Here is a 56221-nt window from a genome sequence, read left to right as displayed (position 1 = left end):
CTTGCACGACACCGGTCCGCGAGGGGCGTAACCGGCGTGCGGGACGGGGTTGTCGGGCAGGATGGCGGACGTGGCCGAAGAGACCTCGGCGCAGCACGCCCTGCACGAACCGCACGACACCGCTCAGCCGCCCCCGGGGCGGCCGGAGCGGGACGGCGCCGTGCGCCGGGTCCGGCGCGCCGTGCACGGCGGCGCCTCGGCGGCGGCCCGCGGGGCCGGCCGCGTGGTGCACGGCACCGGGCGCCGGATCCGCCGGGCCACCTCGGCGGAGGGCGCCGGGGAGTCGGGGCTGGCGAAGCTGATCGAGCTGCACGCGGTCAACTCCTTCGGCGACATGCTGATCACCATCGCGCTCGCCTCCACCATCTTCTTCTCGGTGCCGACCGGCGAGGCCCGCGGCCGGGTCGCCCTCTACCTGCTGGTCACCATGGCGCCGTTCGCGGTCCTCGCCCCGGTGATCGGGCCGCTGCTGGACCGGCTGCCGCACGGCCGCCGGGCCGCGATGGCGATGTCGATGCTGACCCGCGCCGTCCTGGCCTGGACCATGGCCGGGGTGATCGAGGGGGGCGGCCTCGCGCTCTACCCGGAGGCGCTGGGGGTGCTGGTGGCCTCCAAGGCGTACGGGGTGGTGCGCAGCGTCGTCGTGCCGCGGCTGCTGCCGCACCAGGTGACGCTGGTGAAGGCGAACTCCCGGGTCACCCTGGCCGGGCTGCTCGCCACCGGCGTCGCGGCGGGCGTCGGCGGGCTGCTGCACCTGCTGGGGCCCGCGTGGCCGCTGCGCGGGGCGTTCCTGGTCTTCGTCGCGGGGACGCTGCTGGCGTTCGGGCTGCCGCACACGGTGGACTCGGCCAAGGGCGAGCAGCGGGCGCTGCTGCTCAAGGAGGACGCGGGCGGCGCGGGGCAGGACGGGTACTGCGGGCAGGACGGCGACCGGTACGGGGACGGGCGGTACGGGGGCGGGCAGGACGGGGACGGCCGGGACGGCGACGGCGGGCTGGCCGGGTCCGCGCGGCCGCAGGCCGGGCCCGGGCGGCTGCGGGAGCGGCCGCTGCGCTCGGTGGGCCCCTCGGTGCTGCTGGCGCTGCGCGCCGTGGCGTCCCTGCGGGGGCTGTCGGGCTTCCTCACGATGTTCCTGGCGTTCCTGCTGCGGTCCGGCTCGGTGGGCGGCATGAACCCCGGCCTGGCGCTGGGCATGGTGGCCGCGGCGGCCGGCGTCGGCAACGCCCTCGGCTCGGTGCTGGGCTCCTGGCTGCGCACCCGCGGCCCGGAGGCGACGGTGGCCGCCATGGTGGCGCTCGCGGCGGCGGCGGCGGCCTGCGGGGCGCTCTGGTTCGGCCCGCTGACCGTGACCCTGGTGGCGGGGTGCGCCGGGCTGGCCCAGTCGCTGGGCAAGCTGGCATTGGACGCCCTGATCCAGCGGGACGTGCCGGAGCAGGTCCGCACCTCCGCGTTCGCCCGTTCGGAGACGCTGATGCAGCTGTGCTGGGTGGCCGGCGGCGCCCTCGGCATCGTGCTGCCCCTGGACGGCGTGCTGGGCATGGGCGTGGCCGCGGGGGTGCTCGCGGTGGTGCTGGCGTTCACGCTGCGGAGCCTGTTCGGGGGCGGGGGCCGCGGCACACCGCACCCCCGCGTGGCGTGAGAGGGGCGGACCGGTAGCCTCGGTCCCATGAGCATCAACAGCCGAGCCGTCGCCGCCGCCGGCGCCGTCGTAGTCGTCAGCGCCGGCCTGGTCGGCTGGGGGGTCGCCACGGCCGCGGGCGAGGACAAGCCGGTGAACCGGATGGTCACCGTGGTCGCCGGGTCGAACACCGCCAACGCCGAGCCCACCTGCTGGAACGACGGCAAGCCGCTGGACGGCGCCGCCCAGCAGAGGTGCCAGGCCAATGCCGCCAAGCAGGAGAAGGACGGCAAGCTGAAGTCCGTCGAGGTGACCAGCGGCTCCCGGATCGGCGTCGGCGTCGACCCGGCGATCGCCGACAAGGGCTGGTTCGCCTTCACCGACGGGGGCGCCCAGGGCCAGGCCACCCTCGCCTCCGCCCGCCGCACCGGCACCTTCTCCGGCCTCGTGCCGGCCTCCACGGTGCTGAAGTCGACCGGGAAGACCCTGGTGACGGTCGTCGAGGCCGACACGAAGAACCAGGAGATCTACGGCGTCTGGTACTTCACCCTGAAGAACAAGGACGCCTGAGGGGCGCCGTCCTCCGATGAGCGCGACGCCGCACCGCGGTGACCAGCCGGGCCGGACGGCCCGGCTGCTCGTCGTCACCGCCGTCGCGGCGGAGCGCGACGCGGTCGCCGAAGGGCTGCGGCGCGCGGGGGCTCTCGTGGACGGTGCCACCGGCGCCGCCGGCTTTCCCGGTGCCGCGGACGGGCCCGTGCCCGCGGCGGACGCGCACCGTGCGGCGGGCGGCGGCCCGGAGGCCGTCGTCCTGGCCGCCGGGGTCGGCCCCGCCGCGGCCGCGGCGGCCGCCGCCGGGGCCCTCGCCGACGCCGCGGCCCGCTCGCGCCCCTTCCACCTGGTGGTCTGCGCCGGCATCGCCGGCGGCTTCGCCCCCGCCGCGCCGGTCGGCTCGGCCGTGCTGGCGGACGCCGTGGTCGCCGCCGACCTGGGCGCCACCACCCCGGACGGGTTCGCCGACGTGGCCGAACTGGGCTTCGGCACCGTGCGGCACCTCCCGCCGAAGCCCGCCGTGGACCTGGCCGCGGCCGCGCTGCGCGCCGCCGGGATCCCGACCGCGGTGGGCCCGGTCCTGACCGTCTCCACCGTCACCGGCACCGCGGAGCGGGCCGCCGGACTCGCGGCGCGCCACCCCGGAGCGGCGGCCGAGGCGATGGAGGGCTTCGGCGCGGCCGAGGCCGCGGACCGGTACGGGGTGCCGGTCCTGGAACTGCGCACCGTGTCCAACGCGGTGGGCCCGCGGGACCGCGCCGCCTGGCGGATCGGCGAGGCGCTGGAGACGCTGCGGCAGGCGTTCGCCGCGCTGCCGCTGCGGGAACTGACCGACACCGCCGCCGCCGGCACCGCCGCGAAGGAGAGCAGCTGACCATGGAGCGCGCCACCCCCGTGCAGTCCGACGCCGTGCAGTCCGACGCCGTGCGGTCCGACGCCGTGCGGCCCGACGCGGTTCGGCCCGCCCCCGGCCGGGAGACGGCCGCCCCGGCGGACCGGCTCTCCGTCGCGTACTCGCCGTGCCCCAACGACACCTTCGTCTTCCACGCCTGGGCCCACGGCCTGGTCCCCGGCGCGGAGGCGCCGGAGGTCGTCTTCGCCGACATCGACGTCACCAACGGGATGGCCGAGCGCGGCGAGCTGGACGTCCTGAAGATCTCCTACGCCGCCCTGCCGTGGGTGCTGGACGAGTACGCGCTGCTGCCGTGCGGCGGCGCGCTGGGCCGCGGCTGCGGGCCGCTGGTGCTCACCGGCCCGGACGCCTCCGGCGACCCGGCCGACCTGGCCGGCAAGGTGGTGGCGGTGCCCAGCGAGCGCTCCACCGCCTACCTGCTCTTCCGCCTCTGGGCGGCGGCGGCGGTGCCCGGCGGCCTGGGCGAGGTCCGGGTGCTGCCGTTCCACGAGATCATGCCGGCGGTGCGCGACGGCGTCGTCGACGCCGGCCTGGTCATCCACGAGGCCCGCTTCACCTACGGCCGGTACGGGCTGCGCTGCCTCGCCGACATGGGCGAGGCGTGGGAGGCCGCCACCGGGCTGCCGATCCCGCTGGGCGCGATCGTGGCCCGCCGCTCGCTCGGCCCGGAGCGGCTGCGGGCGCTGGCGGACACCCTCCGCGCCTCGGTACGGGCGGCGTGGGACGACCCGGAGGCGTCGCGCGGGTACGTGCTGGCGCACGCCCAGGAGATGGACCCGGCCGTCGCCGACCAGCACATCGGGCTCTACGTCAACGAGTTCACCGCCGACCTGGGCGAGGACGGCTACGCCGCGGTCCGGGGGCTGCTCACCCGGGCCGCCGCGGAGGGGCTCGTCCCGGCGGTGGCGCCGGGCGCCCTGGACTTCCCCGGCCGCACCGGCTGACACGGCGTGCGCCGCGCGACGGCGCGGGCCTCAGACGTCGAACTGGTCGGCCACCGCCCGCAGCAGGGTCGCCAGCTTCTGCCCCGTCGGCCGGTTCGGGTAGCGGCCGTGCTGCAGGCCGGGGAGCACCGCGTCCAGGGTGGAGATGAGGTCCTGCACGATGGGCGCCATCTCGTCCGGCCTGCGGCGCTGCGCGGCGGCGACCGACGGCGGGGTGTCGAGGAGCGCCACCGACAGCGCCTGGTCGCCGCGGTGCCCGGCGACGACGCCGAACTCGACGCGCTGGCCCGGCGTCAGCGTGGTCACTCCGGCCGGGAGCGCCTTGGAGTGCACGAAGACGTCGCCGCCGTCGTCACGGGAGAGGAAGCCGAAGCCCTTCTCGCTGTTGAACCACTTGACCTTGCCGGTGGGCACGGGAGACCTCGTCCTGGTGTGTGGGAGCGGTGGGTGGGGGTGGTGCGTGAAAGGGGGGCGCGGTGCCAGGGGCGGCGCGCGGCAGGGGCCGGGCCGCCCGGCCGGTCAGCGGAGGCCCGCCGGGACGGGCGGCGCCCCGGGCCGCCGCACGGCGCCCGCGCGGGCACGCCCCGACGGCGACGGCGTCCTGCTCGTGGGACTCACCCCCCGGTCCTGGTGCGGGGTGCGGATCGACCCCGTGCGCAACCTGCATACCCTGGTGGGGTGAGCACCGAAACCAGCAACCCCGGCGACGCGCTCGTCCGCGCGGGGGCCGTCGTCTTCATCGTCGGCGCAGTGGCCACCGTCGTCACGTTCGTCCCGCTGTTCCTGGACCTCGCCCGGCTGCCGTCGGCCGCCTACTGGCTCAGCATGCTGATGCCCGTCGGCTTCCTGGTCGCCCTGGTGGGGCTGCTGCGGTCCGCCCGCGCCCAGCGGCGGCACACCGCCGGCTGACGGCGCCCGGAGCCACGGGCCCGGTCCGGGCCGGGGCGACCCGGTCAGCGCGGCGACGGCGCCCCCGCGAGGTGGCCGTCCAGCCAGGCGGGGAAGGCCGTCAGGTCCTCCAGCACCGCGTCCGCGCCCGCCTCGCGCAGCGCCTCCGCGCCGTAGGGGCCGGTGGCGACCGCGACGGCCAGGGCGCCGGCGGCGCGGGCGCCGGTGATGTCGCCGAGGTGGTCGCCCACGTACACGGAGGCGGCCTCGGCGCGCAGCGCCTCGCCCTTCTGCTGCGCCCAGACCGAGCCGGCCAGGGCGTCCACCGCGAGGCCGACGTGGTCGAGGTGGCGCTGCGCGTTGGGCCCGTGCTTGCCGGTGACCACGACGACGCGGCCGCCGTGCGCGCGCACGGCGGCGACGGCCTCGGCTGCGCCGGGCAGCGGGACGCAGGCGGGGACGGCGATGTCGACGTACAGCTCCCGGTAGCGGTCGGCGACCTCGGGGATGCGGTGCTCGGGGAACCAGTGCGCCAGCTCCACCTCCAGCGGCGGCCCGAGGCGGGTGACCGCGAGGGCGCTGTCGATCCGCACCCCGGTCTCGGCCGCGACGGCGTCGTAGGTCGCCCTGATGCCGGGGCGGGTGTCGAGCAGGGTCATGTCGAGGTCGAAGCCCACGGTCAGCGGGGCGCCGGACGTCACAGCAGCCATGGCCGCCACCCTACGGGCCCCGGGTGACGGGCCGGTGACGCGGCCGCGGACGGCGGGGGCGGGAGGCCCGGGGCGGGCCCGCCCGGGCGGACGGCGGGGGCGGGGGCGCGCGGACGGCCCTGCGTCCGCGCGCCGGCCGTCCGCCGCCGTCCGGACCCTTGTGGGCCGTGGCGGACCGCCCCACCATGGCAGGATGCCGAGCACCCGTGAGCAGTCGCCCGCCGAGCGGCGCAAGGCCTGGATCGCCCGCTCCTTCGACCTCGCCTCGGACAGCTACGACGAGGCCAACGGCCCCTTCTTCAACCCGGTCGGGGAACGCCTGGTGGACCTGGCCGGCCTGCGCCCCGGCGACCGGGTCCTGGACGTGGGCTGCGGCCGCGGCGCCGTCCTCTTCGCCGCCGTCGCGGCCGTCGGCCCGGACGGGTACGTCGCCGGGGTGGACCTGTCGCCCGCCATGGTCCGCCGCACCGCCGCCCAGGCCGCCGGGGCCGGACTGCGGAACGTCTCGGTCCGGGTGGGCGACGCGGAGGACCCGGGCTTCCCCGACGGCTCCTTCGAGGCCGTCCTCTCCTCATTCTCCCTCGTCCTCACCCCGGACCCGGCCGCGGCCCTGGCCCGCGCCCGGCGCCTGCTGGCACCGGACGGCCGCTTCGGCACGACGTCCTTCGGGCCGGACCCGGAGCCGGCCTGGCGGGAGGCCGTGCGGGTGCTGCGGGACTTCGCCGACCCGGAGGCCGCCGGGGCGTACGCGCGGCCGTTCAACGCCCTCGCCGACGACCCGGAGGGGATGCTCGCCGCGGCCGGGTTCGCCGGGGTCCGCACCGTGGAGGGCACCACGGCGACGGAGTTCGCGGACCTGGACGCCTGGTGGCGGTCCGCCTGGGCCGACGGCCACCGGGGCGTCCTGGAGACCATCCCGCCGGACCGCCGCGAGGAGGCGCGGCGCGCCGCCTGCGCCGTCGTCGCACCGCTGGCCGGGTCCGACGGGCGCCTCGTGCGGCGCACCGCCGTCCGCTGGACCATCGCCCGGCGCGGCTGACCCGCGCCGCCGGCCGGCCGCGGCCGGCCGGCGGCTCGCTCCGGCGGCTCACTCCGGCGACCGCGAACCCCCGCGCAGGGCCAGCCAGCCCGTGAAGACGGCCGACCCGGCGGCCGCGCCGCGCAGAACCACCGGGACCAGTGCCCGTGCGGCCTGCCGGAACTGCTCGTCGCCCGGCGGCGGACCGCCCCAGCGGCCCGCCGCCCGGCCCCAGAGCCACACCCCGGCGCAGAGCACCGCCAGGGCGGGGATGCCGAGGACGGCGAACCGGCGGGCCGCCCGGCCCGTGCGGCGCGAGGCGTAGGCGGCGAGCCAGCCCAGCAGCATGGGGAGCGGCAGCCCGGCCACCGCCCCCGCGGCCAGCAGCAGCGCCGCCAGCGACTCCAGGAGCAGCGGGCGTCCGGCCCGGACCCGGGCCGGGCGCCCGCCGCGCCGCAGCCGCACCCGTCGCCGCCGCTGCGGGGGCGCGGCTGCGGCCGGCTCCTGCGGACCCCCGGCGGGGTGCTCCCCGGCGGGCGGCCCGGCGGGGGCCGCGACGGCGGGCGGCTGCTCGGACTCGAAGCGGATCTCGAAGCCGTCCCAGCCGGGGAAGTCCTCGGCGGTGGGCATGTGCGCGGGCGGGACCGGCCCCGGCTCGGCCTGCGGCACCGCGGCCGCCGCCTCCCCCGGGACCCGCCACCACTCCGGGTCCCGGGCGGCCGGTACCCCGGGTCCCCGACCGTCCTGCGGCGGTCCGGCCGGCAGCGGTCCGGCGGCGTCGGCGGAGCCGCCCTTCGCGGAGCCGCTCCTTCCCGGGCCGGCCTTCCCGGCTCCCCACAGCCCCGCGCCCCACAGCCCCGCGCCCCGCGATGCCGCACCCCGCGACTCCGCACCCCGCGGCCCCGCCGGGCCGCCGCCGGGCTCCGCCGGGGGCCCGTCGGGGGCCGTGCGTCCGGCCGGGGCGGCGCGCGGCGCGGGGACCGGCCGTGCCCCGGCAGCCGCTCCCCCGTCCCGGGCACCGGCCCCGCCACCGCCCCGGCCGGCGGCGGCCCGGCGGACCACCTCGTCGGGCGGCCCGATCCGCTCCAGCACCCGCCGGACGGCGGCCGGGGTGTCCCGGGCCGCCGCCCGGCGCCCGTCGATGTCGGCGCGCAGCTCGGCCACCAGCCGGGCGCGCTCGGCGGCCGGCAGGGAGGACCGGGCGAGGTCGGAGACCCGGCCCAGGTAGTCGTAGACCAGCTTGTCGCTCTCGACGCCCATCCGCGCCCTCCCGCCCCTCGCCGACCCCTGCGAGGGGACCGTACCCGCGCACGTCCGCCCCGACGACGCCGCCGCGCCCCGGAACCGGCCGCCGCACCGGACCGGGCGGCCTCCGGCGCGCACCGGCCGCCGCCCACCCGCCGGCGGCCACCGTGCCGTCCGCACCCCGCCCCGCCCCATACCCGGCCCGCCCCGTCCCCGCCCCGCGCCGTCCCCGGCCCACCGGACGAAGCCGCGGCCGACGGCGCGGGGGCCGACCCGTCGGGGCCGCCCGGTCAGGGGCGGACCGGCGCCCGGCGGCCGACCGGCCCGGGGCCGCCGCCGGGCTCCTGCCGTGCACCGGGCCCGACTAACCTGGGTCGGATGACCGAGCAGACCGCAGGGCGGACCGCCGCCGCGCCCCGCACCCTCGCCGAGGAACTCCGCGCCCGCGGGGACGACGCCCTGGCCGCCCTGCTGCGCGCCCGCCCCGACCTGCTCAACCCGGTGCCGAGCGACCTGGCGCAGCTCGCCGGCCGCATCTCCACCCGCGCCTCCTCCCTCCGCGCCCTCGAACGCCTCGACCGCTTCACCCTCCAGACCGCCGAGGCCCTGGCCGCCGCCCCCGACGGCTGCGACCGCCGTACCCTGCGCGCCCTGCTCACCGGCACACCCGGTGTGCCGCCGCCCCCGGGCGCCGACCCGGTGGACACCGCCGCGGTGGACGCCGCCCTGCCCGGCGCCCTCGCCCTGCTGCGGGACCGGGCCCTGCTGTGGGGCCCCGACACGTCCCTGCACCTGGTCCGCACCGTCCGGGAGCTCCTCGCGCCGACCGCCGCGCGGCCCGGGCCGACCGGCCTGGGCCCCACCCTCGCCGAGGCCACGGCGGGCATGTCCCCCGGCCGCCTCCAGGAGCTCCTGGCCGACGCCGGGCTGCCCGCCACCCACGACCCGGTCTCCGCCGTCGCCGCCCTCACCGACCTGCTGACCGACCGGGAGCGGGCCGACGCCCTGGTCGGCGGCGCGCCCGAGGCCGCACGCGCGGTGCTGGACCGCCTGGCCTGGGGCCCGCCGACGGGCACCGTCCCCGACGCCGGGCGGCCCGTCCGCGCCGAGGAGGCCCGCAGTCCCGTCGAGTGGCTGCTCGCCCGCGGCCTGCTGCTGCCCGCGGGCCCCCGCACGGTCGTCCTCCCCCGCGAGGCGGCCCTGCACCTGCGGGCGGGCCGCAGCCACCGCACCGTGGAGGCCGCGCCGCCCGGGGTCGGGCCGACCCGCGTCCACGAGCCGCAGGGCGTCGACGCGGCCGCGGCGGGACAGGCGTTCACCGCCGTCCGCACCGCCGAGGAACTGCTCGACCTGTGGTCGCTCACCCCGCCGCCCGTGCTGCGGGCGGGCGGCCTCGGCGTCCGGGACCTGCGGCGGGCCGCGGCCGCCCTCGACGTCCCGGAGGCCACGGCGGCCTTCTGGATCGAACTCTGCTTCGGCGCGGGCCTGCTGGCGTCCGACGGGGAGGCCGACGAGGTGTGGGCGCCCACGCCCGCGTACGACACCTGGCTGCAGCAGCCCGTGGCCCGGCGCTGGGCCCTGCTCGCCCGGACCTGGCTGGCCGCCACCCGCGTGCCCGGCCTGGTCGGCACGCGCGACGCCAAGGGCAGGGCCCTCGTCGCGCTCGGCCCCGACCTCGACCGCACCCTCGCCCCCGGCACCCGCCGGGCCGTGCTGGAGCAGCTCGCCGCCCTCGCCCCGGGGACGGCGGCCGGGGCGGACGCCCTGCTGCCCGCCCTGCGCTGGCACCGCCCGCTGCGCGGCGGCCCCGCCACCGGCGAGGGCCGCGACCTGCGCGACGACCTCACCGCCCGGACCCTCGCCGAGGCCGAACTCCTGGGCGTCACCGGCCGCGGCGCCCTCGCCTCCCCCGGCCGCGCCCTGCTCGCCGGGGCCGACCCGGTGCCGCTGCTGGAGCCGCTGCTGCCCCGGCCGCTGGACCACGTCATCCTGCAGCCCGACCTCACCGCGATAGCCCCGGGCCCGCTGCTCACCCCGCTCTCCCAGGAGCTGGCGCTCGCCGCCGACGTCGAGTCCAAGGGCGGCGCCACCGTCTACCGGTTCACCCCGGACTCCGTGCGCCGCGCCCTGGACGCCGGGCGCACCGCCGCCGACCTGCACGACTTCCTCGCCCGGCACTCCCGCACCCCCGTGCCGCAGCCGCTCTCCTACCTCGTCGACGACGTGGCGCGCCGCCACGGCCGGCTCCGGGTCGGCGCCGCCTCCGCCTACCTGCGGTGCGACGACGACTCCCTGCTCGCCGAGATCCTGGCCGACCGCCGCTCCGAGCGGCTGCGGCTGCGCCGCCTGGCCCCCACGGTGCTCGCCGCCCAGGCCGGCCCGGAGGCCGTGCTGGAGCGGCTGCGGGCGATGGGGTACGCCCCGGCGGCGGAGTCGCCCGACGGCGACATCGTCGTCGTCCGCCCCGACGCCCGCCGCACCCCGCCGCGCAGCGCCCCCGCGCCCGTCCCGGACGGGCCCCCGGCCCCGGACGACGTGCTGCTGGACGCGGCGGTGCGGGCCGTCCGCGCGGGCGACCGGGCCTCCACCGCGGCCCGCCGCGCCGTGGTCGCCGGACCGGCCGCCGCCGCGGACGGCATCCGGCTCCCCCGGACCGCGGCCGCCGAGACCCTGGCCGCGCTGCAGACCGCCGTGCTGCTGGGCGAGCGGGTCTGGATCGGGTACGTCAACGCCGAGGGCTCGGCCGGGCAGTACGTCGTCGCCCCGGTGAAGGTCGAGGGCGGCCGGGTGACCGCCTACGACCACGCCCGCGACGAGCTGCGGACCTTCTCCCTGCACCGCATCACCGGCGTCGCCGACCTGGACGAGGCCGGCCTGGACGAGGCCGGCGGGGGCGGCGCCTGAGCCGGTCCGGGGCCGCCCCCGCGGCCGGACGGGCTCCGGCGGGCCGGCCGCGGCCGGGGACGGCCCCTCGGCCGGCGTGGCCTCCCCCGGGCGCCCTGCCGGGACCGCCCGGTCCGGCGGCCGGTCCGGCGGCCGGTCCCGGCAGGGCACCCGGATGCGCGACACTGGAGGGTCCGCCCCGCCGCTCCCCCGGAAAGGACCCCGCGTGAACGACGGACCGCTGATCGTCCAGAGCGACAAGACCCTGCTCCTGGAGGTCGAGCACCCGAAGGCCGACGACTGCCGACGGGCCATCGCGCCCTTCGCCGAGCTGGAGCGGGCGCCGGAGCACGTCCACACCTACCGGGTGACGCCCCTCGGCCTGTGGAACGCGCGCGCCGCCGGGCACGACGCCGAGCAGGTCGTGGACGCCCTGGTGACGTACTCCCGGTACCCGGTGCCGCACGCCCTGCTGGTGGACGTGGCCGAGACCATGGCGCGGTACGGGCGCCTCCAGCTGCAGAAGCACCCCTCCCACGGGCTGGTGCTCTCCACCACCGACCGGCCGGTGCTGGAGGAGGTGCTGCGGTCGAAGAAGGTCGCGCCGCTGGTGGGCGTCCGGGTCGACCCGGACACGGTGGCGGTCCACCCGTCCGAGCGCGGCCAGATCAAGCAGGTGCTGCTCAAGCTCGGCTGGCCCGCCGAGGACCTGGCCGGGTACGTGGACGGCGAGGCGCACCCGATCGCGCTGGAGCAGGACGGCTGGCACCTGCGCCCCTACCAGCGGCAGGCGGTGGAGGGCTTCTGGCACGGCGGATCGGGCGTCGTGGTGCTGCCCTGCGGCGCCGGCAAGACCCTGGTCGGGGCGGCGGCGATGGCCGAGGCGAAGGCGACGACGCTGATCCTGGTCACCAACACGGTCTCCGCCCGGCAGTGGAAGCACGAGCTGGTGAGGCGGACGACCCTCACCGAGGACGAGATCGGCGAGTACAGCGGCGCCCGCAAGGAGATCCGCCCGGTCACCATCGCGACCTACCAGGTGATGACCACGCGGCGGAAGGGCGTCTACCCGCACCTGGAGGTCTTCGACTCCCGCGACTGGGGCCTGATCGTCTACGACGAGGTGCACCTGCTGCCCGCGCCGATCTTCCGCTTCACCGCCGACCTGCAGGCCCGCCGCCGCCTCGGCCTGACGGCGACGCTGGTGCGGGAGGACGGCCGCGAGGGCGACGTGTTCTCGCTGATCGGCCCGAAGCGCTTCGACGCGCCGTGGAAGGAGATCGAGGCGCAGGGCTACATCGCGCCCGCCGACTGCTGCGAGGTCCGGGTCACCCTCACCGAGTCCGAGCGGCTGGCGTACGCGACGGCCGAGCCGGACGAGCGCTACCGGTTCTGCGCCACCACCGCGACCAAGCGGCGGGTGGTGGAGGCGCTGGTGGAGCAGCACCGGGGCGACCAGACGCTGGTCATCGGCCAGTACATCGACCAGCTGGACGAGCTGGGCGAGGCGCTGGGCGCCCCGGTGATCAAGGGCGAGACGACCAACCTCCAGCGGGAGAAGCTCTTCGACGCCTTCCGCGAGGGCGAGATCTCGGTGCTGGTGGTGTCCAAGGTCGCCAACTTCTCCATCGACCTGCCGGAGGCCGCGGTCGCCATCCAGGTGTCGGGGACCTTCGGCTCCCGGCAGGAGGAGGCGCAGCGGCTGGGGCGGGTGCTGCGGCCGAAGGCGGACGGCCGGGCGGCGCACTTCTACTCGGTGGTGGCGCGGGACACCGTGGACCAGGACTTCGCCGCGCACCGGCAGCGGTTCCTGGCCGAGCAGGGCTACGCCTACCGGATCACCGACGCCGACGACGTGCTGCGCGGCGCGGGGGACGACCCGGTGCGCTGACCGGCGGACGGCGCAGCCCCGGCCCCGGGTCCTCCGGGGCCGGGGCCGGGGCGGTGCGGGTCAGCCGGCGAGCGGCTCGAAGGGGCTGACGGCGATCTCGGGGCCGCAGACGTCGAGCGTGCCGTTGTCGACGCCGCCGCGCACCCGGACCTTCAGCACCGCGGTCTCGTCGGGGAGGATCACGGAGGCGTAGGCGGACTGCACGCCGCAGACCTTGCGGGCGGACGCGCTGCCCTCGCCGTTGACGTTGCCGTAGGCGAGCCGGGCCACGGCCTTCGCCCCGGGGGCGAGCCGGACGGCGGTGGCGGGGCTGTCCTGGCGGCGGGCGGTCAGGGGGGAGCTCTTGCCCTGGTCGTCGCGGACCTCGACGCCGGGGAAGCCCTTGAGGGTGCAGGTGCGGCCGGAGGTGTTGACCACCTGGACGGCGGCCGTGGCGGGCTCCTGCTCGCTCGCGTCGCTCGCGGGACCGGTCACGGAGACGGCGAGGTCGGCCGTGCGGCAGCGGGTGCCGGCGGCGGTCCCCGAGCCGGTGCCGCCGGTGGACGCGGCCCCCGTGCCCTTGCCCTGGCCGGGGGCGCCGGCCGGGGTGGCCGCGGCGGCGCCGCCGCCCGTGCCGCTGCCCGTGCCGCCGGCCGGGGCGGCGGCCGTGGTGGAGCCCCCGGCGGAGGCGGCGGAGCCGGAGGCGGTGTCGTTGCAGGCGGTCAGGCCGAGGCCCGCGACGAGGGCTGCGGCGGCGAAGGCGGTGGTGCGGACGAGTCGCACAGGGTCCCCCCGGGGGATGGTGGTGGTGAGGTCGACGTGCCTCACCACGCAGCCCCGGGGGGCCTGGTTGCGGACCGGGCGCAGGTCCTTCACATGGCCCTTCTCACAGGACCGGTCCGCAACCGGGGCCTGCTCAGACGGCGTCCGGTTCCGCCTTGCGGCGCTGCCACCAGTGGCGGCGCGGCGGGTGGACGACGCGGGAGATGCGGCGTCCCAGCAGCAGGTACCCGATCAGGGAGCCGGCCGTGTTGAGGATGACGTCGTCGATGTCGAACGACCGGCCCTGGACGACGGCGCCCTGGACGAGCTCGACCAGCAGCATGACCGCAGCGGTGGCCAGCAGGATCCGCAGCAGGCCCCGGGTCCTCGGCACCAGCACCGGCATCAGCACGCCGAAGGGGACGCCCAGGACGATGTTGCCGCCGATCTGCTTGACGGCGTCGCGCACCGAGGGCTGGTGCAGGTAGAGCCGGAGCGACTCGCCGGGGTGGAGGTTGCTGTGCGAGATCGGCACCGAGGCGGGCGACGGGGTGAGGGTGAGCCGGGCCAGGACGGCGGCGAAGGCCACCATCGCGGCGAAGGCCACCAGCATGATCAGGGCCCGCAGCAGGGAGGCGACGGGTGAGCGGGGGGCGGACCGGCGCACGGCCGGGTCCGCGGCGGCCGCCGGGGGGACGGTCCTCTGCGGCGCGGTCCTCCGCCACAGGGACCTGCGGGCCGGGGCCTGCGGGGCCGGGGCCGGGGTCCCCGGCGGGGCGGCCTTCGGCGGGACCGCCGCGGCGGACGGGCGCAGCCTCCCCCGCAGCGCTCCGGCGGCCCGGGCGAACCGGCCCCCGGCGGCGCCGCCGCTGCTCCCCGCGGTGGCGGTGTCCCTGATCGTCGACACGGTCGTCTCCCCCTCCTGGTTCGGCACAGTGCGTTCCTGCGGGACGCGTATACCCCCTGCGGTGGCGGCTACGCGGCCGAGCTGGGGTGATGCACCGTCAGTCCGGGGTGCGGCGGGACGGTTTCAGCGGTCGACGCCGTCCCTCCCGAGGACGGCCACCCGGACCGCGGTGCCGACGAGGATGCCCGCCCGGCGGACCGCGGTCATCAGCGGGTGGCCGTGGTGCCCGGGGGCGGGGCTGCTGCCGTGGGGGTGCGGCGGCTCCTGCTGCGGGGGGACCCGCGGCGGCGGGCCTGTCGGAGGACGTGGGGTGAGGTCTGCGGAGCTCATGCCTCCACGGTAGGTCGCGCCTCCCGCCCGCGGTATCGGCCGCGGGGCGGCTCCCGGCGGGCGCGGGCCGGCCCGCGGGCGTACGGCGTGTCCTCCTCAGGGGGGCGCCCGACCCCGGGACGACCCCGAGGGGGCGCGCCACCCGCCTGGACGCGGGTGTTCGCCGGGCGGACGCGGAGGGTCTACGATGGCGCGCCTGCCCGCCTCCCGAACCGTGGTGCCCGCTCGCCGGGCAGCCGTGGGAGGAAGCCCTCCGGTCGGCAACCGGTCGGCATCCTTCACAGTGTTCCGTTACGAGACCGCCGCGGCACCGGGCCGGCCCCCTTTCCCGGCCCCCCGGGTCCGCCGCGGCCGGGAAGGCCTCGCCGTGCCCTCGCACGCCTCCACCACGTCCGGCGCGTCCCCGGACGCGTCCTCCGCCGCACCCGTCATCGCAGCCCCGGCGGCGCCCGCACCGGCCGCCGCGCCGCCGGGCCCGCCCGCCGCCGACGCCGCCGACTCCGCCGGCGGCTCCCCCGGCGGGCCGGACGACCCGCTGGAGCGCGAACGCGCCCACCTGCACGCCTCCCGCGCCGCGCTGCGCGCCATGCGGGAGGACGTCGAGTCGCTGGACCTCACCGACGTCGCCGGCACCTGGGTCTCCGCCGAGGTGCTGCGCACCCAGATCCGCAACCGCGTCGCCGCGCTCGCCGACCTCGCCCACACCCCGCTCTTCTTCGGCCGCCTCGACTACCTGCACCGGATCGGCGGCGAGGAGGCCGAGGGCGCGGGCGGGGACCGCTTCTACATCGGCCGCCGCCACGTCCACGACGGCAGCGGCGACCCCATGGTGATCGACTGGCGCGCGCCCGTCTCGCAGCCGTTCTACCGGGCCAGCCGCACCGAGCCGATGGACGTCGGGCGGCGCCGCCGCTTCGGCTACACCGGCGGCGAGCTCACCGCCTACGAGGACGAGCACCTGAGCGACCCCGCCGAGGCGGAGACCGCGAGCGCGCTGCTGGCCGCCGAGATCGAACGGCCCCGCGTCGGCCCGATGCGGGACATCGTCGCCACCATCCAGCCGGAGCAGGACGAGATCGTCCGTGCCGGGGTCTCCGGCTCGGTCTGCGTGCAGGGCGCACCCGGCACCGGGAAGACCGCGGTCGGCCTGCACCGGGTGGCGTACCTGCTGTACGCGCACCGCGACCGGCTGGCCCGCACCGGTGCGCTGGTGATCGGCCCCAACCGGTCGTTCCTGCAGTACATCGAGCAGGTGCTGCCGGCGCTCGGCGAGGTCGGCGTGGCACAGGCGACGGTGGAGGAGCTGGTGGCGCACGTCCCGGTGCGGGGCACCGAGCCGGCGGAGTCGGCGCGGGTGAAGGGCGACGCGCGCATGGCGGAGGTGCTGCGGCGCGCCGTGCGCTCCGGCGTGCGGACGCCCGACGAGCCGTGCGTGGTGGTGCGCGGCTCGCGGCGGTGGCGCGTGCCCGCGTACGAGCTGCAGGAGATCGTGGAGGAGCTGCTCTCCCGCGACATCCGCTACGGCGCGGCGCGCGAGGCGCTGCCGCAGCGGATCGCCCACGCCGTGCTGGTGAAGATGGAGAACGGCGGGGAGGCCCCCGACGACCGGGTGCAGGACGCGGTCGCCCGCTCCCAGGCGGTGAAGGCGACCGTGAAGGCCGTCTGGCCGCCGGTGGACCCGGTGCGGCTGGTGCACCGGCTGCTGAGCGACGCGGACTTCCTGGCGGCGTGCGCGGACGGCGTGCTCACGGCGGAGGAGCAGCGGGCGGTGCTGTGGGCGAGGCCGGGCCGGTCGGTGCGGACGGCACCGTGGACGGCGGCCGACGCGGTGCTCGTCGACGAGGCGGCCGACCTGGTGCAGCGCACGCCGTCGCTGGGGCACGTGGTGCTCGACGAGGCGCAGGACCTCTCCCCCATGCAGTACCGGGCGGTCGGGCGGCGCTGCACCACCGGTTCGGCGACGGTGCTGGGCGACATCGCGCAGGGCACCACCCCGTGGGCCACGGCGTCGTGGGCGGAGGCGCTGCGCCACCTGGGCAAGCCGGAGGCCCGGGTGGAGGAGCTGACGCGGGGCTTCCGCGTGCCGCGCGAGGTGATCGCGTACGCGTCGCGGCTGCTGCCGTCGATCGCGCCGGGGCTGGCGCCGGCGTCGTCGGTCCGCGAGGCGGCGGGGGCGCTGGAGGTGCGGCGGGTGCCGCCGCCGGAGGCAGCCGGGGCGGCGCAGGAGGCGGCCGGGGCGGCGCAGGCGGGGGACGCGGCGGCCCTGGACCGGGCGGCGGGGCTGGACGGGGCGGACGGCCGCCCCGGGCCGGACGGCGGCACCGGACCGGACGGCCACCCGGCCTTGGACGGGGCGGTGCTGGCGGCCTGCCGGGAGGCGCTGGAGCGGGAGGGCTCGGTCGGCCTGATCGCCGCCGACGCCCGCGTCCCGGTGCTGGCGGAGGCGCTGCGCGCGGCGGGGACTCCGTTCCTGGAGCCGGGCGAGGAGACCAGTGCGGAGGTGCGGCTCACGCTCGTCCCGGCCTCGCTGGCCAAGGGCCTGGAGTACGACCACGTGGTGCTGGACGAGCCCGCGGCGGTGGTGGCGGGCGAGCCGGACGGGCGCACCGGCCTGCGGCGGCTGTACGTGCTGCTCACCCGGGCCGTGTCGGGGCTGACGGTGGTGCACTCCCGGCCGCTGCCGGAGCAGTTGGGCTGAGGCGGCCGCCCGGACCGGGTCCGGCCGGGGCGCTCCCGGCCGGACCCGGTCCGGTTCGGATTGGACGGGGCCCGGTTCGGACGGGGCCCGGGGCGGGCCGGGTCAGACGGAGGCCGGTACGAGTGCGTCGACGAGGTCGCGCCAGGCCCGCACCAGGCCGGTGTCGACCGGGGAGTCCCAGCCGGCGGTGCGGACGGCGCCGCCGACGTGGAAGGCGTCCAGCCCGGCCGCGCGCAGGGCGGGGACGTGCCCGGTCCGCAGTCCGCCGCCGACGAGGAGCTGCTGCGGCCCGGCGGTGCGGGCCTCGGCGGCCAGCACGTCGAGGCCCGCGTCCACCCCGTCCGGGGAGCCCGCGGTGAGGAGGGTGTCCAGGCCGGGCAGCGCGGCGACGGCCGCCCGGGCGGCCTCGCGGTCGGCGGCGTGGTCCAGGGCGCGGTGGAAGGTCCAGCGGCAGCCGGGGACGGCGTCGAGCACCGCCCGCACGGCCGGGAGGTCGACCTCGCCGGCGGAGGTGAGGAAGCCGAGGACGAACTCCTCGGCGCCCTCGGACCGCAGCCGTGCGGCGCGGTCCCGCAACCCGTCCAGGTCGCCCGGCGCGAAGCCGTCCCGCAGGCGCAGCATGACCCGCAGCGGCACGGCGACGGCCTCCCGGATCCGGCAGAAGTCCTCCACCGGCAGGGTCAGCCCGTCGGCGTGCATATCGGTGACCAGCTCAAGGCGGTCGGCGCCGCCGGCCACGGCTGCGGCGGCGTCCGCCGGCGAGGTGGCGATCACCTCGAATATTGGTCTAGACATGTGGGCACCCTCCCACACCGGCGCCCTCCACCGCGAGCCCCGCGCCGGGCACCGGCGCGGCCGCACCACAATGGGTCCATGCCGACCGGACCCCACGCCTCCCTGCTGGCCCGCTGGAACGCCCTCCTCACCCGCTGCGGCTCCGCCGCCGACCCGGCCCCGTACGGGGAGGAGCTGCTGCGCCGCTGGTCCGAACCGCAGCGCCGCTACCACACCACCGCCCACCTGGCGGCGGTCCTGGACCAGGTGGACGCCCTCGCGGAGCACGCCGCCGACGCCGACACGGTGCGGCTCGCGGCCTGGTTCCACGACGCGGTGCACCGGCCCGACCGCTCGGAGAACGAGGAGCGCAGCGCCGCCCTCGCGGAGCGGGCGCTGACCGAGGCGGGACTGGACCGCCGCCGGGTCTCGGAGACCGCGCGGCTGGTGCGGCTCACCGCCGGCCACGACCCCGCCCCCGGCGACCGCGACGGCGAGGTGCTCTGCGACGCCGACCTCGCGGTGCTGGCCGGCGGCCCGGAGGCGTACGCGGCCTACGCCGCCGCCGTCCGCGAGGAGTACGGCTTCGTGCCCGAGGACGCCTTCCGCGCGGGCCGGGCGGCGGTGCTGCGGCAGCTGCTGGGGCTCCCGGCGCTGTACCGGACGGCGGCCGCCCGCGACCGCTGGGAGGAGCGGGCCCGGCACAACCTGGCGACCGAGCTGGAGCTGCTGGGGGACTGAGCCGGCGGGGACCGGGCGGGCGGGGAGCCGGGCCGGCGGGGAGCCGGGCCGGCGGGGGCGGACGGAGGGCGGGGGCCGCGGGCCTCAGCAGTCCGGGTGGGCGTCGACGTCGACGTCGTCGAAGAGGTCGAGCAGGCGGGAGAGGACCTTCATGCAGGCCGCGACCTCGGCGTCGGTGAGGCCGGCCGCCCGGCGCAGCAGGGCGTGCTCGTGGTCGACCACGGCGGTGATGGCCGCCCGTCCGGCGTCGGTGAGCCGGATGAGCGGGGACCGCCGGTGGGCGGGGTTCGGCACGGCCTCGACGAGGCCGTGCGCCGCGGCGTCGTTCACCATGCGCTGCACGAACTGGCGGCTGATGGACTGGGCACGGCCCATCTGCGGGACGGTCAGGGGCCCGTGCTCGCGGAGCAGGTCCAGGACGGCGCGGACGCCCACGGAGACCCCGGGGGCCGTCGCGTCCTGCTCGATCCTGCGCTGCACCCTGCGGTACAGCGGTCCCACCAGCGCGAACACGTCCATGAGCCGGGGCGCCAAGTCGTCGGGGGCGAGGGGCGGGTCGGTGTCGGTCACCCGCCCATCATGACACCCGGGTTGCCAATGTCCGGGAAAGATGACACCTGGGTTGTCATCATCCGGCATTCATGACACCTTGGTTGTCATGACTGACGCTTCCGACGTGTTCTCGTTCGACTCCGGGGACGGCCCCCTCGCCTACCGCGACACCGGCACCGGCACCGGCGGGCCGGTGGTGGTCCTGCTGCACAGCGGCTTCGTGGACGGCACCACCTGGGACGACGTGGTGCCCCTCCTCGCCCGGGACCACCGGGTGGTGGTGCCGGACGCCCGCGGGCACGGCGCGTCCGCCAACGCGAGCGGACCGTTCCGCCAGACCGACGACCTCGCCGCACTGCTGCGGCACCTCGGCACCAGGCCCGCCGTCCTCGTCGGGGTGTCGATGGGGGCGATGATCGCGGTGGAGACCGCCCTGGAGCACCCGGAGCTGGTGCGGGCGCTCGTCGTCAGCGGCGCCGGCACCGGGGCCGAGCCCGAGCAGCGCGACCCCTGGGGCGAGGACCTCCGGAACGAGCAGTTCCGCGCGCTGGCGGAGGGCGACGTGGCGGGCTGGATCGACGGGTTCGTCCGCTGGGCGGCCGGCCCGCACCGGGCGGTCGGCGAGGTCGACCCCGACGTGCTGCGGCGGATCCGGGAGTCGGCCGTGCGGACCCTCTCCAAGCACACCCCCGACGAGCCGAACCACACGGTCGCCGTCGACGGCACCGCGACGCGCGTCAAGGGGATCGCCGTGCCCGTCCTGGCCGTCCACGGCGGCCTCGACGTCCCCGACTACATCCGCCAGGCCGACGACCTCGTCCATGCGGTGGCTGACGGCCGCGCCGTGACCTTCGAGGACGCCGGGCACTACGTCCACATGGAGCGGCCGGACGCCTTCGCCCGGACCGTCGCGGAGTTCGTGGCCGGCCTGCCGGAGACCGGCTGACCCTCCGTCACCCCGCCCGGCCCGACGAGGGGACGGGCACGGGCGCAGGGGTGGGGACGGGCGCCGGGGCGGGGACGGGTGCAGGGGTGGGGGCCGGCACGGGCGCCGGGGCGGTCCCTTCCGCCGCTCCGCCGCCCTTGCGGCGGCGCAGCCCGGCGGCGGTGAGGCGGGCCACCAGCTCCCTGCTGCCGACCGGCAGCGCGCCCAGCCGCACCGCGTCGGCGTAGAGGCGTTCGGGGATGTCATAGTGATCGCGCTCGAAACCGCGCCGGGGGACGCCGAGCCGCGCGGCGAAGGCGTGCAGCTCGGCGTACGAGACGTCGCTGACCAGGTGCGACCAGAGGCGCCCGTGGCCGGGCCAGGTCGGAGGGTCGACCAGGATCACGCGTCGCCCAGCCCGCCGACGGGGGCGACCACGGCGCCCTCCTTGCCGCACACCCAGTGCGGGTCGGGGCCGAGCTCGGGCTCGATGCTCAGGGCATGCGGGTCGCCCTCGGCGGCGTGGACCGTGCAGAGCGGCCACCGGCCGTACGCCTCCAGCAGGGCGTCCTGGACGTCCTGGGCGACGAGGCCGAGCAGGAAGGCGGCACCGTCCGGCCACTGCTCGGCCCACCAGCGGCGGTGGGCCACCGCGTCCTCGACCAGCGAGACCACGGCGGCGTCGCAGACGTCGCGGGCGGTGAGGTCGGCGAGGATGCAGGCGCGCGCGGCGTGCAGCGCCGCCTCCAGGTCGGGGCCGACGGGGCTCCCGGACGGGTCGGGGCTCTCGGACGCCTCGGGGCTCTCGGACGGCTCGGGGCTCTCGGGGCTGGGCTCGGCGGACATGCGTCCCATTGTCCCCCGCCGCACCGACAGCCGGGCCGCGCCGACAGCCGGGCCGCGCCGCCGGCGGGGCAGGCGGAGGACAGCCGGAGGGCCGGGCCGCGCACGGGGGTGGCGGCCCGGCCCTCCGGCCCCCGCCCTCAGCCCGCCCAGACCGTCTTGGCGTTGCAGAACTCCCGGATGCCGAGCGCTGCCAGCTCCCGGCCGTAGCCCGACCGCCGGATCCCGCCGAACGGCAGCTGCGGGTACGAGGCCACCATGCCGTTGACGAAGACGGCGCCCGCCTCCAGCTCGGCGGTGAACAGCTCCTGCTCGGCCGGGTCCTGCGTCCAGGCCGCGGACCCCAGGCCGAAGGAGGTGGAGTTGGCCACCGCCACCGCCTCCTCGGCGGAGCCGACCCGGTAGAGCGAGGCGACCGGGCCGAAGACCTCCTCCTGGGCGATGCGCATCTCGGGCGTGATGTCGGCGAGGACGGTCGGCGGGTAGAACCAGCCCGGTCCGTCGGGCCGCTCCCCGCCGCAGAGCACGGTGGCGCCCGCCTCGACGGCGTCGGCGACCAGCTCCTCCACGTCGGCGCGGCCCTGCTCGGTGGCGAGCGGCCCCACCTCGGTCTTCTCGTCCATGGGGTCGCCGACCCGCAGCTCCCGCATCCGCGCGGTGAAGCGCTCGGCGAAGGCGTCGTAGACGTCCCGGTGGACGATGAAGCGCTTGGCGGCGATGCAGGACTGGCCGTTGTTCTGGGTACGGCCGGTGACCGCGGCGGCGACGGCGGCGTCGAGGTCGGCGGAGGGCATCACCACGAAGGGGTCGCTGCCGCCGAGCTCCAGCACGGTCTTCTTGATCTCGTCGCCCGCGACGGCGGCGACCGCCCGCCCGGCGGGCTCGCTGCCGGTGAGGGTGGCGGCGGCGACCCGGGGGTCGCGCAGCACCGCCTCGACCTCCTTCGACCCGATCAGCAGGGTCTGGAAGCAGCCCTCGGCGAAGCCGGCCCGCAGGAAGAGGTCCTCCAGGTAGAGGGCGGTCTGCGGCACGTTGGAGGCGTGCTTGAGCAGGCCGGTGTTGCCCGCCATGAGGGCGGGGGCGGCGAACCGGACCACCTGCCAGAGCGGGAAGTTCCACGGCATCACGGCGAGGACGACGCCGAGCGGCTGCCAGCGGGTCTCCGCCCGCGAGGCCTTGACGGCGGACGGGTCCGCCAGCGGCTCCGGCGCGAGGAAGCCCTCGGTGTGGTCGGCGTAGAAGCGCATGGCGGTGGCGCACTTGGCGGCCTCCGCGCGGGCCTGGGCGAGCGGCTTGCCCATCTCGGCGGTCATGGTGCGGGCGATCGCGTCCTGCTCGGCCTCCAGCAGGTCGGCGGCCCGGCGCATCCGCTCGGCGCGGTCGGCGAAGGAGGTGCGCCGGTGGGCGAGGAAGGCGTGGTGGGCGCGGGCGATCCGCTCCTCGACGCCCGGACCGCCCAGCGGCTCGAAGGTCCTGAGGGTCTCCCCCGTCGCGGGGTTCACCGATGCGATGGCCATGGCGGTCCGTCCTCCTCGGGAGGTGCGTGCGCGGTGCGGGGCGCCCGGCGGGCGCCCCGGGCGGCGCGCGGGCGCCGCCCGGGGCCTCCTTCCCGCTGTGTGCGGGGTGAAGCGCGGGCGTCGCCCGGCCGGCGGCCCCGGGGCGGTCCGGGCGGTGCGGGCACGGGCCGGAGAACGCCGGAGGGCGGCTCCCCGGTGTCGGGGAGCCGCCCTCCGGTACGGCTCTGGAGCCTCTGGTCCGCGGGGGATCAGAAGTCCATGTCACCGCCCGGCATGCCGCCGCCGGCCGGCGCGGCGGCCTTCTCCGGCTTGTCGGCGATGACGGCCTCGGTGGTGAGGAAGAGCGCGGCGATGGAGGCCGCGTTCTGCAGGGCGGAGCGGGTGACCTTGGCCGGGTCGATGATGCCCTCGGCGACCAGGTCGACGTACTCGCCCGTGGCGGCGTTCAGGCCGTGGCCGGCGGGGAGGTTGCGCACCTTCTCCACCACGACGCCGCCCTCGAGGCCGGCGTTGACCGAGATCTGCTTGATCGGGGCCTCGAGCGCGACCTTGACGATGTTGGCGCCGGTGGCCTCGTCGCCCTCCAGCTCGAGCTTCTCGAACGCGACGGAGGCCTGGAGCAGGGCCACGCCACCGCCGGCGACGATGCCCTCCTCGACGGCGGCCTTGGCGTTGCGCACCGCGTCCTCGATGCGGTGCTTGCGCTCCTTGAGCTCCACCTCGGTGGCCGCGCCGGCCTTGATGACGGCGACGCCGCCCGCCAGCTTGGCGAGGCGCTCCTGGAGCTTCTCGCGGTCGTAGTCCGAGTCGGAGTTCTCGATCTCGGCGCGGATCTGGTTCACGCGGCCCTGGATCTGGTCCGCGTCGCCGGCACCGTCGACGATGGTGGTCTCGTCCTTGGTGATGACGACCTTGCGGGCGCGGCCGAGGAGCTCCAGACCGGCGTTCTCCAGCTTGAGGCCGACCTCCTCGGAGATGACCTGGCCGCCGGTGAGGATGGCGATGTCGCCGAGCATGGCCTTGCGGCGGTCGCCGAAGCCCGGGGCCTTGACGGCGACGGACTTGAAGGTGCCGCGGATCTTGTTGACGACCAGGGTCGACAGGGCCTCGCCCTCGACGTCCTCGGCGATGATCAGCAGCGGCTTGCCGCTCTGCATGACCTTCTCGAGGATGGGGAGGAGGTCCTTGACGGAGCCGATCTTGGAGTTGGCGATCAGGATGTAGGGGTCGTCGAAGGACGCCTCCATCCGCTCCAGGTCGGTGGCGAAGTAGGCGGAGATGTAGCCCTTGTCGAAGCGCATGCCCTCGGTGAGCTCGAGCTCCAGGCCGAAGGTGTTGCTCTCCTCGACGGTGATGACGCCTTCCTTGCCGACCTTGTCCATCGCCTCGGCGATGAGCTCGCCGATCTGGGTGTCGGCGGCGGAGATCGACGCGGTGGAGGCGATCTGCTCGCGGGTCTCCACGTCCTTGGCCTGCTCGAGCAGCTGGGCGGAGACGGCCTCGACGGCCTTCTCGATGCCGCGCTTGAGGGCCATCGGGTTGGCGCCGGCGGCGACGTTGCGCAGACCCTCGCGGACGAGCGCCTGGGCGAGCACGGTGGCGGTGGTGGTGCCGTCGCCCGCGACGTCGTCGGTCTTCTTGGCGACCTCCTTGACGAGCTCCGCGCCGATCTTCTCGTAGGGGTCCTCGAGCTCGATCTCCTTGGCGATGGAGACACCGTCGTTGGTGATCGTGGGGGCGCCCCACTTCTTCTCAAGAACGACGTTGCGGCCCTTGGGGCCCAGCGTGACCTTGACGGCGTCGGCGAGCTGGTTCATGCCGCGCTCGAGGCCGCGGCGCGCTTCCTCGTCGAACGCGATGATCTTGGCCATGTGGGATGGTCCTCCATGGGGATCCCCCCGGCCTGGGTCGGGGGAAGGGGTGGCATGCTCCGGACCGCGCAGGCGCCCGCGACGGACGGTCCCCTGGCCGCGTGGGTCCTTTCCCCACCGCCCCGGAGGCCTCACCGACCCGGTCCGCTGTCACTCTCAACCTCAGAGTGCTAACGCAATGATTAGCACTCACCCGCCCCGAGTGCAAGCGACTGGCGGCACTCCGCGGACACGCCCCGGACGGCGGCGGGGCGGCGGCGGGGCGGCCGCGGCCGGAGCGGCGGCGGGGCGGCCGCGGCGGGAGCGGGGCGGGACGCGCCGGGAGGCGGCGGGCGCGGGCCGGGCCGCGTCCGGGCACGGCTGCGGGCCCGCACCCGAGGCGATCGGGTGCGGGCCCGCAGAGGACCGTGTGGAGCACTCGCCGGGCACGTCGGTCCGGGCGCTTCTCCGGTCGGTGGCCGTGGTCGGCGGCGAGACCGTCCGGCTGGTCAGCCGGCCAGGCGGACCATGTCCGCCTGCGGGCCCTTCTGGCCCTGAGAGATCTCGAACTCGACCCGCTGGCCCTCCTCGAGGGTGCGGTAGCCGTCCATCTGGATCGCGCTGTAGTGGACGAACACGTCCGCACCACCGTCGACCGCGATGAAGCCGTACCCCTTCTCCGCGTTGAACCACTTGACGGTGCCCTGAGCCATTCCAAACTCCCCTAGTACTGGCCCTTTCACGGACCCGCACTCCGCGGACCCGGGACGACCGACCACCGCAGCCCCCCGAAGCAGAGCCTGAGCGGGTGAACGTGTCGACCGCGGCTGAATGTATCCGCATCGACGCCCTGTGCAACAGGTCAAATGGACGAGAAATCGGAAGGGGCGGTGTCGGATATTCCCGACCAAATACCGCAGCGCATGGCAATACGGGCCGGACATGGCGGACCTTCGCGACATTTCGCACCGCAAAAACAGACGCGTCCATGACGCACGGGCACCACGCGGCGCCTCACCGTCTCAGGAGACGGACATGCGGGGGGCGTTGCGCGGTGCGGCGGTGAAGGTTTGGAACGCGGGACGGCGGTACAGAAAGGGGTGGGGCCGTTCTCCTGTGCCGTGGAACGGACCGCCGTCGACCGGAGCAACTGTACCGCGCTTCCGGCATTCAAACCTGCGCGCCGCACATCATCCTCACAGCCCTTTTTCCGCTTGCGACGACGTCGAATACGGAGCCGTCCGGTGCGCGGCCGACCGATGCGGCGCCGCCCGGTGCGGAAACCGCGGCCGTCCGGTCCGGGGGGCGCGGGCACGGACACGGAGAAGGCCGGGGGCCGGGCGGACCACCCGTGGTGGTCCGCCCGGCCCCCGGCCCCGCGCCGAGCCGAGCCGGCTCAGCAGCCGCCGGCGACGGCCGGGATGATGGAGACCCCGGCGCCGTCCGGCGTGGCGGTGCCCAGCCCGTCGGCGAACCGCACGTCGTCGTCGTTGACGTAGACGTTCACGAAGCGGCGCAGCTTCCCGGCGTCGTCCAGCAGGCGGGCCCGGATGCCGGTGTGGTTGGCCTCCAGGTCCTCGACGACCTCGGCGAGGGTCGCGCCCTCGGCCGTGACCTCGGCGGCGCCGCCGGTGTAGGTGCGCAGGATGGTCGGGATGCGGACGTTGACGCTCATGCGAGGCCGGCCTCTCGGAAGGAAGCAAGGGTGGGTCGGATGGTCGCGGTCGGGCCGCTGCCGGCGACCGCGTCGAGGGTCTTGAGGCCGTCGCCGGTGTTGAGCACCACGGTCTCGGCGGCGGGGTCGAGGACGCCCTGCTCCAGCAGCTTGCGCAGCACGCCGACGGTGACGCCGCCGGCGGTCTCGGCGAAGACGCCCTCGGTGCGGGCGAGCAGGCGGATGGCGTCGACCACCTCGGCGTCGGAGACGTCCTCGACGGCTCCGCCGGTGCGGCGGGCGATGTCCAGCACGTAGGGGCCGTCCGCGGGGTTGCCGATCGCCAGCGACTTGGCGATGGTGTCGGGCCGCACGGGGCGGACCACGTCGTGCCCGGCCTTGTACGCGGCGGCGACGGGCGAGCAGCCGGTGGCCTGGGCGGCGAAGATCCGGTACGGCCGGTCCTCGACGAGGCCGAGGGCGATCAGCTCCCTCAGCCCCTTGTCGATCTTGGTGAGCTGGGAGCCGGACGCCACCGGGACGACGAGCTGGTCCGGGATCCGCCAGCCGAGCTGCTCGCAGATCTCGTACGCCAGGGTCTTGGAGCCCTCGGCGTAGTACGGGCGCAGGTTGACGTTGACGAAGCCCCAGCCCTCGCCGGCCGGGTCGCCGATCAGCTCCGAGCAGAAGCGGTTGACGTCGTCGTACGAGCCCTCGATGGCCACCAGCTCGCCGCCGTAGACGGCGGCCATCACGACCTTGCCCGCCTCCAGGTCGTGCGGGATGAAGACGCAGGACCGCAGGCCCGCCCGGGCCGCGGCGGCGCCCACCGCGCCGGCGAGGTTGCCGGTGGAGGAGCAGGAGAGGGTGGTGAAGCCGAAGGTGCGGGCCGCCTCGACGGCGATCGCGACCACCCGGTCCTTGAAGGAGTGGGTGGGGTTGCCGGAGTCGTCCTTGACGTGGAGGCCGCCGGTGATCCCCAGCTCGGCGGCCAGGTTGTCGGCCCGGACGAGCCGGGTCCAGCCCGGGTGCAGGCCCGGGTGGGAGGCGGCGTCGGCGGGGACGGGCAGCAGCGGGGCGTAGCGCCAGATGCTGGTGGGGCCGGACTCGATCCGCCGGCGCAGCTCCTCGGGGTCGCCGCCGGGCAGGTCGTAGGCGACCTCCAGCGGCCCAAAACACTCGGTGCAGGCGAAGCTGGGGCCGAGCGGCGCGCGGGCGCCGCACTCGCGGCAGGACAGCGCGACGGCGGGGCCGAGGTCGACGGCGGGGCCGGGACCGGCGGTGGGGGCGGGTGCCGCGGATGCGGCGGTCTGCACAGCCATGGTGGCGAGGCCTCTCTCCTCATCTTCCCCGCGGCGCGTCTCGCCGCGGGACGGAATTGGCACCCTGTCCACCGGGGCCCCGCGCATGGTGCGAAGCCGGTGGAGGGTTGCCGGGACTTCACCGGGCCGTTCCCTCAGTCCCTCTGGATGAGCTGTGTGGCACCCGTGGCGGGCGCGTTTGTCCGCGGCCGACCCCGGCGTGCGAGGGTCGTACCGCTTGTTCAAGACTGTAACGGACGGTCCCGCCGTGGACAGGGGGCGTCCGCCACGCGAGACGGACCGCCGGGTCGTCACCGGACCGGAGCGACGAGAGGGACACGAGTGCTCGACGAGGTGGAGGACTGGCTTCGCCGCCGGTCCTGGTCCGCCGCCGACCGGCCGCTGGGCACGCTGCTGGCGGCCAAGGAGGCAGCCGGCCCCGCGGGCACCGTCAGCGTGGTCCTCCCCGCGCTGGACGAGGAGTCGACGGTCGGGGAGATCGTCTCGGTGATCCGCCGGGAGCTGGTGGAGCGGGCGCCGCTGGTGGACGAGCTGGTGGTGCTGGACTCCGGCTCCACCGACCGCACCGCGGCGGTCGCGGAGGCGGCCGGCGCCCGGGTGGTGCACCGCGACACGGTGCTGCCGCGGGTCCCGGCGGTGCCCGGCAAGGGCGAGGTGCTGTGGCGGTCGCTGCTGGCGACCTCCGGCGAGATCGTCTGCTTCGTCGACGCCGACCTGCGGGAGTTCTCCGCCGACCTCGTCTCCGGCACGGTCGGCCCGCTGCTGACCGACCCCGGGATCCAGCTGGTGAAGGCCATGTACGACCGGCCGCTGGAGGCCGGCGGCGCGGTGGTGCCGGCCGGCGGCGGCCGGGTGACCGAGCTGGTGGCGCGGCCGCTGCTCAACCTGCACTGGCCGCAGCTGGCCGGCTTCGTCCAGCCGCTCGGCGGCGAGTACGCGGCCCGCCGGTCGCTGCTGGAGCGGCTGCACTTCCCCACCGGGTACGGCGTGGAGCTGGGCCTGCTGGTGGACGCGCTGGACGAGGCGGGCCTGGACGCGCTCGCCCAGGTCGACGTCGGCGTGCGCCACCACCGCCACCAGGACGGCCAGGCCCTGGGCCGGATGGCGGCCACCATCTACCGCACCGCGCTGGAGCGGCTGGTGCGCACGGGCCGGCTCAAGGGGGACGAGGAGGGGCTGGTGCGGCCGCTGCTCACCCAGTTCTCCCGCGCGGCCGACGGGGCGCCGGAGGGGGGCGGGGGCGGCGGCTTCGTCCCCCACACGCACCCCGTCCCGGTGCTGGAGCGGCCGCCGATGGCCGGTGTCCCGGAGTACCGGGCCCGGCGCGCGGCGTAGCGACGGGTTTGCAGGTCACCCCGCACGGCAAGGTACGGGGCATGGCCGAGACCGCAGCACGTCCCGATCTCCCCGCCCCCGCCCGCGGCGGCGCGCCCGTCCTGGTGGCCTCGAACAGAGGGCCGGTGTCCTTCACCGTCGGGGACGACGGGGGGCTGTCGCTGAAGCGGGGCGGCGGGGGGCTCGTCTCCGGGCTGTCCGCGATCGGGGACACGGACGCCGTCTGGGTCTGCGCGGCCCTCACCGAGGGCGACCGCACCGCGGCCCGCCAGGCCCCGTCGGGCCGCCTGGACCGGGCCGGGCACGACACCGGCGGCCAGTCCGTCCGCATGCTGGACATCGACCCCGGCACCTTCGCCCGCGCCTACAACGGCATCGCCAACTCCACGCTCTGGTTCGTCCACCACCTGCTGTACAACACCCCCGTCGCGCCCGACTTCGACGAGCGGTTCCGCAAGGAGTGGGCGTCGTACGAGACGTACAACGCCGCCTTCGCCGACGCCCTCGCCGAGGAGGCCGCCGAGGGGGCGGCGGTCCTGGTGCAGGACTACCACCTCACGCTGGTGCCCGGCCTGCTCCGCGAGCGCCGCCCGGACCTGCGGATCGGGCACTTCTCGCACACGCCGTGGGCGCCGCCGGACTACTACCGGATGCTGCCCGACGACGTGGCGCGCGAGGTGCTCGCCGGCATCCTGGGCGCCGACCGGGCGGCCTTCCTCACCCGGCGCTGGGCGGACGCCTTCGCCGACTGCTGCGAGGACGTCCTGGGGGCCCGGGTGGAGCGGCCCGCCGACGGCGGCGACCTGCGGATCGTCCACGGGGGCCGGACCACCCGCATCGGCGTGCACGGACTGGGCGCCGACGCGGACTTCCTGCGGGAGCGGGCGCACCGGCCCGACGTCGACTCCCGGCTGGCGACGCTGCGCGAGGCCGTGGGCGACCGCAGGGTGGTGGTCCGGGTGGACCGCACCGAGCTGTCGAAGAACATCGTGCGCGGCCTGCTCGCCTACCGGCACCTGCTGCGCACCCGCCCCGAGTGGCACGACCGGGTGGTGCACGTCGCGTTCGCCTACCCCTCGCGGCACGACCTGCCGGAGTACCGCGAGTACACGGCTGCCGTGCAGCGGATCGCGCGGGAGGTCAACGACGAGTTCGGCACCGAGGGCTGGCAGCCGCTGATCCTGCACGTCGAGGACGACTTCCCGCGGTCGCTGGCCGCCTACCGGCTGGCCGACGTGGCGCTGGTCAACCCGATCCGGGACGGCATGAACCTCGTCGCCAAGGAGATCCCGGTGGTCTCCGACCAGGGCTGCGCCCTGGTGCTCTCCCGGGAGGCGGGCGCCCACGCCGAGCTGGGCGAGGACGCGGTCACCGTCAACCCCTACGACGTGGTCGCCACGGCGGAGGCGCTGCACCGGGCGCTGTCCATGCCCGCCTCCGAGCGGACCGACCGCAGCAAGCGGCTCGCCGCCGCGGCGACGGCGCTGCCGCCCCAGCAGTGGTTCCTGGATCAGCTGGCGGCGCTGAGCAGCTGAGCAGCTGAGCCGCGCCGGACGGCCGGCGTGCCCCGGGCACGCCGGCCGTCGGCCGTGCGGACTACGCGCGGGGCGCCCCCAGCACGTCCGCGAGGGCGTCGAGCAGGGCGACCACGCCCGCCGGGCCGGGGACGACCAGGTCGGCGCGGTCCTGGAGCTCCCGGACGGGCGCCTCGCCGTCGGCGGTGGCGCTGCAGACCAGCAGTCCGGGGACGCCCTCGCCGCGCAGCTGCTCGACGGCGGCGTAGGCCGCCAGGTCGCCCAGGTCGTCGCCCGCGTAGAGCACCGACCGGGCCTTGCGCTCGTGCAGGAAGTCGCCGAGCGCCACGCCCTTGTCGACCCCGGGCGGGCGCAGCTCCAGCACCATGCGGCCGGGCTCGCCCACCAGGCCGTGCTCCCCGGCCAGGCGCAGCAGGGGTTCGCGCAGCTGCGCCAGGGCGGTGTCGGGGTCCTCGGTGCGGCGGGTGTGGACGGCGACCGCGCGGCCCTTGTCCTCCACCCAGGTGCCCTCCCAGGCGCCGATCCGGTCGAGGAACCCGGGCAGCTCGGCGCGGACGGCGGCGACGCCCGGGTGGACGCCGGGGGCCCGGACCTCGCCGGTGACGGCGTCCCACCGCTCGGCCCCGTAGTGGCCGAGGACGACCAGGTGCTCCAGGCCGGGCACGCCGGCGAAGCCCCCGTACCGCACGGCGACGCCGGCCGGGCGGCCGGTGACGACGGCGACGGCGCCCACCAGCGGGGCCAGCCGGGCCAGCGCGGGCACGGCGCCGGGGTGGGCGCGCGCGCTGTCGGGGTCGGGGACGATGGGGGCCAGGGTGCCGTCGAAGTCGAGGGCGACGACGGCGTGCGACGGGTCCGCGGCCAGCGCGGCGAGACCCTCCGCCCCTGCGGCGGTGGTCGGCTCGGGGATGCCCATGTCGGCGACACTACCCACGCGGGGGGCGGTCAAGCCCGGGCGCGGCGGATGCCGGGCGTGCCGCCCGGGCCCGGGGCGGCACGTCCGCCGCAGCGGACCGGCCGCCGCCGCGACCCCTGGGGCCGTGGCGGCCGGGCGGCCGCTCAGCGGTGGCCGCGGCGCGACTCGCGGATCCGGCGGAGGCGGTTGACGAGCACCGGCGCGTGGGCGAGCGCCTCGGGGCGGTCCAGCAGGCCGCCCAGCAGCTGGTAGTAGCGGGCCGGGGAGATGCCGAGCTCCTCCCGGATGGCCTGCTCCTTGGCGCCCGGCGTGCGCCACTGGCGCGCCTCGAGGGCGAGGACCGCGCGGTCGCGGTCACTGAGGGGCGAGGCGTCCATCAGGGCCTCCTCCCGGTCCGACGGCACGAACTGCGGTACGACCTGTCATTCTGCCCGCCGCCTCTGACGCACTCTGCTCCTGCCCGGGGCGTCCGGCGGCGGCTGGCCTCCCTCCCCATGAGCATCGCACCCGCGCCGAGTTTCGCCGTGCACGTCCCCGACCTGGAGCTGGAGCCCGAGCCCCTGGACCCGGGGCAGGTCGTCTCCGGCAGCCCCGAGGTGTCCGGACGGGTGCTGGGGGAGTCGCCGGACGGGAGGGTGGTCCGGGGCGTGTGGCAGATCACGCCGGGCGTGGTGACGGACACCGAGGCGGACGAGCTGTTCGTGGTGCTGGAGGGACGCGCCACGGTGGAGGTGGAGGGCGGCCCGGTGCTGGAGCTGGGGCCCGGCGACGCGGCGGTGCTGCGGGCCGGGGACCGCACGGTGTGGACCGTCCACGAGACGCTGCGGAAGGTGTACCAGGTCACCCTGCCCTGACCGGCGGGGCGGCCCCGCCCGGGCCACGGGGGCACGGGGGCCCGGACGGACGAGGGCCGGGAGGGCCCGCGACGCCCCGCGACGGCCCGCGACGGCCCGGGGGCGGCACACCGTGCGTGTGCCGCCCCCGGGCCGTTCCCGTGCGGTCCGGGCCAGATGCCGGTCCGCACACCCGTCCGGGCGGGGTGCGGCCGGCCGGGCGTGGACCAGACCAATCACCGAACTGGACTAGACCTCTGCCCGGCAACCGGGACAGACTGTCCCCGTGACCCACGTCCTCGCACTCGATGTGGGCGGCACCGGCATGAAGGCGGCCCTGGTCGCCGCCGACGGCACGCCGCTCCACCAGGCCCGCCGCCCCACCGGCCGGGAGCACGGGCCCGACGCCGTGGTCGCCGCCGTCCTCGACTTCGCCGCCGACCTCGCCGAGGAGGCCCGCACCCGCCACGGCGGCCCGCCCGCCGCGGCCGGCGTCGCGGTCCCCGGCACGCTGGACGAGCGGAGCGGCACCGCCGTCTTCTCCGCCAACCTCGGCTGGCGCGACGTCCCGCTGCGCCGCCTGCTCTCCGAACGGCTCGGCGGCGTGCCGGTCGCCCTCGGCCACGACGTCCGCTCCGGCGGCCTCGCCGAGGGCCGGATCGGGGCCGGCCGCGGCGTCGACCGCTTCCTCTTCGTCGCGCTGGGCACCGGCATCGCCGGGGCCATCGGCATCGGCGGCCGCATCGAGGCGGGGGCCCACGGGTACGGGGGCGAGGTCGGGCACGTGGTGGTGCGCCCCGGCGGACCGCCGTGCGGCTGCGGCGCGCGCGGCTGCCTGGAGACCCTGGCGTCGGCCTCCGCCATCGGCCGGGCCTGGGCGGCCGCGAGCGGCGACCCGGCGGCCGACGCCGCCGCCTGCGCCCGCGCCGTCGAGGCCGGCGACCCGGCGGCGGCGGAGGTCTGGCGGACCGCCGTCGACGCCCTCGCCGACGGCCTCGTCCTCTGCCAGAGCCTGCTCGACCCGTCCACGGTGATCGTCGGCGGCGGGCTGGCCGGGGCCGGGGAGACGCTGCTGGGGCCGCTGCGCGCCGCCGTGGCGGAACGGCTCACGTTCCAGGTGCCGCCGGTGATCGTGGCGGCGGCGCTCGGGGACGGCGCCGCGTGCCTGGGCGCGGGCCTGCTCGCCCGCGACCTGCTCGACCACGGCCTGCTCGACAGCGGCCTGCCCGCCGACGGACCGGCCGCCGGGGGCCCGCCCGCGCAGGGACCGCCCCCGCGGGACCTGCCCGCCCCCGACCCGTCCGCGCCCGACCCGTCCGCGCCCGACCCGCACGGCCGCGACCCGCTCACCCCGGAGGTGACCGCGTGACCGCCCCCATCCGCCCCGGCGCCGACCGCACCGTGCTGGCCGGCGCCCGGCTGGTCCTCCCGTCCGGCGTCGTCGAGGACGGGGTGCTGGCCGTCGAGGGCGGCCGCATCACCGCCTCCGGCCCGGCCGGCCCCGACCCCCTGCCGGGCGCGCTGGACCTGGCCGGCCGCACGGTGGTCCCCGGCTTCGTGGACCTGCACGTCCACGGCGGCGGCGGCGCCTCCTACGCCTCCGGGAACGCCGAGGAGGCGCTGCGCGCCGCCCGCACCCACCTGGAGCACGGCACCACCACGACCATGGCGAGCACCGTCACCGGGGGGCTCGACGAGCTCTGCCGCCAGGCGGCGGTCCTCTCCGAGCTGGTCGAGGACGGCGTCCTGGCGGGCGTCCACTTCGAGGGGCCGTTCATCGCCCGCGGCCGGTGCGGCGCCCACCGGCCGGACCTGCTGCGCGACCCGGACCCGGCGGTGGTCCGCCGCCTGGTGGAGGCCGCCCGGGGCGCCGCCCGCATGGTCACCCTCGCACCGGAGCTGCCCGGCGGCCTGGAGTCGGTGCGGCTCCTCGCCGACCTCGGCGTGGTCGCCGCCGTCGGCCACACCGACGCCGACCACGCCACCACCCTGCGGGCGGTCGACGCGGGCGCCACCGTCGCCACGCACCTCTTCAACGCGATGCCCGCGATCCACCACCGCGAGCCGGGCCCGGTGGTGGCGCTGCTGGAGGACGAGCGGGTGACGGTGGAGCTGGTGAACGACGGCGTCCACCTGCACCCCGCCGTCCTGCGGCTCGCCGCCGATGCGGCGGGCGCCTCACGGGTCGCCCTCGTCACCGACGCCATGGGTGCGGCGGGCATGGGCGACGGGCGCTACCCGCTGGGGCCGCTGGAGGTCGAGGTGTCGGGCGGGGTGGCCCGCCTCGTCGAGGGCGGCGCCATCGCGGGGTCGACCCTCACCCTGGACACCGCCTTCCGACGGGCCGTCACCGTCGCCGGGTTCTCCCTCACCGACGCGGTGCGGATGCTGTCGGCCAACCCGGCCGCCCTGCTGGGCCTCTCCGCCGACGTCGGCTCGCTGGAGGCCGGCCGGTACGCGGACCTGGTGGTCCTGGACTCCGCGTCCTACGACCTGGTCGCGGTGATGCGCCGCGGCCGCTGGGTCACCGGCGCCGACCGCCTCGCCCCGGTCCGCGCGGCCTGACGCACCGGCGCCCCCGGACCGTGCGGTCCGGGGGCGCCCTGTGACGTCGCGTCAGCCCGGGAACTTCTGGACGGACCGGGGGGTGAGCGCCACACGGTCCACCAGGATCCCGGCGCAGGCCGGGTTGTCGCAGGTGATGACCACGGTGTTCGCCCCCGGCTGGAGGTCCGGGTAGACGTAGGACGAGACCCAGGAGTGGGCCGCGTCCTTCTGGTGGGCGTAGTTCCTGAGGCCGATGCCGCCGGTGTGCGGCCTGCCGTTCACGGTCACGGCGGCCTGGGCGTCGCCGGCCGCGTTGCTGTAGTGCACCCAGAGGGACTGCGGGCCGTCCGCGGGCGCCTGGAGGGTCCAGGTGAGGGTGGTCCCCTGCTGGAGCACCACGTACTTCCTGTCGGAGGACTTCGCCCCCTTGACGTCGGACGCCTGCCCGCCGTTCTGCACCTGGAGCGCGGAGGCGTCCACCACCGGGTCGGTGGAGGCGGCCGGCGACGCCGGCCCGCTCGGCGAGGCCGGGGCGGAGGACGCGGTGGACGGGGAGACCTGGGTCGCGGGGCCCGCCTTGGCGTCCTTGTCGTCGCCGCCCATGAAGGCGACGGTCACGCCGACCGCGACGGCGGCCGCCACCGCGACCGCGCCGAGGAGCACCGCCCGGCTGCGCCCGCCCGCACCGCCCCGCGCCGCCGCACGGCCGCCGTGGCCGTCGCCGCCCGGCTGCGGCCGGGAGTGCTGGGCGTAGGGGGTGTGCTGGGGGGGCACGGTCTGGCCGTAGGCGGGCTGCTGCGGCGGCCGCTGGCCGTACTGGGTACGGCCCACCTGGGTCGGGTGGGCGTAGGACGTGCGGGGGACGCCTGGCTGCTGGACGGCGGTCGCCGCGTTGGCGGCCACGCCCTCCTGGCCCGCACCGCCGCCGCCCGCCGGGCGGTAGAGGTAGGCGAACGGGTCGTCGTCCTCGGGCACTCCATTGCTGCCGGCCGTCATGCGGTCGTCAACTCCCCACTGCGGTAGGCCTGGCCACCATGAGGACGCGCGCCGGGGCCGCACGGTTCACCCGGAAGCGGGGACGTGTGCGGCCGGAGGGCGGACGGTCGAGGCGGCAGGTCTGAGCACATGATCGATTCGTGTCCGCGGCGCACGGCCGCGAGTCGAGACATAGGACACCCGTACCCGTGGCACCTTACCCCGGACGGGTGACGAGCACGAACGGTGCCGTGGTGCCCGTCCGGCGCCGGGACGGCGGCCGGGTGCACCGCCGCCCGGGGCCGCGCGCAGGGCGCGCGCGGGGCGCGCGCGGCCCTCCGCCGCGCCCTGGGGCGGGGCCCACGGCGGACGCGCCGGCCCCGGGCGGCCCGGGGAGGACCGGCGGCCCCGGGGCCCGGTGGCGGACCGTCAGCCCGCGCGCCGGTGGGAGCGCGGGCCGCCGCCGTGCTGCGGTCCGCGGGCGCCCCGCGAGGAGCCGCCGCGGGAGCGCTTCTCCACGTACATCAGCTCGTCGGCGGTGTGCAGGACCTCCTCGATGGACATCCCGCAGCCCGCCCAGCCGATGCCGAGGCTCACGCCGACCCGCATGGCCCGCCCGTCGATCCGCATCGGCGGGATGACGGCCGTGCGCAGCCGGCCGGCGAGGTCCTTCGCCTCGTCGCGCCCGATGTTGTCGGCGAGCACCACGAACTCGTCGCCGCCGAGCCGGGCCACCGTGTCGCCCTCCCGGACCACGTGCTGCAGCCTCCGGGCGACCTCCACCAGCACCGCGTCGCCGGCGTTGTGGCCGAAGCGGTCGTTGATGGACTTGAAGCCGTCCAGGTCGCAGAAGATGACCGCCAGGCCCTTGGCGGGGGCGCCGGGCTGCGGCGCGTCCGGGGCGGCGGCGTCCGGGACGACCGCGTGGACGTGGTCGTAGCCGTAGGGGGAGCCCAGGACCTGCGGGCCGTAGCCGTCGGGCACGCCGTAGCCGTGCACGGCCAGGTCGGCGCCGAGGGCGGCCTCCAGGTCGGGCCCCGGCGCCAGGCCGAGGGCGGCGCCCAGGCTGTCGCCGAGGGGGACGTTCGCACCGCCGAGGGCGGCCGTCCCGTACGCCGCCGCGCCGCCGGGGCCCTGCGGGAGGGTGCAGAGCCGGAGGCTGAGGCGGGTGCGCAGCTCGGCGCCGTTGGGCAGGCCGGTGAGGGCGTCGTGGCTGGCCCGGTGGGCGAGCTGGAGCTCGTGGCGCTTGCGGTCCTCGATGTCCTCGACGTGGGTGAGCAGGAAGCGGGGCCCCTCGGAGGCGTCGGCGACGACGGAGTTGCGCAGGCAGACCCAGAGGTAGCTGCCGTCGCGCCGGGAGAGCCGCAGCTCGGCGCGGCCGCCCTCGGCGCTGGTCCGGTCCAGCAGGGCGCGGTCCTCGGGGTGGACGAGGTCGGCGAAGCTCTGCCGCCGCAGGACGGCGCGCGGGCGGCCGAGGAGGCGGCACAGGGCGTCGTTGACGCGGGAGAGCTTGCCGCGCTGCATGCCGTGGAGCTCGGTGATGGCCATGCCGCTGGGGGCGTACTCGAAGGCCTGGCGGAAGCTCTCCTCGCTGGCCCGCAGGGCCTGCTGCTCCTTCTCCAGGCGGGCGAGCGCCCGCTGCATCTCCGCGCGTAGACGAGCGTTGCCGATGGCGATGGACGCCTGGAGGGAGAACATCTCCAGGGCCTCGCGGGTCCACGCGCCCGGCCGCTTGCCGTTGCGCGGCCGGTCCACCGAGAGCACGCCGAGCAGTTCCCCGCCCGGGCTGTACATGGGGGCGAGCAGCACGTCGGCGGGGTGCCAGTCGGTCTCGTCGCGCGGCATCGGGCCGTCGCCGGTCCAGCTGGGGATGTCGGGGGCGATGGCCCAGCCGCGGTCGTACGGGACGAAGCGGAGCGTGCCCCAGTGCTCGCCGACGTTGAGCAGCCGCTCCCAGGACTCGCGGGAGCCGACCTGGCCGAGGAGCACCCCGGGACCGCCGCACCCGGTCTCCTGCAGCTCCCACACCGCCGCGATGACGAGGTCGCCGTCGGGGCGCACCAGACTGACGGCCGCCGCGTCGAACCCCATGCCGCTGACCGCGCCCTCGACGACGGCCTGCAGGGTCCCGGCCAGGCTCCGGGCAGCGTTGAGGTCCGCCACGACCCTGTGCAAGGTGCGAAGGGTCGCCAAGCGGACATAAGGCTCCGACTCGGCTTCCATGCGGGGTCTCCCCGAGTCCTCGACTGCTAGCGCGTTGGTTGCTTCTTGAATGGTTATCGTCCAATTGCCAGAAGAACTGAATCACAGGGAGCACATCGACCGGCACGCTCGGTCAGCGATAGGCGGTCACTTGTGACCCAAATCACATCACCGGCGGGCATCCGCAACGTCCCGCCCCGGCAGGGCGCCCCCGGAACCCCGATGCCGCACCCCCCCTCCACCGGCGCCCGGCTCCAGGAACTGAACGCGCGGGCCGCCCCGCGGGCCGCCCGCGTTCACCCCCGGAAGCGAGGAACGGACTCTCGGACCCGTACCCTCCCCGGTTTCCCCGAGTCTCCCCCGGCCCTTCACGGGATCTTCCCGGCCCCCTCCGACACCCTCCTCCGGCGCCCGGCTCCGGCGGTCCCGTCCGGCGGCCCCGCACCCCGGGCCGGGGTCCTACGACCGGGGCCCGATGCGGCAGGCGAGCGCCGCCGACTACCGTGCCAGAGGTGTACAACGCCCCGCAGAGCACCCAGGACGCCACCGCCGCCGACCCCGCGGCCCCCCAGGCCCGCCATCCTGGAGGGGTGACGCAGCAGCCGGGAGACCCCCGACCCCGCACCGGCGCGCGGGAGGCCACGCCCGACGAGTTCCGGGCCGCGCTCTCCCGGCTGGCGGCCGGCGTGGTGCTGCTGACCGCCCACGACCCCGAGGACGGCCCCCGCGGGGAGGACGTGGGCATGACCGCCACCGCGTTCCTGTCCGTCTCCCTGGAGCCGCCGCTGGTGCTGGTGTCGGTCCGCGAGGACTCCCGGATGGACGAACTGCTCTCCCGGGTCGACCGCTGGGCCGTGTCGGTGCTGGACGACGGGCACCGGAAGGTCGCCTCCCGGTTCGCCATGAAGGGCCGGATCAGCGACCGGCTGCTGTTCGCCGACACCGGCCACCGGCGCGGCGAGGCCAGCGGCGCACCCCTGGTCGACGGGGCGCTCGCCACGGTCGAGTGCGCCACCGAGCAGCGGGTGGCCGCCGGCGACCACACCCTGCTGATCGGGCGCGTGCTGACCGCGCAGGTCCCCGCGCCGGACGCCCGGCCGCTGCTGTACTTCCGCGGCGACTACCGCACCCTGGGCTGACCCGGGGCCCCCGGGGCTCCGGCCACGGCCCGTCTACTCGCTCCAGCCGCCGCGGCCGCGCTTGACCTCCGAGCGGCGGCGCTTGTTCTCCAGCCTGCGCTCCACCATGCCCCGGCTGGGCCGGGTGGCCCGCCGCGCCTTCGGCGGCGGCGCGGTCGCCTCCGCGAGCAGCGCCCCCAGCCGGGCGGCGGCCGCCTCGCGGTTGCGCCACTGCGAGCGGTGCTCGGAGGCCCGCACGACGACGTACCGGCCCTCCACCAGCCGTCCGGCCAGCCGCTCCAGGGCGCGCTCCTTGAGCACCGGCGGCAGGGCGGCCGAGGCGGCGAGGTCCCAGCGCAGCTCCACCTGGCTGTCGGAGGTGTTGACGTGCTGCCCGCCGGGACCGGACGAGCGTGAGAAGCGCCACTGGAGCTCGGCGTCGGGGACGACCACCGAACCCCGCACGCGGATGGGCTCAGGCATGCCCCCCATGATCCCGCGCCGGCCGCGCCCGGTCACGCGGTTATCGCGCGGCGGCCGCCCGGTGCACGCGGCTCCCCGGTCCACTCGGCGCCCGGACGGTCGGGCGTGCGGATGTGTGGGCATGCGGGCGTTCGGGCGTGCGGCCGACCGCCGGAGCGGCCGGGCAGCCGGGCGGCTGGGCGCCCCGCCCGTCCACCCGTGCCACGGCCCGTGCCGCCGCCCGCGAGAATGGACGGGTGATCGACCTCGGCTACTCGCTGTCCCCCCGCTTCCCCGACCCGCCCCAGACCGACTACCGCAGCGCCGACGTCCGCACGCTGCGGCGCGACCTGTTCTGCGGCGACGTCCACCTGGAGGCCGACGGCCTGGACCTCTCCACCGCCTGGGGCTGGGTCCCGGTGCTCGACTTCGCCTGGGCTCTCTGCGACATCGCCGACCTGCTCGACCGGGACCCCGCGGGCAGCCGCAGCGCCACCGTCCGCACCGCGGAGCTGGACTTCACCGAGTCCGCCGAGCTGCTGCGCTTCGCCCGCCGCTTCGGCTGGGTCGAGATCCGGGCGGACTGGGTGGACGGCCCTCCCGCCGCCGTGCGCCACGCGGACCTGCGCCGGGAGGCGCGCGACTTCCTCCAGGACGTGCTGGCCGACCTGGTCGACATGCACCCCGGCCTCGCGGACAACCCCGCCGTGTGGTCCCTCCAGTCCCGCTTCCCCCGGGTCTGAGAGGGCACCCAGGAACCGGTCCCGCCCCCCGCCGCGTTACACCCCTCGACACCGCACGACCGCAGTAGCGTGTCCGGCGGCAGCGCCGCACACGCCACGGCCCGGACGCCGCGCGACCGGGGAACGACGAGGAAGGGACACCACCCACCATGCCTGTGAGCCTGTCCAAGGGCGGCAACGTCTCGCTGACCAAGGAGGCCCCGGGTCTGACCGCGGTCACCGTCGGCCTGGGCTGGGACGTCCGCACCACCACCGGGACCGACTTCGACCTCGACGCCAGCGCCATCGTGCTCAACGGCTCCGGCAAGGTCGTCTCCGACGGCCACTTCGTCTTCTTCAACAACCGCCAGACGCCGGACGGCACCGTCGTCCACACCGGCGACAACCGCACCGGCGAGGGCGCGGGCGACGACGAGCAGATCAACGTCAACCTGTCCGCGCTGCCGCCCGAGGTCGAGCGGATCACCTTCCCCGTCTCCATCTACGACGCGGTCAACCGCGGGCAGAGCTTCGGCCAGGTCCGCAACGCCTACATCCGCGTGCTGAACGCCGCGGGCGGCGCCGAGATCGCCCGCTACGACCTCTCCGAGGACGCCGCCACCGAGACCGCCATGATCTTCGGCGAGCTCTACCGCAACGGCGCCGAGTGGAAGTTCCGCGCCATCGGCCAGGGCTACGCCTCCGGCCTGAGCGGCATCGCCCAGGACTTCGGCGTCAACGTCTGATCCGGGATCCGGGCGGGCCCACGCCCGCCCGTCCGCCGGTGGGAGGCCGCGTGCGGCCTCCCACCGGCGGACGCCCGGCGGTACGGCCGGCGTCCTCGTTCCCGGAACGCCCCGGCCCGCTGCGCCCCGGGCCGTCGCACCCCGGGCAGCCGTGCCCGGTCCGGCAGCGCCGGACCCGCCGGCACCGGCGGAACCCGTCCGGGTCGCGCTCACCCGCTGCGGGACGCCGACCTCACGGCCGGCTCCCCCGTGCTCGCGGACTCCCCCGTGCTCGCGGGGCTGACCGCCCTGTCCAGGGGCAGCCCCGCGTACCCTGCCTGGGCAGCTCCGGTCGGGGGCCTCCGCCGTCTCAGCCCAGGAAGCGGTGCAGCGGCACCGACTCGGTGAGCACCATGGTCACCCGGTGGGCGAGACGCTGCCACGCCTCCTCCTCGTCCGCGGTGAGCCGCACGTCCCCGCCGTCCGCCGCCCGCAGGGCGCGGGCCAGCAGCACGGTGTCGGCGTCCGGCACCAGGTCGACGGCGGCCAGCACCCTGGCCAGGGCGCCGACCAGCGCCGCGGGGGTCTCCCCCGCGGCGGCCGCCAGCTCGTCCAGCAGCGGGCCCGGACCCCCGTGCCCGCTGCCGCCGTCGGCGCTGCCCCGGGGACGCCCGGCGTCCGGGCCGCCCTCCGCCTCCGGGGCGGCGAGGGCCGCGGACAGCTCCCGCAGGACCGCGTACAGCAGGTCCACGTCGTCCACCGGGAGCCGCACCAGGCGCAGGCCGGCGTGCTCCCAGCGACCGTTGGGCGCCCACACCCGGGGGCCGCGGTCCACCGCCTCGGACACGACCCCGCGCAGCCGCCGCAGCGCCCCCAGCGCGGCGGCCGGCGCGGCCGCCGGGTACGCCGCGGCCGGACCGGGCCGGCCGCCGGGCACCGCCCCCGACTCGGCCAGGGGCGCCAGCAGACGTCCTTCCACCAGGTCGAACTGGCCCGCCAGCTCGACGTCCACCAGGACCAGGCGCTCCACCGCGCCGCGCTCTTCCTCCGGCATGGCTCCACTGTGCCAGCCGCCTCGGACACCCGCTCGGACAGCGGCCCCGGCCGCCGTGCCGCCCCGCGACGCGGCGGCCTCGGCCCCGCGACGCGGCGCGGCGGGCGTACGGCGGGGCCCGGGCGACGGGGCGGCTGCGACGGCCCGGGGGTCCCCGCTGCCGGTCGGCGGCCCCGACCGGTCGGCGGCCCCGACCGGTCAGCGGTTCCGGCGGGTGACCAGTTCGGCGAGGACGAGCAGGTCGCCCGCGTCCGCCGGGTCGGGGACGGCACGGGCCAGGTGGTCCACCGCGGCGGCCATCCGGTCGCACGCCTGGGCCTGGGCCCAGTCGCGGCCCCCGGCCCGGTCGACGGCGTCGGCGGCCCGGCGCAGCTCGGCCTCGCCCAGCGGCCGCCCGGCGGCGTAGAAGGCGGCCAGCTCGTCCGCCGCGGGGGTGCCGGACCGCAGGGCGGCGACGACCGGCAGCGACTTCTTGCGTGCGGCGAGGTCGGCGCCGACCGGCTTGCCGGTGGTCTCCGGGTCGCCCCAGATCCCGATGAGGTCGTCGATGAGCTGGAAGGCGAGGCCGGTGCGGCGGCCGAAGGCGTCGAGGGCGTCCGCGGCGTCGGGACCGGCCCCGGCGTACAGGGCGCCGACGGCGCAGGCGCAGCCGAGGAGCGCGCCGGTCTTGGCCTCGGCCATGGCCAGGCACTCCTCCAGGGTGACGTCGGAGCGCTGCTCGAAGGCGCAGTCCGCGTGCTGGCCCTCGCAGAGCTCGACGACGCAGTCGGCGAGCCGGGCGGCGGCCTCGGCGGCGGCGGGGTGGGGGTCGCGGGCCAGCAGGCGCAGCGCCAGGGCGTGCAGGGCGTCGCCGGTGAGGACGGCGTCGGCGGAGCCGAACACCGACCAGGCGGTGGGCCGGTGGCGGCGGGTGGGGTCGCGGTCGATGACGTCGTCGTGGAGCAGCGTGAAGTTGTGGACCAGTTCGACGGCGGCGGCCGCGGTGACCGCGGCCCCCGGCGGCCCGCCGAGGGCCCTGGCGGCGGCCAGGACGAGGGCGGGCCGGACGGCCTTGCCGGCGTCGCCGGAGGCGGGCGTGCCGTCGGCCTCCTGCCAGCCGAAGTGGTAGGCGGCGATCCGGCGCATGGCGGCGGGCAGGGAGTCCACCGCGGCGCGCAGCGCCGGGTCCACCGCCCGCCGGGTGCGGGCGAGCACCTCCGAGGCCTCGTCGCTCTCGCGGTCCAGCACGGGGCTTGCCATGTCCGTCCCTCTCTCCGCGCTGCGGCGCGGCGGTGGGTCTCCGCGCGCGGGCGCGGCGTTGGGTGGCGGGTGCGCTGTGTCGGCGGAGGGGCAGGGGCCGCGGCGGGAGTGCCGCCGCGGCTCCCGCGGACGCCTCAGTCGCGGTGGGCGACCTGGACGTTCTCCAGGACGCCGAGCGCGTCCGGGACGAGGACGGCGGCCGAGTAGTAGGCGCTGACCAGGTAGGAGATGACGGCCTGGTCGTTGATCCCCATGAAGCGCACCGAGAGGCCCGGCTCGTACTCGTCGGGGATGCCGGTCTGGTGGAGGCCGATCACGCCCTGGTCGTCCTCGCCGGTGCGGAGCACCAGGACGGAGCTGGTCCGGGCCTCGCTGACCGGGATCTTGTTGCAGGGCAGGATGGGCACGCCGCGCCAGGAGGGCACCATCTGGCCCTGCACCTCGACGTTGCCGGGGTAGAGGCCGCGGCGGCTGCACTCCCGGCCGAAGGCGGCGATGGCGCGCGGGTGGGCGAGGAAGAAGCGGGAGCCGCGGCGGCGGGAGAGCAGCTCGTCCATGTCGTCCGGCGTGGGCGGCCCCGCGTGCGGCTGGATCCGCTGCCCGTAGTCGGCGTTGTGGAGGAGGCCGAACTCCGGGTTGTTGACCAGCTCGTGCTCCTGCCGCTCGCGCAGCGCCTCGACGGTCAGCCGCAGCTGCTGCCCGACCTGGTCGTGGGGGTGGTTGTAGAGGTCGGCGACGCGGGTGTGCACGCGCAGCACGGTCTGGGCCACGCTCAGCTCGTACTCGCGGGGCGACGGCTCGTAGTCGACGAAGGTGCCGGGCAGCTGCACCTCGCCGTGGTGGCCGGCGGCCATGGCGATGGCCGACTCGCCGTACGCGTTGCGGGCGGGCCGGTCGGCGGCCGCCTCCGCGAGGTGGGCCCGCAGCTCCGGCGAGCGCTCGGCCAGCGCGGCGAGCTCGGCCCGCGGGAGCGTCAGCACGGTGCAGGGGGTGGCGGCGGTGGCGGTGTACGCCCAGCGCTCGTCGGCGCCGTCCAGCACGTGGCCGCCGAAGTGGTCGCCGTCGGCGAGCACCCCGAGGGCGGTCTCCTCGCCGTAGGCGCCGACCCCGGACTTGGCGACCTTGCCGTGCGCGATGAGGACGACCCTGTCCACCAGGCGGCCGGCCTCCGCCAGCACCTCGCCCGGCTGGACCTCGTGCTGCTCGAACCGCCCGGCCAGCTCGCGGAGCACCCCGGCGTCCCCGAAGCCGCGCAGGACGGGCAGCTCGCCGAGTTCGGCGGGCACCACCTGGACCTGGGCGCCGGTCTGCACGAACGTCACCCGGCCGTCGCCCACGGTGTAGCTCAGCCGACGGTTCACCCGGTAGGTGCCGCCGGACACCTGCGTCCACGGCAGCATCCGCAGCAGCCAGCGGGAGCTGATCTCCTGCATCTGCGGAACGGACTTGGTGGTCGACGCCAGGTTCCTGGCCGCCGCCGTACTCAGGCTCAGCTGCGGCCGCTCGTCGTGAACCGCCGCACCCGAAGCCGTCTCGACCGACATGCAATGCCCTCCCCGGAACGAATGATGTTGGCCTGCGCATCCATCGTGACCGCTCGATCGACCACAAACCATCACACGTACGGGTGCATCATGCGAAAGATCACCATACTGTCGTCAAAGGTGACGGAAGCCCCTTCACGGACTCGGCGGGGCACTCCGGTCACCGTCGCCCGCCGACCGGCCCCGGGCGGTCCGGAGGACGACCGCCCGCCCGGGTCCCGTCACCCCGATGGCGCATCATGTGGCGGTGCTGAGAGCAGAGGACAACGGCGGAGGCGACCCCGGCGCCGCCGCGGGGGAGAGACACCCGACCGGGGCCCGGCGGCCGGAGCCGGCGGATCTCACGGCCGCGGTGGAGGCGGCCCGGGAGGGCGACGAGGAGGCGTTCCGGACGCTGTTCCGGACCCTGCAGCCCGGGCTGCTGCGCTACCTGCGGACGCTGGTCGGCGAGGACGCCGAGGACGTCGCGTCCGAGGCGTGGCTGCAGGTGGCGCGCGACCTGGGGAGGTTCCGCGGCGACTCCGACGGCTTCCGCGGCTGGGTCGCGACCGTCGCCCGCAACCGGGCGCTGGACCACCTCCGCAGCCGGCAGCGGCGCCCCCGCACCGGCCTGCCCGTCGAGTACCTGGACGGCCTCCCCGCGCGGGACGACACCGCGGGGGCGGTCCTCGACTCGGCGGCCGCCTCCGAGGCGCTCGCCCTCATCGCGCGGCTGCCGCGCGACCAGGCCGAGGCCGTCCTGCTCCGCGTGGTGGTGGACCTGGACGCGGAGACCGCCGCCCGGGTGCTCGGCAAGCGCCCCGGGGCCGTGCGGACGGCCGCCCACCGGGGGCTGCGCAGGCTCGCCGCCCTGCTGGGGACGCCCGGGGGCGGCACCGGCGACCGGGCGGAACCCCCCGCCCCGGAGGAGGCGGCGAAAAAAGTCCGAAGAAAATCCCGCGCGGGTGTGACACGGAAGCAGGCGCCGACGCTGAAGGACATGAGATGAGGAGCCACCGACCCCGCAGGATGGACCGGAGGACCGCCGAGGACCTGCTCGACGGCCGTCCCACCGGTCCCGACGCCGGCCACGACGCCCTCGCCGGACTGCTCGCCGCCGCTGCCGCCCCCGCGGCCGACGGCGAACTGCCCGGCGAGCGGGCCGCCATGGCCGCGTTCCGGGAGGCCCGCCGCAACCCCGCCCCGCAGGAGTCCCCGCAGGAGTCCCGGCAGCGGTCCCCGCGCAGCACCGCGGCGCTCCCGCGGCCGGTGCGGCGGTTCGGGGCGAGAGCCCTCGCGGCGGCACTCGCCGCCACCGCCCTCGGCGGCGTCGCCGTGGCGGCCGGGACCGGCCACCTCCCCGGCCTGCGGCACGACGGGCACGCGGACGGGCCCCGCCCCGCCGCGTCCGCGTCCGGCAGCGCCGGCACGGCCGCCCCCGGCGGCGGGCAGGCCGGGCCGTCCGGCGGCGCACCGGCGTCCGGCGGCACCGCCGGCCAGCCGCGGCGCACCGCGGGCGCGGAGGTCGCCGACCCCGTGCGCAGGGGCCAGTGCCGCAGGTGGACCGCGGCGGTTGCCGGTACCGGCGGCGCGACACCGGGCGGTCCGGCGTTCGCCGGCCTGGTCCGGGCGGCGGGCGGCACCGGGAACGTCGCCGCCTACTGCGCGGCCGTCCTGTCCGGCGGCCCCTCGGCGGCGCCGGAGGCGCGGCCGGGGAACCACCCGTCCAGGACCCCGAACCGCAGCGGGCACACCCCGGGCGCGGCCGCACCCTCCCAGGGAGGGGCCGGCGGCGGCCAGGGGACCCACGGCCCCGGCGGCAGGCCCGCGGACACCGCCCGGCCGTCCCGCACGGCCGGTGCCGCGACCGGTGCCCCGGACCACGGCACGGCCGGCCCGGGAGGTCCACCGGGCTGAACACCCCCCAGGACCCGGGCGGCGCGGGCACTCCCCCTTGCCGCGACCGCCCGGAGGCGGACCGCACCACGGTGCGGCGGCCGCCAGGCCCTCCGGGGCCGGGGACGGGCGGCGGACTCCCCCCGTACGCCGCCCGTCCCACCTCAGCACCCGCACCGCCCCGGCCGACCGGCACCAGCCCGGCCCGACCCGCACCACCGCCCGACCCGGGCGTCCCCGATCCGCCGAGCAGCAGGATTCCGATGGTGAACGACGAAACGGCGCCCCTCCCCCACGGCGCCGGCCCCGCGTACGGCGCGCCCCCGGCAGCGCCGGTCTTCGTCGACGCCTCCGGCCGCCGCAGACGCCGCGTCAGCCGCCTGGGCCGCCTCCTGGCGATCCCCGCCGCCGCCTACGTCGCCCTGCTGGCGAGCACCGTGCTCGGCGGCCCCACCGTCGACACCCCGCTGCTGCCCGCACCGCCCCGGCAGCCGGTCCGGCACGCCACCGTGGACTCGGCCCCGTCCGCGGAACCCACGCGCACCCGGGCTCCCCGGCGGTCCGCCACCGTGCGCCCGGCCGCGCCCGCCGGGACCGGTGCCACCGGTGCGGGCGCCGCCGCGTCCGCGCGGCCCGTCCCCGTGACGACGACGCGCGCCGGTGCGGCCTCCCCCCGGCCCGCGACGGCCCCCGCCACCGCCGCCTCCACCGCCGCCCCGGCGCCGTCACCGGCAGCGCCGAGCCCGACCTCCCACGGCCGCTCCAGCACGGCGCCCGGCGCGACCCGCAAGCCCGCCCACCCCTGAGCACCCGCACCCGAGCACCCGCACCCGCACCCGCACCCGAGCCCGCAGCGCCGCCCCGAAGCCCGCATTCCGCATCCCGCACCAGAAGCCCGTGGAGGGCCTGCCCGTGACCGACTCCAGGCGCAGCCGCCGCCGCAGCACCCTGCGCGACGTCCCGCTGCGCACCCACTGGCTGCTGCTCGGCGTCCTGCTGGTGACCCTCACGGCGGCCCTGCTGCTCCAGGGCTACACCCAGCACATGTTCGACGGCAGGGCCGACGGGGCCCCCCGCGCCCAGGGCCCCGCCGGGCAGGTCCCCCCGCAGGTCCTGCACGGCGGCCCGGTCGTCGCGGCGGACGGCTCCCGCACCGTCCGGCCCCGGCCCCGCACGATCGCGCTGACCTTCGACGACGGGCCGGACCCGACGTGGACGCCGCGCGTCCTCGACGTGCTGCGCCGCCACCACGTCCACGCCACCTTCTTCGTGGTCGGCACCGAGGCCGCCGCCCACCCCGACCTGGTGCGCCGGATCACCGCGGAGGGCCACCAGCTCGGCGTGCACACCTTCACCCACCCCGACCTGGGCGGGGCCTCCCCGTGGCGCCGCTCGCTGGAGCTGCGCGAGGCCCAGCTGACCGTCGCCGGGGCCGCGGGCGTCACCACCCCGCTGCTGCGCCCGCCGTACTCCTCCACCAACGAGGCGCTCGACGACGACGCGTGGCAGGCCGTCCGCCAGGCGGGCCGCGAGGGCTACCTCACGGTCCTCACCACCCTGGACAGCGAGGACTGGCGGCGGCCCGGCACGGCCCGCATCATCGCGAACTCCACCCCCCGGGGCGCCGCCGGCCAGGTCCTGCTCATGCACGACGCGGGCGGCGACCGCTCGCAGACGGTGGCCGCCCTGGACACCCTGCTCCCCCGCCTGCAGCACCGCGGCTTCCGCGTCACCACCGTCAGCGACGCGGCCGGCCTCACCGACCCGGTGCGGACCGCCGGCGCCCGCGACCACTGGCAGGGGCTGGCCCTGATCCGCGCCCTGCAGCTCAGCGACTGGATGCTCACCGCCGTCTCCTGGCTGCTCTGGGCCGCGGGGGCGCTCAGCGTGCTCCGGGCCGTCGCCGTGGTGGCGGCCGCCCGCCGGCACGCCCGCCTGCGCGACGAGCCCTGGGGGCCGCCGGTCACCGAGCCGGTCAGCGTCATCGTCCCCGCCTACAACGAGAGCGCGGGCATCGAGGCCGCCGTGCGCTCCCTGCTCGCCTCCGACCACCCCGTGGAGGTGATCGTCGTCGACGACGGCTCCACGGACGGCACGGCGGACCTGGTGGAGTCGCTCGGCCTGCCGGGCGTGCGCGTCATCCGGCAGGAGAACGCGGGGAAGCCCGCCGCCCTCAACACCGGCATCGCCGCGGCCTCCTGCGAACTCCTCGTCATGGTCGACGGCGACACCGTCTTCGAGCCGGACGCCGTCCGGATGCTGGTGCAGCCGTTCGCCGACCCCGCCGTCGGCGCCGTCTCCGGGAACGCCAAGGTCGCCAACCGCGGCGGGCTGCTGGGCCGCTGGCAGCACATCGAGTACGTCGTCGGCTTCAACCTCGACCGGCGGCTCTTCGACCTCGCCGAGTGCATGCCGACCGTGCCCGGCGCCGTCGGCGGCTTCCGCCGGGAGGCGCTGCTGGGCGTCGGCGGCGTCAGCGACACCACCCTCGCCGAGGACACCGACCTCACCATGGCCCTGTGCCGCGACGGCTGGCGGGTCGTCTACGAGGAGCGGGCCAAGGCCTGGACCGAGGCCCCCGCCTCGCTCGGCGCCCTGTGGAAGCAGCGCTACCGCTGGTGCTACGGCACCCTCCAGGCCATGTGGAAGCACCGCCGGGCGCTGGTCCAGCGCGGCCCCGCGGGCCGTCTCGGGCGGCGCGGGCTCGGCTACCTGATGCTCTTCCAGGTGCTGCTGCCCCTGCTCGCCCCGGTCGTCGACGTCTTCGCCGTCTACGGGCTGGTCTTCCTCGACCCGCTGCACATCGCCGGGCTGTGGCTGGCGTTCCTGGCCCTGCAGCTGGTGATGGGCCGGTACGCCTTCCACCTGGACCACGAGCGGCCGGGCGCGCTGTGGAGCCTGCCGCTGCAGCAGTTCGTCTACCGGCAGCTGATGTACCTGGTGGTCATCCAGTCGGTCTTCACCGCCGTCGCCGGCACCCGGCTGCGCTGGCAGCGCATGGAGCGGTACGGCAGCCTCCAGGTCCCGGCCCCCGGGACACCGCAGGACGGCCCCGCGGACGCCCCGGCCCTGCCGGCCCTGCCGGCCCTGTCCGGGCTCCCGGCGGCTGCGGCCCCGGAGTACGCCGGGTACGCCGCGCCCCACCTGCCCGCCCCCCACGCGCCCGCGCCCCGCCTGCCCGCCCCGTACGTGCCCGCGCCGTACGTGCCGCAGCAGCACGTGCCACAGGGTTACCCGGCGCCGCACCGCCCGGCGCCGCAGGACGCGGACCCGCGGTACGCACCGGCGCAGTACGCCGAGCCCCGGTACGCACCGCAGCAGTACGCGCAGCTCCAGTACTCCCCGGCGCAGTACGCGGAGCCCCGGTACGTACCGCCGCAGTACGCGGAGCCGCACCCACCGGCACTGCAGCACGCCCCGGCGCAGCACGCCCCGGCGCAGTACGCGCCGGGGCAGCCGGGCGGACCGCAGCCCGGCGCGCCCACCGCGCTCGCCGACGCCTGGTACGAGGAGGCCAGGTCCGCCCGGGAGGCCGAGGCCGGCCACTTCGTCGCGGCCCCCGTCGACCGGGCGCGGCACCGGCAGCCGAACCCGCCGCAGTCCTGGGGCGGCGGCCACTGAGACCCCTGTCCGCTCCCCGGCTCGGCGGATCCGGGGAGCGGGCAGGCACACCCGCCGGGCGCCCCGGCCCCGCGCGGGGAAATGCGTTGCGCCCCTCCGGAGGACGGGCGCAGACTCCGGTCCATGAGTGCTGAGGCGGCGGATCCCACCTGGCGGCCGATCGGCCGCTCCGACGTGCCCGCGTGGCTGGAGCTGCTGGAGGCGGTGGAGGCGGCGGACCGGGAGAACGAGCACCCCGACGCGCAGGGACTGGCCGAGCGCTTCGACGACCCGTACGTCGACCCCGCCCGCGGCAGCCTCGCCGCCTTCGACGGCGGGCGGATGGTCGCCTACCACTGGATGAAGGCCCGCACGGCCGCCGAGCCCGTGCACGAGTTCTGGCAGATGGGGGGCGTGCACCCCGGGTACCGGGGGCGCGGCCTGGGCACACGGCTGCTGCGCTGGGCCGAGTCGGCCGCCGTCCCCCTGCACGAGGAGCGGTTCCCCGGGAAGCCCCTGACGCTCACCGGCAGCTGCCTGGACGGCCACGAGGCGTCCAACGCCCTGTTCGCGGCGCTCGGCTACCGCCGGACGCGCTGGTTCCACGACATGCGCCTCGCCGACCTCTCCGCCCCGCTGCCGGAGGCGTCCGTGCCGGAGGGGGTCGTGTTCCTGCCGTTCACGCCGGAGCGCTCGGAGGACGCGCGCCTCGTGCGCAACGAGTCCTTCCGGGACCACTGGGGCTCCACCGAGACCACCCCCGGGTCCTGGGCCCACTTCACCGGCGGCTCCGCCTTCCGGCCCTCCGTCAGCCTGATCGCCTACGAGGGCGGCGAGCCGCTCGCCATCGTGCTGGCGGAGGAGCACGACGGGCACCGGCTGGCCACCGGGCAGCGCGACCTGTACGTCGCCCTGGTCGGCACCCGCCGGACCGCCCGCAGGCGCGGGCTGGCCGGCGCCCTGCTGGTCCATGTGCTCAGGAAGGCGGCGGCCGAGGGGTTCCGGACCGCCTCCCTCGGTGTGGACGCCGACTCGCCGACCGGCGCCCTCGGCCTCTACGAGCGGATCGGCTTCCGGGCGGAGCTCACCTTCGTCTCCCAGCAGAAGGAGCTCCTCCCCGCCGGGGGCGGCCGCCCGCCCGGCACCGGGCAGGCCCGGCCGCAGGCCTGAGCGGGGACACGCCCCGGGTCAGCGGGCGGTGGGGTACGGCTGCCGGACGGGGCGCAGGGTGCTCCGGAGGCTGTCGACGGCCAGGTGGCGGGCGAGGTTGGTGGCCCGGCAGTCGCGGAGGCTGTCGAGCATGAGGAAGTCGTGGACCATGCCCAGGACGCGGAGCGCGGTGACGTTCACCCCGGCCTCCCGGAGCCTGGCGGCGTACGCCTCGCCCTCGTCGCGGAGCACGTCGGCCTCGTCGGTGACGACCACGGTGGTGGGCAGGCCGCGGAGCTGCTCGGCCGTGGCCCGCAGCGGTGAGGCGTACGCCTCACGGCGCTGGGCGGGGTCGGTGGTGTACTGGTCCCAGAACCAGCGCATGGCGTCGCGGGTGAGGTGGTACCCCTCGGCGAACTGCTGGTAGGACGCGGTGTCGAAGTCCGCGTCGGTCACCGGGTGGAGCAGGACCTGCGCGGACAGGTCGATCCCGCCCCGCTCCTCGGCCATGAGGGCGAACACCGCGGCCATGGTGCCGCCGACCGAGTCGCCGCAGACCGCGATGCGGGAGGGGTCCAGGCCGTGCCGGGAGCCCTCCGAGGTGATCCACCGGCCCACCGCCCGGTTCTGCTCGATCCGGGTGGGGTACTTCGCCTCGGGGGCCCGGTCGTAGACGGGGAAGACCACGGCGGCCTCGGCACCGGTGGCGATCTCGCGCACCAGGCGGTCGTGGGTGTCCTCGTCGCCGAAGACCCAGCCGGCGCCGTGGATGGAGAGGACCACCGGGAGCGGGCCGGTGGCCCCGCGCTTGACTGGCGGAGCCATGACAGGGTTGGATCCACACAGCTTGATCGTGAACAGACAGAAACATCAGCATCAGGGGGAATCATGAAGCACACCAGGATCGCCGCTCTGGCCCTGGCCACGGCCACCCTCGTGGGCGGGGGCCTCGCCGGCGCCTCGTCCGCGTCGGCGAGCACCGCGCCGGACGGCAGCAGCTGGGACCACACCTGGACGACTGCCGACTCGGCGCAGGGCGGCACGGTCTACGTCGAGGAGCACGGCGACGTCATCAAGGTGTGCGACACCGCCGCCGACGGACTGGCGCCCAGGATCTCGGTCTGGGCCGAGACCTCGGTCGCCGGTGAGTACGCCCAGAGGTACACCGGGATCGCCTCGGGCGGCCTCGGCTCGTGCAGCACCTACAGCGCCTCGGACGGCGGGTCGTACGACCTGCCCGAGAACGACGAGATCTCGATCTCGATCTGGCTGGGCCCCAGCCTCCCGTCCAGCACCACCACCACGCACTACTACCTGAACGACCACTGACGGGCGCCCAGGGACACGTGACGCCTCCGCCCTCCGGCGACGCCACCGTCGAGACCGCGGTCGGCGGACCAACTGCTCAGGCGCCGCCGCTCGAGCTGATGTCAGGCCCGGCGTCCCCCGGCGGCCTCCCCCGTTGATGCCCGCCGGTGATGCCGAAGGCCCCGGACCGATCATGGTCCGGGGCCTTCGTGCCGGTCGTGCGCCGAGCCGCGTGTCGGATTCGAACCGACGACCCTCGCTTTACAAGAGCGACGCTCTGGCCAGCTGAGCTAACGCGGCGCGGTTGCCGTCCGCGGCGGACCACGGCGGCACCGTGGGGCAGTCTACCGGGGTGTCGGCCGGGCTCGGCGGTGATCGGACGGGACGGCACAGGGATCGGGCCGATAGGCGGGAAGTGTCCCGAATGTGACCGGATAGACGCCGGATCTGACCCCCGGGGTGCTGACAAGGGCGGGGGCGCCAGGTAGGTTCGGGTGAACCGGTTGAGTAGTGGTCTGGACCACTGCCGCTTCCGGCCACCCACCTTTACTCGGATCGTCCGGCACGTTCCTGCCGGTGAAGGGGAGTCCACCATGGCTTCTGTCACGTTCGACAAGGCGACGCGCATCTACCCGGGCGGCAAGCGCCCGGCCGTCGACCAGCTGGACCTCGAGGTCGCCGACGGCGAGTTCCTCGTCCTGGTCGGCCCGTCCGGCTGCGGCAAGTCGACCTCGCTGCGCATGCTCGCCGGCCTGGAGGACGTCAACGGCGGCGCCATCCGCATCGGCGACCGCGACGTCACCCACCTGCCGCCGAAGGACCGGGACATCGCCATGGTGTTCCAGAACTACGCGCTCTACCCGCACATGACCGTCGCGGACAACATGGGCTTCGCCCTGAAGATCGCCGGCGTGAACAAGGCGGACATCCGCAGGAAGGTCGAGGAGGCCGCGAAGATCCTCGACCTCACCGAGTACCTGGACCGCAAGCCGAAGGCGCTCTCCGGCGGCCAGCGGCAGCGTGTCGCGATGGGCCGGGCGATCGTCCGCGAGCCCCAGGTCTTCCTCATGGACGAGCCGCTGTCCAACCTGGACGCCAAGCTCCGCGTCTCCACCCGCACCCAGATCGCCTCGCTCCAGCGCCGCCTCGGCATCACCACCGTGTACGTCACCCACGACCAGGTCGAGGCCATGACCATGGGCGACCGGGTCGCGGTGCTCAAGGACGGCCTGCTGCAGCAGGTGGACAGCCCGCGCAACATGTACGACCGCCCGGCCAACCTCTTCGTCGCGGGCTTCATCGGCTCCCCGGCGATGAACCTGGTCGAGGTGCCGATCGTGGACGGCGGCGTGAAGTTCGGCGACGCGATCGTCAACGTCTCCCGCGAGGCCGTCACCGAGGCCGCCAACGCCGGCGACCGCACGGTCACCGTCGGCGTCCGGCCGGAGCACCTCACCGTCGTGTCGCCGGAGGGCCTGTCCAAGGACGGCAAGGGCCTCGCGGTCACGGTCAACGTGGTCGAGGAGCTCGGCGCGGACGGCTTCGTGTACGGCTCGGCGCAGATCGGCGGCGAGGAGAAGGACCTGGTGGTCCGCGTGAACGGGCGCCAGATCCCGATGAAGGGCGAGACGATCCACGTCGTCCCCGTCGCCGGCGAGACCCACGTGTTCTCCACCAGCAGCGGCAAGCGCCTCAGCGACTGACGTCGCACGGGAGGCCCCGCAGAGCGGCGGGGAGGGCCCCGGCGGAGCGAGTCTCCGCCGGGGCCCTCCCCGTGGGCGGGGCTCTCCCTGCGGGCGGGGCGGCCGGCGGCGGGCGCCCGGTGCCCCGCGGGGGCACTGCGGGAGCCCCGCCGGGCCCGCGCACCGGCCCCGGCGGGGCCCCGGACGTCAACTCCCCACAGCGGAAGCCCTGTTCACGGTCACTCATCCGTGTTACTCAGCGTCTTCCAAACGTCACCGGTCGCTACGATCCTGGACGTGAAGCAGCTCGTACGCCGCATCGGCAAGACCATCGCCTTCGTGCTGCCGGTCGTCCTGGTGACGACCGGCACCCTGGCCGTCACCCGCGTCCCGTGGGCTCCGCCGTCGTCCGGTCAGCAGCAGGTCCTCGCCGCCGCGGCCGCCGACGGGAGCATCGGCATCTCCGCCGCCCCCGAGCACCGCCCCGCAGAGAGGCTCGCCCCGCAGGAGGCCCTGCTGCGCAGCCTGCTGCACGAGCTCCAGGTGCACGACCCGGGGACCGCCCTGGCGATGCTGGACCGCTCCATGCGGCGGCACCCCTCGCTCACCCCGCACTGCACCGCGCTCTCCGAGGCGCTCGGCCGGGCGGCGGTCCGCAAGTACCACGGCAACGTGCGGAAGGCCCGCTCGTTCGCCCGCCCGGTCTGCGACGGCTCCTTCGCCGCCGGCGTGGCCGGCGGCCACTGAGGCGCCGGCCCGTCCGTCCGTCCGCCCCCAGGTGCCGGTGCCACGCCGTGACGGTGTGGCACCGGCACCTGCGCGTCCGGGAGTTGCACCCCGTGCACCCGCCTCGTCGCCCCGCGCCCCGCCGCGTCCCGTCGTACCGCGCCGCAGCCCGCAGCGGGCCGTCCTCCGGGCCCCGGCGGGCGGCCGGTCCGGCTCTCCGCAGGGCGCGGGACCGGCGCCGGACCGCGGGCCGGACCCCGGGCCGGGTCGGCGCACGGACGGCGCGCGGCGGCGTCTAGGGTTGGCCCATGACTGCTGACCTCACGCAGCCCCCCGCGGCGAACCCCGGCTCGCCGACCGTCACCCAGGCCGTGATCCTGGCCGGCGGCCAGGGGTCCCGGCTGCGCCCGTACACCGACGACCGGCCCAAGCCGCTGGTCGAGATCCCGGGCACGGGCACCCCGATCATCGGCCACCAGATCGCGTGGCTCGCGGAGGAGGGCGTCACCGACGTCGCCGTCTCCTGCGGCCACCTCGCCGAGGTGCTCCAGGACTGGCTGGAGCAGGCCGAACTGCCCGTCAACGTCACCACGGTGGTGGAGACGGAGCCGCTGGGGCGCGGCGGCGGCCTGAAGTACGCGGCGAAGGCGCTGCCGCGGCCCGACGAGCCCTGGTACGCGACCAACGGCGACATCTGGACCCGGTTCTCCCTGCGCGACATGGCGGCCTTCCACCACGAGCGGGCCGCCCTCGCGACGCTCGCGCTGGCCCGTCCCCGCATCCCGTGGGGCGCCGTGGAGACGGACCGCTTCGGCAACGTCCTGGACTTCGTCGAGGCCCCGCCGTCGCCCTTCCTGATCAACGCGGGCCTGTACGTCTTCTCGCCGGGGTTCACCGCCCTGCTGCCGGACGTCGGCGACCACGAGCGGACCACCTTCCCGCAGCTCGCCCGCGAGCGGCGGCTGGCGGGCTACCAGCTTCCGCAGGGCTGCTACTGGCGGGCCATCGACACGGCGAAGGACCTCACCGAGGCCGCCAGGGAGCTGGCCTCCGTCCGGTCCGGCACCTCCTGAGGCGGTACGCGCCCGGCGGCCGGAACCGGCCGCCGGGCGGTGCTCGTGCGGCGGCGGCCGCACCCCCGGTCCGGGGGTGCGGCCG

General features: G+C 76.9%; 50 protein-coding genes, 1 tRNA gene, 2 pseudogenes and 1 riboswitch. Of the genes and pseudogenes, 28 read left to right on the top strand and 25 right to left on the bottom strand.

From position 1 onward, the window contains the following. Window positions 1-181 precede the first annotated feature (181 nt). From LO771_RS25975 to LO771_RS25960, 4 genes are read left to right on the top strand one after another with little or no spacing between them, the layout of a single operon-like run. Entirely contained in the window at window positions 182-1639 is a 1458-nt protein-coding gene (locus LO771_RS25975; protein ID WP_230747036.1) for an MFS transporter, read from the top strand. Between the two features lie 27 nt (window positions 1640-1666). After that, window positions 1667-2188, top strand: a complete 522-nt coding sequence (locus LO771_RS25970; protein ID WP_230747018.1) for a hypothetical protein — start codon at window positions 1667-1669, stop codon at window positions 2186-2188. A 16-nt stretch (window positions 2189-2204) separates the two neighbouring features. Continuing rightward, the gene (locus LO771_RS25965) at window positions 2205-3044 is read left to right on the top strand and encodes a futalosine hydrolase (protein WP_230747017.1); all 840 of its coding nucleotides are present in this window, start codon (window positions 2205-2207) and stop codon (window positions 3042-3044) included. Between the two features lie 2 nt (window positions 3045-3046). Beyond that, on the top strand, window positions 3047-4027 hold the full coding sequence (locus LO771_RS25960; protein WP_230747016.1) for a menaquinone biosynthesis family protein: 981 nt from the start codon (window positions 3047-3049) through the stop codon (window positions 4025-4027). A gap of 30 nt (window positions 4028-4057) precedes the next feature. Here LO771_RS25960 and LO771_RS31160 read toward each other — a convergent pair whose 3' ends face one another. Then, complete coding sequence (locus LO771_RS31160) at window positions 4058-4441, bottom strand: cold-shock protein (RefSeq protein WP_308189004.1); 384 nt, start codon at window positions 4439-4441, stop codon at window positions 4058-4060. 264 nt (window positions 4442-4705) lie between these two features. On the opposite strand from LO771_RS31160, the gene LO771_RS25950 reads away from it, so the two are divergent. Next, on the top strand, window positions 4706-4936 hold the full coding sequence (locus LO771_RS25950; protein ID WP_230747014.1) for a hypothetical protein: 231 nt from the start codon (window positions 4706-4708) through the stop codon (window positions 4934-4936). A 44-nt stretch (window positions 4937-4980) separates the two neighbouring features. Here LO771_RS25950 and LO771_RS25945 read toward each other — a convergent pair whose 3' ends face one another. Then, window positions 4981-5625, bottom strand: a complete 645-nt coding sequence (locus tag LO771_RS25945; RefSeq protein ID WP_230747013.1) for an HAD family hydrolase — start codon at window positions 5623-5625, stop codon at window positions 4981-4983. 193 nt (window positions 5626-5818) lie between these two features. On the opposite strand from LO771_RS25945, the gene LO771_RS25940 reads away from it, so the two are divergent. Further along, window positions 5819-6664 (top strand): class I SAM-dependent methyltransferase, encoded by an 846-nt coding sequence (locus LO771_RS25940; protein WP_230747011.1) that lies wholly within the window; start codon window positions 5819-5821, stop codon window positions 6662-6664. 48 nt (window positions 6665-6712) lie between these two features. Here the strand turns inward: LO771_RS25940 and LO771_RS25935 are convergent, their stop codons facing one another. Further along, a complete protein-coding gene (locus LO771_RS25935) occupies window positions 6713-7903 on the bottom strand; it encodes a hypothetical protein (protein WP_230747010.1) in 1191 nt (396 codons plus the stop codon). 363 nt (window positions 7904-8266) lie between these two features. Between LO771_RS25935 and LO771_RS25930 the strand changes: the two genes are divergently transcribed. Beyond that, window positions 8267-10792 carry a helicase-associated domain-containing protein gene (locus LO771_RS25930; RefSeq protein WP_230747009.1) on the top strand — a complete coding sequence of 842 codons (2526 nt, stop codon included), beginning with the start codon at window positions 8267-8269 and terminating at the stop codon, window positions 10790-10792. Between the two features lie 205 nt (window positions 10793-10997). Further along, a complete protein-coding gene (locus LO771_RS25925) occupies window positions 10998-12662 on the top strand; it encodes a DNA repair helicase XPB (RefSeq protein ID WP_374228249.1) in 1665 nt (554 codons plus the stop codon). A 60-nt stretch (window positions 12663-12722) separates the two neighbouring features. Here LO771_RS25925 and LO771_RS25920 read toward each other — a convergent pair whose 3' ends face one another. The 3 genes from LO771_RS25920 to LO771_RS25910 all read right to left on the bottom strand — a co-directional run bounded on the left by LO771_RS25920 (window position 12723) and on the right by LO771_RS25910 (window position 14640). Next, window positions 12723-13517, bottom strand: a complete 795-nt coding sequence (locus tag LO771_RS25920; RefSeq protein WP_230747006.1) for a DUF4232 domain-containing protein — start codon at window positions 13515-13517, stop codon at window positions 12723-12725. 40 nt (window positions 13518-13557) lie between these two features. Continuing rightward, complete coding sequence (locus LO771_RS25915; protein WP_374228248.1) at window positions 13558-14310, bottom strand: VanZ family protein; 753 nt, start codon at window positions 14308-14310, stop codon at window positions 13558-13560. A 123-nt stretch (window positions 14311-14433) separates the two neighbouring features. Beyond that, the gene (locus LO771_RS25910; protein WP_230747004.1) at window positions 14434-14640 is read right to left on the bottom strand and encodes a hypothetical protein; all 207 of its coding nucleotides are present in this window, start codon (window positions 14638-14640) and stop codon (window positions 14434-14436) included. A 430-nt stretch (window positions 14641-15070) separates the two neighbouring features. On the opposite strand from LO771_RS25910, the gene LO771_RS25905 reads away from it, so the two are divergent. Then, the gene (locus tag LO771_RS25905) at window positions 15071-17338 is read left to right on the top strand and encodes an AAA family ATPase (protein WP_374228250.1); all 2268 of its coding nucleotides are present in this window, start codon (window positions 15071-15073) and stop codon (window positions 17336-17338) included. 102 nt (window positions 17339-17440) lie between these two features. Here the strand turns inward: LO771_RS25905 and LO771_RS25900 are convergent, their stop codons facing one another. Next, window positions 17441-18133: a copper homeostasis protein CutC gene (locus LO771_RS25900; RefSeq protein WP_230747003.1), complete on the bottom strand. Its 693-nt coding sequence runs from the start codon at window positions 18131-18133 to the stop codon at window positions 17441-17443. Window positions 18134-18211: 78 nt separating this feature from the next. Here LO771_RS25900 and LO771_RS25895 point away from each other — a divergent pair, with 78 nt between their 5' ends. After that, window positions 18212-18853: a hypothetical protein gene (locus tag LO771_RS25895; RefSeq protein WP_230747002.1), complete on the top strand. Its 642-nt coding sequence runs from the start codon at window positions 18212-18214 to the stop codon at window positions 18851-18853. An 84-nt stretch (window positions 18854-18937) separates the two neighbouring features. Here LO771_RS25895 and LO771_RS25890 read toward each other — a convergent pair whose 3' ends face one another. Next, window positions 18938-19423, bottom strand: a complete 486-nt coding sequence (locus tag LO771_RS25890) for a MarR family winged helix-turn-helix transcriptional regulator (protein ID WP_230747001.1) — start codon at window positions 19421-19423, stop codon at window positions 18938-18940. An 88-nt stretch (window positions 19424-19511) separates the two neighbouring features. Between LO771_RS25890 and LO771_RS25885 the strand changes: the two genes are divergently transcribed. Beyond that, window positions 19512-20351 carry an alpha/beta fold hydrolase gene (locus tag LO771_RS25885; protein ID WP_230747000.1) on the top strand — a complete coding sequence of 280 codons (840 nt, stop codon included), beginning with the start codon at window positions 19512-19514 and terminating at the stop codon, window positions 20349-20351. Window positions 20352-20451: 100 nt separating this feature from the next. Here LO771_RS25885 and LO771_RS25880 read toward each other — a convergent pair. From LO771_RS25880 to thrC, 7 genes and pseudogenes are all read right to left on the bottom strand, one after another. Continuing rightward, window positions 20452-20736, bottom strand: a pseudogene (locus tag LO771_RS25880) (DUF4031 domain-containing protein); the annotation flags it as partial. Beyond that, on the bottom strand, window positions 20733-21176 hold the full coding sequence (locus LO771_RS25875; RefSeq protein WP_230746999.1) for a hypothetical protein: 444 nt from the start codon (window positions 21174-21176) through the stop codon (window positions 20733-20735). The pseudogene LO771_RS25880 and the gene LO771_RS25875, both read right to left, overlap by 4 nt. Window positions 21177-21313: 137 nt before the next feature. Next, window positions 21314-22690 (bottom strand): NADP-dependent succinic semialdehyde dehydrogenase, encoded by a 1377-nt coding sequence (locus LO771_RS25870; protein WP_230746992.1) that lies wholly within the window; start codon window positions 22688-22690, stop codon window positions 21314-21316. A 248-nt stretch (window positions 22691-22938) separates the two neighbouring features. Further along, window positions 22939-24561 carry a chaperonin GroEL gene (gene groL / locus LO771_RS25865; protein ID WP_230746990.1) on the bottom strand — a complete coding sequence of 541 codons (1623 nt, stop codon included), beginning with the start codon at window positions 24559-24561 and terminating at the stop codon, window positions 22939-22941. 488 nt (window positions 24562-25049) lie between these two features. Further along, window positions 25050-25253 carry a cold-shock protein gene (locus tag LO771_RS25860; RefSeq protein ID WP_009339379.1) on the bottom strand — a complete coding sequence of 68 codons (204 nt, stop codon included), beginning with the start codon at window positions 25251-25253 and terminating at the stop codon, window positions 25050-25052. A gap of 683 nt (window positions 25254-25936) precedes the next feature. Then, a complete protein-coding gene (locus tag LO771_RS25855) occupies window positions 25937-26215 on the bottom strand; it encodes a MoaD/ThiS family protein (RefSeq protein ID WP_230746987.1) in 279 nt (92 codons plus the stop codon). After that, window positions 26212-27516: a threonine synthase gene (thrC, locus tag LO771_RS25850; RefSeq protein WP_230746985.1), complete on the bottom strand. Its 1305-nt coding sequence runs from the start codon at window positions 27514-27516 to the stop codon at window positions 26212-26214. Before thrC ends, LO771_RS25855 begins: the two co-directional genes overlap by 4 nt. Window positions 27517-27532: 16 nt before the next feature. Continuing rightward, window positions 27533-27670, bottom strand: a riboswitch (SAM riboswitch). A gap of 167 nt (window positions 27671-27837) precedes the next feature. Between thrC and LO771_RS25845 the strand changes: the two genes are divergently transcribed. Together LO771_RS25845 and LO771_RS25840 are read left to right on the top strand one after the other, a co-directional pair. Further along, window positions 27838-28851 carry a glucosyl-3-phosphoglycerate synthase gene (locus LO771_RS25845; RefSeq protein WP_230746984.1) on the top strand — a complete coding sequence of 338 codons (1014 nt, stop codon included), beginning with the start codon at window positions 27838-27840 and terminating at the stop codon, window positions 28849-28851. A gap of 41 nt (window positions 28852-28892) precedes the next feature. Continuing rightward, window positions 28893-30386 carry a trehalose-6-phosphate synthase gene (locus LO771_RS25840; RefSeq protein ID WP_230746983.1) on the top strand — a complete coding sequence of 498 codons (1494 nt, stop codon included), beginning with the start codon at window positions 28893-28895 and terminating at the stop codon, window positions 30384-30386. 61 nt (window positions 30387-30447) lie between these two features. On the opposite strand, the gene otsB is transcribed toward LO771_RS25840, so the two are convergent. Both otsB and LO771_RS25830 read right to left on the bottom strand, forming a co-directional pair. Then, complete coding sequence (gene otsB / locus LO771_RS25835) at window positions 30448-31302, bottom strand: trehalose-phosphatase (protein ID WP_230746982.1); 855 nt, start codon at window positions 31300-31302, stop codon at window positions 30448-30450. Between the two features lie 143 nt (window positions 31303-31445). Next, on the bottom strand, window positions 31446-31679 hold the full coding sequence (locus tag LO771_RS25830) for a DUF3263 domain-containing protein (RefSeq protein WP_230746981.1): 234 nt from the start codon (window positions 31677-31679) through the stop codon (window positions 31446-31448). 117 nt (window positions 31680-31796) lie between these two features. Here LO771_RS25830 and LO771_RS25825 point away from each other — a divergent pair, with 117 nt between their 5' ends. The 3 genes and pseudogenes from LO771_RS25825 to nagA all read left to right on the top strand — a co-directional run bounded on the left by LO771_RS25825 (window position 31797) and on the right by nagA (window position 34700). After that, the gene (locus LO771_RS25825; RefSeq protein WP_230746980.1) at window positions 31797-32156 is read left to right on the top strand and encodes a cupin domain-containing protein; all 360 of its coding nucleotides are present in this window, start codon (window positions 31797-31799) and stop codon (window positions 32154-32156) included. Between the two features lie 265 nt (window positions 32157-32421). Next, window positions 32422-33333, top strand: a pseudogene (locus LO771_RS25820) (ROK family protein); the annotation flags it as partial. A gap of 167 nt (window positions 33334-33500) precedes the next feature. Beyond that, complete coding sequence (nagA, locus tag LO771_RS25815) at window positions 33501-34700, top strand: N-acetylglucosamine-6-phosphate deacetylase (RefSeq protein ID WP_230746978.1); 1200 nt, start codon at window positions 33501-33503, stop codon at window positions 34698-34700. Window positions 34701-34751: 51 nt separating this feature from the next. Here the strand turns inward: nagA and LO771_RS25810 are convergent, their stop codons facing one another. Both LO771_RS25810 and LO771_RS25805 read right to left on the bottom strand, forming a co-directional pair. Then, window positions 34752-35678: a carbohydrate-binding protein gene (locus LO771_RS25810; RefSeq protein WP_230746977.1), complete on the bottom strand. Its 927-nt coding sequence runs from the start codon at window positions 35676-35678 to the stop codon at window positions 34752-34754. Window positions 35679-36086: 408 nt separating this feature from the next. Next, window positions 36087-37880: a diguanylate cyclase domain-containing protein gene (locus LO771_RS25805; protein WP_230746976.1), complete on the bottom strand. Its 1794-nt coding sequence runs from the start codon at window positions 37878-37880 to the stop codon at window positions 36087-36089. Between the two features lie 569 nt (window positions 37881-38449). Between LO771_RS25805 and LO771_RS25800 the strand changes: the two genes are divergently transcribed. Further along, the gene (locus LO771_RS25800) at window positions 38450-38998 is read left to right on the top strand and encodes a flavin reductase family protein (protein WP_230747032.1); all 549 of its coding nucleotides are present in this window, start codon (window positions 38450-38452) and stop codon (window positions 38996-38998) included. 33 nt (window positions 38999-39031) lie between these two features. On the opposite strand, the gene arfB is transcribed toward LO771_RS25800, so the two are convergent. Further along, window positions 39032-39469 (bottom strand): alternative ribosome rescue aminoacyl-tRNA hydrolase ArfB, encoded by a 438-nt coding sequence (gene arfB, locus LO771_RS25795; RefSeq protein ID WP_374228247.1) that lies wholly within the window; start codon window positions 39467-39469, stop codon window positions 39032-39034. Between the two features lie 227 nt (window positions 39470-39696). Between arfB and LO771_RS25790 the strand changes: the two genes are divergently transcribed. Continuing rightward, window positions 39697-40182, top strand: coding sequence for a hypothetical protein (locus LO771_RS25790; RefSeq protein ID WP_230746973.1), 486 nt, complete (start codon window positions 39697-39699; stop codon window positions 40180-40182). A 149-nt stretch (window positions 40183-40331) separates the two neighbouring features. Beyond that, window positions 40332-40907: a TerD family protein gene (locus LO771_RS25785; protein ID WP_230746972.1), complete on the top strand. Its 576-nt coding sequence runs from the start codon at window positions 40332-40334 to the stop codon at window positions 40905-40907. Window positions 40908-41256: 349 nt separating this feature from the next. Here LO771_RS25785 and LO771_RS25780 read toward each other — a convergent pair whose 3' ends face one another. From LO771_RS25780 to LO771_RS25770, 3 genes are all read right to left on the bottom strand, one after another. Continuing rightward, a complete protein-coding gene (locus LO771_RS25780) occupies window positions 41257-41940 on the bottom strand; it encodes a hypothetical protein (protein ID WP_230746971.1) in 684 nt (227 codons plus the stop codon). Between the two features lie 198 nt (window positions 41941-42138). Next, entirely contained in the window at window positions 42139-43179 is a 1041-nt protein-coding gene (locus LO771_RS25775; protein ID WP_230746970.1) for a family 2 encapsulin nanocompartment cargo protein polyprenyl transferase, read from the bottom strand. A 134-nt stretch (window positions 43180-43313) separates the two neighbouring features. Further along, window positions 43314-44723, bottom strand: coding sequence for a family 2B encapsulin nanocompartment shell protein (locus tag LO771_RS25770; protein WP_230746968.1), 1410 nt, complete (start codon window positions 44721-44723; stop codon window positions 43314-43316). Window positions 44724-44970: 247 nt separating this feature from the next. Between LO771_RS25770 and LO771_RS25765 the strand changes: the two genes are divergently transcribed. The 5 genes from LO771_RS25765 to LO771_RS25745 all read left to right on the top strand — a co-directional run bounded on the left by LO771_RS25765 (window position 44971) and on the right by LO771_RS25745 (window position 51368). Then, on the top strand, window positions 44971-45711 hold the full coding sequence (locus tag LO771_RS25765) for an RNA polymerase sigma factor (RefSeq protein WP_374228246.1): 741 nt from the start codon (window positions 44971-44973) through the stop codon (window positions 45709-45711). Next, the gene (locus tag LO771_RS25760) at window positions 45708-46619 is read left to right on the top strand and encodes a hypothetical protein (protein WP_230746966.1); all 912 of its coding nucleotides are present in this window, start codon (window positions 45708-45710) and stop codon (window positions 46617-46619) included. Before LO771_RS25765 ends, LO771_RS25760 begins: the two co-directional genes overlap by 4 nt. Window positions 46620-46861: 242 nt before the next feature. Then, window positions 46862-47404, top strand: coding sequence for a hypothetical protein (locus LO771_RS25755; RefSeq protein WP_230746965.1), 543 nt, complete (start codon window positions 46862-46864; stop codon window positions 47402-47404). Between the two features lie 106 nt (window positions 47405-47510). Then, window positions 47511-50219, top strand: a complete 2709-nt coding sequence (locus LO771_RS25750; RefSeq protein ID WP_230746964.1) for a bifunctional polysaccharide deacetylase/glycosyltransferase family 2 protein — start codon at window positions 47511-47513, stop codon at window positions 50217-50219. 123 nt (window positions 50220-50342) lie between these two features. After that, window positions 50343-51368 (top strand): GNAT family N-acetyltransferase, encoded by a 1026-nt coding sequence (locus LO771_RS25745; protein WP_230746960.1) that lies wholly within the window; start codon window positions 50343-50345, stop codon window positions 51366-51368. Window positions 51369-51386: 18 nt separating this feature from the next. Here the strand turns inward: LO771_RS25745 and LO771_RS25740 are convergent, their stop codons facing one another. Beyond that, entirely contained in the window at window positions 51387-52172 is a 786-nt protein-coding gene (locus LO771_RS25740; RefSeq protein ID WP_230746958.1) for an alpha/beta hydrolase, read from the bottom strand. 63 nt (window positions 52173-52235) lie between these two features. Between LO771_RS25740 and LO771_RS25735 the strand changes: the two genes are divergently transcribed. Further along, entirely contained in the window at window positions 52236-52676 is a 441-nt protein-coding gene (locus tag LO771_RS25735; protein WP_230746955.1) for a hypothetical protein, read from the top strand. Window positions 52677-52881: 205 nt separating this feature from the next. On the opposite strand, the gene LO771_RS25730 is transcribed toward LO771_RS25735, so the two are convergent. After that, a tRNA-Thr gene (locus LO771_RS25730) sits at window positions 52882-52955 on the bottom strand. A 293-nt stretch (window positions 52956-53248) separates the two neighbouring features. On the opposite strand from LO771_RS25730, the gene LO771_RS25725 reads away from it, so the two are divergent. The 3 genes from LO771_RS25725 (at window position 53249) to LO771_RS25715 (ending at window position 56136) form a co-directional block, all read left to right on the top strand. Beyond that, window positions 53249-54358, top strand: coding sequence for an ABC transporter ATP-binding protein (locus LO771_RS25725; protein WP_230746953.1), 1110 nt, complete (start codon window positions 53249-53251; stop codon window positions 54356-54358). A 276-nt stretch (window positions 54359-54634) separates the two neighbouring features. Next, the gene (locus LO771_RS25720) at window positions 54635-55084 is read left to right on the top strand and encodes a hypothetical protein (protein ID WP_230746950.1); all 450 of its coding nucleotides are present in this window, start codon (window positions 54635-54637) and stop codon (window positions 55082-55084) included. A gap of 287 nt (window positions 55085-55371) precedes the next feature. Continuing rightward, window positions 55372-56136 (top strand): nucleotidyltransferase family protein, encoded by a 765-nt coding sequence (locus LO771_RS25715; protein WP_230746948.1) that lies wholly within the window; start codon window positions 55372-55374, stop codon window positions 56134-56136. Window positions 56137-56221 lie beyond the last annotated feature (85 nt).

The organism is Streptacidiphilus sp. ASG 303 (genome assembly GCF_020991365.1).
Classification (GTDB): Bacteria; Actinomycetota; Actinomycetes; order Streptomycetales; family Streptomycetaceae; genus Peterkaempfera.
This window is presented reverse-complemented; position numbering and strand designations above follow the sequence as displayed.

Excerpts from the sequence above, each read along its gene's own strand:
- LO771_RS25770 (WP_230746968.1), bottom strand. The coding sequence starts at position 44,723 with ATGTCGGTCGAGACGGCTTCGGGTGCGGCGGTTCACGACGAGCGGCCG.
- LO771_RS25870 (WP_230746992.1), bottom strand. The coding sequence starts at position 22,690 with ATGGCCATCGCATCGGTGAACCCCGCGACGGGGGAGACCCTCAGGACC.
- LO771_RS25715 (WP_230746948.1), top strand. The coding sequence starts at position 55,372 with ATGACTGCTGACCTCACGCAGCCCCCCGCGGCGAACCCCGGCTCGCCG.
- groL (WP_230746990.1), bottom strand. The coding sequence starts at position 24,561 with ATGGCCAAGATCATCGCGTTCGACGAGGAAGCGCGCCGCGGCCTCGAG.
- LO771_RS25855 (WP_230746987.1), bottom strand. The coding sequence starts at position 26,215 with ATGAGCGTCAACGTCCGCATCCCGACCATCCTGCGCACCTACACCGGC.
- LO771_RS25945 (WP_230747013.1), bottom strand. The coding sequence starts at position 5,625 with ATGGCTGCTGTGACGTCCGGCGCCCCGCTGACCGTGGGCTTCGACCTC.
- LO771_RS25760 (WP_230746966.1), top strand. The coding sequence starts at position 45,708 with ATGAGGAGCCACCGACCCCGCAGGATGGACCGGAGGACCGCCGAGGAC.
- LO771_RS25930 (WP_230747009.1), top strand. The coding sequence starts at position 8,267 with ATGACCGAGCAGACCGCAGGGCGGACCGCCGCCGCGCCCCGCACCCTC.
- LO771_RS25940 (WP_230747011.1), top strand. The coding sequence starts at position 5,819 with ATGCCGAGCACCCGTGAGCAGTCGCCCGCCGAGCGGCGCAAGGCCTGG.
- LO771_RS25775 (WP_230746970.1), bottom strand. The coding sequence starts at position 43,179 with ATGGCAAGCCCCGTGCTGGACCGCGAGAGCGACGAGGCCTCGGAGGTG.
- LO771_RS25960 (WP_230747016.1), top strand. The coding sequence starts at position 3,047 with ATGGAGCGCGCCACCCCCGTGCAGTCCGACGCCGTGCAGTCCGACGCC.
- LO771_RS25910 (WP_230747004.1), bottom strand. The coding sequence starts at position 14,640 with ATGAGCTCCGCAGACCTCACCCCACGTCCTCCGACAGGCCCGCCGCCG.
- LO771_RS25810 (WP_230746977.1), bottom strand. The coding sequence starts at position 35,678 with ATGACGGCCGGCAGCAATGGAGTGCCCGAGGACGACGACCCGTTCGCC.
- LO771_RS25745 (WP_230746960.1), top strand. The coding sequence starts at position 50,343 with ATGAGTGCTGAGGCGGCGGATCCCACCTGGCGGCCGATCGGCCGCTCC.
- otsB (WP_230746982.1), bottom strand. The coding sequence starts at position 31,302 with ATGGGCATCCCCGAGCCGACCACCGCCGCAGGGGCGGAGGGTCTCGCC.
- LO771_RS25805 (WP_230746976.1), bottom strand. The coding sequence starts at position 37,880 with ATGGAAGCCGAGTCGGAGCCTTATGTCCGCTTGGCGACCCTTCGCACC.
- LO771_RS25825 (WP_230746980.1), top strand. The coding sequence starts at position 31,797 with ATGAGCATCGCACCCGCGCCGAGTTTCGCCGTGCACGTCCCCGACCTG.
- LO771_RS25785 (WP_230746972.1), top strand. The coding sequence starts at position 40,332 with ATGCCTGTGAGCCTGTCCAAGGGCGGCAACGTCTCGCTGACCAAGGAG.
- LO771_RS25965 (WP_230747017.1), top strand. The coding sequence starts at position 2,205 with ATGAGCGCGACGCCGCACCGCGGTGACCAGCCGGGCCGGACGGCCCGG.
- arfB (WP_374228247.1), bottom strand. The coding sequence starts at position 39,469 with ATGGGGGGCATGCCTGAGCCCATCCGCGTGCGGGGTTCGGTGGTCGTC.
- LO771_RS25780 (WP_230746971.1), bottom strand. The coding sequence starts at position 41,940 with ATGCCGGAGGAAGAGCGCGGCGCGGTGGAGCGCCTGGTCCTGGTGGAC.
- LO771_RS25755 (WP_230746965.1), top strand. The coding sequence starts at position 46,862 with ATGGTGAACGACGAAACGGCGCCCCTCCCCCACGGCGCCGGCCCCGCG.
- LO771_RS25860 (WP_009339379.1), bottom strand. The coding sequence starts at position 25,253 with ATGGCTCAGGGCACCGTCAAGTGGTTCAACGCGGAGAAGGGGTACGGC.
- LO771_RS25735 (WP_230746955.1), top strand. The coding sequence starts at position 52,236 with ATGAAGCACACCAGGATCGCCGCTCTGGCCCTGGCCACGGCCACCCTC.
- LO771_RS25875 (WP_230746999.1), bottom strand. The coding sequence starts at position 21,176 with ATGTCCGCCGAGCCCAGCCCCGAGAGCCCCGAGCCGTCCGAGAGCCCC.
- LO771_RS25840 (WP_230746983.1), top strand. The coding sequence starts at position 28,893 with ATGGCCGAGACCGCAGCACGTCCCGATCTCCCCGCCCCCGCCCGCGGC.
- LO771_RS25740 (WP_230746958.1), bottom strand. The coding sequence starts at position 52,172 with ATGGCTCCGCCAGTCAAGCGCGGGGCCACCGGCCCGCTCCCGGTGGTC.
- LO771_RS25895 (WP_230747002.1), top strand. The coding sequence starts at position 18,212 with ATGCCGACCGGACCCCACGCCTCCCTGCTGGCCCGCTGGAACGCCCTC.
- LO771_RS25935 (WP_230747010.1), bottom strand. The coding sequence starts at position 7,903 with ATGGGCGTCGAGAGCGACAAGCTGGTCTACGACTACCTGGGCCGGGTC.
- LO771_RS25830 (WP_230746981.1), bottom strand. The coding sequence starts at position 31,679 with ATGGACGCCTCGCCCCTCAGTGACCGCGACCGCGCGGTCCTCGCCCTC.
- LO771_RS25900 (WP_230747003.1), bottom strand. The coding sequence starts at position 18,133 with ATGTCTAGACCAATATTCGAGGTGATCGCCACCTCGCCGGCGGACGCC.
- LO771_RS25725 (WP_230746953.1), top strand. The coding sequence starts at position 53,249 with ATGGCTTCTGTCACGTTCGACAAGGCGACGCGCATCTACCCGGGCGGC.
- LO771_RS25885 (WP_230747000.1), top strand. The coding sequence starts at position 19,512 with ATGACTGACGCTTCCGACGTGTTCTCGTTCGACTCCGGGGACGGCCCC.
- thrC (WP_230746985.1), bottom strand. The coding sequence starts at position 27,516 with ATGGCTGTGCAGACCGCCGCATCCGCGGCACCCGCCCCCACCGCCGGT.
- LO771_RS25970 (WP_230747018.1), top strand. The coding sequence starts at position 1,667 with ATGAGCATCAACAGCCGAGCCGTCGCCGCCGCCGGCGCCGTCGTAGTC.